Genomic DNA, 43,742 nt, shown 5'->3' with positions numbered 1-43,742 from the left:
GCTGCTCCTAGTACGAGAGGACCGGAGTGGACAGACCTCTGGTGTGCCAGTTGTTCCGCCAGGAGCATCGCTGGGTAGCCACGTCTGGCAGGGATAACCGCTGAAAGCATCTAAGCGGGAAGCTCGCCTCAAGATAAGATCCCTCACCAGGATAACTGGGTAAGACCGCAGGAAGACTACCTGCTAGATAGGCAGCAAGTGTAAGTGCAGTAATGCATTCAGCTAAGCTGTACTAATGGTCGAGGGCTTAACTTCGTGGTGCGGAGAACTCAGAACTTTTCGGAACTTGTCATTTGATTATCGCAACATATTCAGTTCAGTAAGTTAACAACTTAGTGAATAAAAGTCTCTTTGGTGATTCTAGCGACGGAGGTACACCCGGCCACATCCCGAACCCGGAAGTTAAGACCGCCAGCGCCGATGGTACTTGGGGGGTAGCCCCCTGGGAGAGTAGGTCATCGCCAAGGAGACTTTTTTCTATTTTATATAATTGACATTATCATTTATAATCGCACAGTTTATAGCTATAAGGGTGTGTGCTGGAGAGTATGCTCCCAGTATGCGTCCTTTTTTGTTGCCTGGATATAAACACCGCAAGCGTGTTTTTCCAACTCCTCAACATAAAGGAGGTGAGGAAATTTGCCGACGGTAGAACTACGTCCAAATGAATCGCAAGAACAATTGTTGCGTCGCTTCCGCAAAAAGATTGCCAAGAGTGGTGTTCTCAGCGCAGTGCGTCGCAAACGCTGGCACGTATCCAAGAGTGAATTGCGTCGCATCCAACGAAAGAAGTCAATTCGCCGTAAAAAGAGCATCTCGCGTTCAAAGCGCCAGAAATCAGCTGCGTAATCGAATGATTCGATTAATTGCATCATTTAGAATCAAAACAGGATCAGGCATTTATTTGCCTGATCCTGTTTTGATTCTTGAAGAATTGGAAATATCTTTTAGTACGAATCGAGCACTTTCATGTAGTTCGCGCGTTCAAAGGCTGCTTCATTGCCGCTCATTTCCTGGCTAAGGCTGCCTTGCATTTGTTGGATGGATTCATACTCATGATCGACAAGCCACTCTTCGAGTTTGGCAATCAACTCTTGAGCGTAGCCGGTCCCATTTTTGAGCAGCGCCGAAGCGCTCATGGCGACATTTGCGCCAGCCATCATGCTTTTTATAATATCTTCTACCGTGTGCACGCCACTCGTCAAAGCGAAGTCGAGTGCCACGCGTCCCTTCAAAATAGCAATCCAGCGTAGGGGGAGAAGCAGTTCAGCCGATGTACTGAGATGCAAATCTGGCACTACTTCCAGCGCTTCTAAATCGAAATCAGGTTGATAGAAGCGATTGAAAAGCACCAAGCCATTTGCCCCTGCATCAGCCAGTTTTTTAGCAAAGTTCGGGAGTGCTGTGATGAATGGGCTGATTTTCACGGCCAGGGGGATACGGATTGTTTTGCGAATATCTTCGACAACTTTCAGATAGGCGGCTTCAACTTCATTTCCGCTGAACGCGGGATCTGTTGGAAGGTAATAGAGGTTGAGTTCCAGAGCATCAGCCCCGGCGGCCTCAATTTTTTGCGCATATTCAATCCAGCCGCCTGTTGAAACGCCGTTGAGACTGCCAATAACCGGGATAGAAACGGCCGCTTTGAGGTTGCTGATATGTTGCACGTAGTTTTCAGGCGCCAGACTAAATTTGCCGACTTCGGGCAGGTGGGTCATAGCTTCGGCGAAGCTATGCGTGTCGCGGCTCAAAAAATGATCGAGTTCCAGACTTTCTTTGATAATTTGCTCTTCAAAAAGCGAGTAGACCACCACCGCGGAAACACCAGCTTGTTCAAGTTGTTGCACGCTTTGGACTGTTTCTGAAAGCGGCGATGCTGAAGCGACCAGGGGGTTTTTTAATGCCAGACCAAGATATTTCGTTTTTAAATCAACCATTGTTTTTTCCCTTTTCTGTGAGAAATTGATCCGGGATGGCAGTTCTGTTGCCATCCCGGAAATGATTATTTACTCGTTTGTCTCGTCATTATTGTCATAGCTCATGCTGGCCATTTGTTGGTATAGCTCCCAGCGAGCATTGACATCTGCCTGGGCGGTCTGCATAAGTTGTTCGGCGCGCCCTTCATCGCTGAGTGTCAACATGCTGTAGCGGGTTTCGGTGTATGCCGCTTCCTTGACAGGGATGGATGGGGCTTTTGAATCCAGATTGAGCGGATTTTTGGATTTTGCAATCAAATTTGGGTTGTAGCGGTAGAGCGGCCATAGACCCGATTTGACAGCCATATCTTGATGACTGAGTTGGTCGGTGAGATCATAGCCGTGGTTGATACAAGGGCTATAAGCCAGGATCAGGGAAGGGCCATCGAAGGCATCTGCTTCGCGGAATGCTCGCAACGTTTGCATATCACTGGACCCCATGGCAACTTGTGCCACATAAATATAACCATACGACATGGCGATCATCCCCAGGTCTTTGCGCGGGATGCCTTTACCGTTGGCAGCAAACTTGGCGACCGCGCCCATAGGCGTAGCTTTGGATGACTGCCCGCCAGTATTGGAGTAGACCTGTGTATCGAGTACCAATACATTGACATTGCGTCCTGAAGCCAGCACGTGATCCAGGCCGCCGTAGCCAATATCGTAGGCCCAGCCGTCGCCACCAACGATCCAAATGCTTTTTCTGACCAGCACATCAGCCAGACTGAGCAGGTCTTTGGCTTGGGGATTATCGCTGCCCGCTAATTTCTTTTTTAGTTCATCTACGCGGGTGCGCTGTGCCTGGATTCCGGTTTCATCGCTCTGATCGGCGATCAACAGTTCGTCTGCCAGATTATTCCCAATCAGGTTTGTAAGTTGATGTACCAGTTCGCGAGCATATTCATTTTGCTTATCAACTGTCAGGCGCATTCCCAGACCGAATTCTGCATTGTCTTCGAAAAGTGAATTTGACCATGCCGGACCGCGGCCATCTTTATTGACCGAATAGGGGTGTGTGGGCAAATTGCCACCGTAGATACTGGAGCAGCCAGTCGCGTTAGCGATGACCATACGGTCGCCAAAGAGTTGGCTGGCAAGTTTGATATAAGGGGTTTCTCCACACCCGGCACATGCGCCGGAGAATTCGAATAGTGGTTGCAAGAGTTGGGAATTCTTAATGTTGGTAGGGTCAAATTTGGTGCGGTCGGCTTCGGGAATGGAGAGGAAGAAATCCCAATTGATGGATTCAGACTCGCGGATGGGAGGCTGGGCAGCCATATTGAGTGCCTTGCGTTTTGGTTGGGATTTATCTTTCGCCGGACAAACCTGGACACAAAGTTGGCAGCCAGTGCAATCTTCAGGAGCGACCTGAATGGTGAAGGCCGAGCCGGGGAATTCCTTGAATTTGCCATCAATATGCTTGAATGTAGCAGGGGCATCTGCCAGGAGGGCAGGATCATATACTTTTTGGCGGATCACTGCATGGGGGCAGACAAAGACGCATTTCCCACACTGGATGCAGAGATCATCTTCCCATACAGGAATATCCAGCGAGATATTGCGTTTCTCCCATTGCGTTGTAGCTACCGGATACGTTCCGTCAATGGGCATCGCGCTGACGGGCAGTGAGTCGCCATCGCCAGCGATAATTGTTCCGACGACTTCGCGTACGAATTTGGGCGCTGCATCGGAAACCGGTTTGCGCATGGTCAGATCGCTGGTAGCTTTGGCGGGCACATCTACCTTGCGCAAGTGAGCCAGTGCCTGATCGACCGCTGCATAATTCTTCTGAACCACAGTTTCGCCGCGCTTCCCATACGTTTTCTTGATCGAAGCTTTGATGGCAGCAATGGCCTCATCCTGTGGCAGTACGCCACTGATATAGAAGAAAGCTGTTTGCATGATCGTGTTGATACGACGCCCCATGCCCGCTTTTTCGGCAACGCGGTACGCATCAAGGATATAAAACTGCAAACCTTTCTCGATAATTGCCTTTTGAACTTCTTTCGGAAGTTGGCTCCAAATCTCATCCGTATCATAAATGCTATTTAGCAGGAAAACGGCTCCCGGCTGAGCGTATTTGAGCATATCAATTTGTTCAAGAAAGTTGAACTGATGGCAGGCAACGAAGTTTGCCTGGCTGATCAAATACGAAGCCCGAATGGGTTCAGGGCCAAAGCGCAGGTGTGAAATGGTCTTGGCGCCTGATTTTTTCGAGTCGTAAACGAAATATCCCTGAGCATAGTTGTCGGTTTCTTCACCAATAATCTTGATCGAGTTTTTATTGGCACCCACGGTGCCATCTGACCCCAACCCAAAGAAGACCGCGCGGACGGTCTTTTCGCCTTCGATCGAAAATTCAGGCTCATATTTGAGGCTGGTATGGCTGACATCATCGTTAATGCCGATGGTGAAATGGTTCTTAGGCTTGGCATTTTCCATATCATCATAAATGCCCTTGACCATGGCTGGCGTAAATTCTTTGGATGAAAGGCCGTAGCGCCCGCCAACAATGCGGGGGGCATGTTCAAAGGGCGCGATGCCTTCGGCAACGGCTTCGGTGACGGCGGTAACCACATCCTGGTAGAGCGGCTCGCCTGATGCGCCCGGTTCTTTGGTGCGGTCGAGTACCGACAGTACTTTTACGCTGGCAGGTAGAGCTTCCACAAAGTGTTTTATCGAGAAGGGTCGATACAAGCGCACTCGCAGCACACCTACATTTTTGCCCATCGCGTTCAGCGCTTTTGCCGTTTCGGCAACTGTCTCGCCACCCGATCCAATAATTACAATCACATGTTCGGCATCAGGAGCGCCTTCATATTCAAAAAGTTTGTATTTACGGCCTGTGAGCGCCGCAAACTGATCCATGTATTTTTGCACAATATCCGGGCAGGCCTCGTAAAACGGATTGACCGTTTCGCGCGCCTGGAAGAAAACATCTGGGTTTTGCGCTGTGCCGCGGATTACTGGATGATCGGGTGAAAGACCGCGGGCGCGGTGCGCATGGACATAATCGTCATTGATCAGTGCTCGAATGGTTTCTTCGGGCAGCATTTCAATTTTGCTGACTTCGTGTGAAACGCGGAAACCTTCAAAGAAGTGAATAAAAGGGACACGCGTTTCCAATGTTGCCGCGTGTGCGATCAGGGCAAAATCGTGCGCTTCCTGCACCGAACCTGAACCCAACATTGCCCAACCTGTCGAACGGGCTGCCATCACATCTGAGTGATCGCCGAAAATCGAGAGCGCCTGAGCGGCAATTGAACGCGCCGAAACATGAAAAACCGCCGAGGTCAGTTCACCCGCAATTTTGTACATATTGGGGATCATTAACAACAGCCCTTGCGAGGCCGTGAAGGTTGTTGTCAGAGCGCCGGTTTGCAGCGCGCCATGCACTGCTCCCGCTGCGCCGCCTTCGGCCTGCATCTCAACCACTGCAGGCACTGTTCCCCATAAATTTTTTCTGCCCTGAGCCGACCACGCATCGGCATGTTCGCCCATATTCGAAGAGGGCGTGATGGGGTAAATGGCAATTACTTCGTTGGTTTTGTGTGCAATTGTGGCAACAGCTTCGTTGCCATCCAGCGTTTTGATAATCTTTGTCATTTAATTACTCCGTTAGGCTACATATCGACCGCTTGTTGGGGATCGACTCAATACGCGTGCTGTGGAACCGGTTTCATTCCAGTCTAAAAGTTTATATTACCGTGTGATTTGGAGCTAGTTATGTTTAGCATCAAAAACTTAGTGACCTGTCATATACCGGACAAAAGCGGTTTGGTTTGTAATAGAAGCGGATGCAGCGGACTCGCTCAGGGGTGTTTCAGTGCAAAAAAGGTTATTCTCTCTTTGTTGGCGCAACTTCCCGAAAGAGAATCCACTGCCCCTTGCGCTGATCCACGCTCTGGACGGCGCGGTCGAAATACAGTTCGAAATAACGCGCATCTTCCGTGCGCACCAGAAAATAAAATCGCCCCACGCCATACGAACCGCGCCGGATGGCTTTTTTCATGCTGCTGGGGCGCATATTATGCCCCATCGCGCCGCGCCGCTCGAAATCTTGCCACTGCTGGATGAGTTCTGCAACTTGATAGGTTTCATCCCCCCAAATGAACCTGTCCGGGCAATGGGGAGTTTTTTCCGCCGCGGGCGGACGCTCAAATTCTACCTGAATACTCTCGCTGATAAATCGCAGGGCTTTGAATTCCATCATGATTCGTTATACTGATCTGTGTCGGATGTCTGTATGCCGCGGCGGATAGCTTTCTCGCCAAAGCGTTCCTGAAGATTGCTCAACGTCTCGCGGAGTTGTAAATCCTTTTTTATATTCGGATCCCACAGACCCAATTGACGCGGCAACGCTTCGAGATTGCTCACGCCAACCCCCAAAAGGCGAATGTCTTTGCCCTGGCTCCAGGACTCATCAAAAAGTTGCTCCGCCGCCCGTTGGATATCTGCCGCGTCGCGGGTCGGTTGTGATAACGTGGTTTGGCGCGTGAGGGTGCTGAAATCCGGCCAGCGCAGTTTAATTTTTACCGTGCGGGCGGTGAGTTCCTGCTTTTTTAATGCGCGGGCAATATGCTCGGATTGTTGTTGTAAGGTTTTTCGCAGCACGCTTTCGTCGCGGGTATCTTTAGTATAGGTGGTTTCCTGGCTGATGGATTTGGCCTCATGCTCAGTAACGATTGGTCGCGTGTCGATGCCGCGAGCGCGTTTAGCGAGGTCCCAACCAATTTTACCAAAATGCTTTGCCAGTTGTTCCGCGGGGATACTCGCTAAATCGCCGATGGTTTGCACACCCAAAGGGGTTAGTTTTTGCGCAGTTTTCGGGCCTACGCCCCACAGCATCTTCACAGGCAATGATGCCAAGAATTCAGCCTCACTCCCTGCGGGGACAATTGTCAGCGCATTGGGTGGCACCCCACCCTGAGCCGCGCCCTTGCCGACATCGTTGGCAATTTTGGCGACAAGCTTGTTGGATGCGATCCCCAATGAGCAGGGCAATCCCAATTCTCTCTGAATTTTTGCCTGGAGTTCGCGCCCCAGCGTAGCGGCATCCGTGGTCAGATCGCTGACATCGAGAAAAGCTTCATCTATTGAGAGTTGTTCCACCAGTGGGGTGAGTTTGTGCAGCCGTTCCATCACCTGGTGCGAAGCTTTGCGATACTCGCTATAGTGCGGCGAAACAACTTTCAGGTGTGGGCATTGGCGCAGCGCCTGCGCCATCGGCATGGCTGAATGCACTCCAAAGGCTCGCGCCGCATACGAGCACGAAGAGACTACCCCGCGTTCATCAGGCCGCCCGCCGACGGCAAATGGCAGCCCGCGTAACTGTGGATCGAGTTGCTCTTCCACAGCGCAGAAGAAGGCATCGAGATCGAGGTGGACTATTTTGCGAGTCTTCATATTTTTTCACCACGGAGTCACGGAGAACACAGAGATGCTTCACTCTTTTTTGAGAGAACTCCGTGAACTTTGTGTCTCTGTGGTGCGCCTTTGCGCTTTTGTGTGCGATTTATAGAACCTCAATAACACCTGTTGAGCCATCCACGCGCACGCGCTGACCGGTTTGCAGGCGCGTGGTGGCCTTATGTACGCCCACCACGGCGGGGATACCGTACTCGCGCGCCACTACTGAACCATGTGTCATCATCCCGCCGACTTCCATCACCAGCCCGCCTGCGGTCAAAAAGAGCGGCGTCCAGGCCGGATCGGTGCCAGGGCAGACCAGAATTTCACCTGGCTCAAGTTGCGTGCCATGTGGATTGAGCACCACGCGCACCAGACCTTCGACCATGCCCGGTGAGACAGGGTCACCGACAATCGCATCGCTATCGCCCTCGGGGGTGGCTACCCCCTGGTAGAAGGCGGTGCCATCACTGAGTAGCACGCGCGGAATTTGCCTGCGCTGCATCTCGCGGGAGCGGACGGCGCGGCGCTGGGTAATTTTTTCCCGCAGGGATGCCCACAGATGATCTTTTGCAAATGTGCTGATTTCATCCAGCTCGTTTATAAATAAGAAGAATAGATCATCAGCGTGTTCCAACAGACCGGCGGCGGCAAAATCTTCCCCGGATTGAAGCAGCTTTGCGCGGATGATGCCCATCATGCGGATGGCAAAGAACTTGGGCGCTTCACGCATCCCGGCGGCGGCGCGGTAGCGGTGCGCGGCCCAGCGCACCAGCCGCGCTTTGAACCAGCCGCCGCGCAAGCTGCGCACCCCGATGACAAGTTTTTCGATGGCTGTCTGGGCGGCTTGTGTGCCGCGCGCAAAGACAATATCTGGTGCCAGAGCAGGGTCTTCGATTTGCAGATAACTTTTCAGGGTTTGGAATATAGGCTCCGGTTGCTCGCGCCAGCGCGGTCGGCCAATATCAATTTCACCCAAGCCGCGCATACCAAATTCGGCAAGAAACGTCCCCACAACTTGCTGTGCGACGGCGGGCAATTCAGCCGCCAGATAGCGCGTCGTTAATTCTTCGGCAGATTGATTTTCAAACGCTTTAAACGATTCTGTATCGGCGCGTACACTTTGGGCGGTATGCCACAGGGCCAAATCCATTTCGGTGGTGACGTTGTTAGGCAGGCCGCGGGCAACTTCTAAATAAAGTGTGTTGAACTGTGGGTTGCCAGTTTGTTCGGCGACGGCCAGACTGAAGCGCTGTAAGATACCAAAGAAAGGCGCCATTCCGGCCACTACCGGGGGAACTCCCTGAGGAATGACAAAATCTGAGAATAATAATTTGGCCTCGTGGAGCAGACCCATGCGCGCCGAAAATTGCTGCCAGATGTCGCCCGTCCCGGCCTCCGAATCTTGAGTTTGTTTCACCTGTTCATCGAATGCCCGGCGCACTTTTCGGGTTTGATCTTCAGGGGAAATCAAAATGCGAATCACGCGTCCAATGAAGGGCACTAGAAAACCGGCCAAATTTCTCATTGTCCGCAAACTGGGTCGCTTATGAATGGGAGCGAAACGCGGATATTTGACAAGTTCTGCGCTGATCTGGGCTACACCAGGGTCAATCGAGCGGATGGCGGTGGGGTAGGCTTTATGGCCTTGCGGCGAACGCAAAATCGGTGTGACATTGATCCACAGGCGCTCGCCCGCCGAGAAAAACGCGCTCTGGCTTTCGATGGTATGTTCCAAACCGAATAACCGCCCGCCGCCTGTCAGAACCATTTTCATCACATCCTGCCCCAGCGGCGTGAGCGGTTCCATAATACCCTGTATCGTATGGAATCCAATCATGAAGCGCAATGGTTCGGCTGTCAGGTTTTCGGGCAGCGGAAATAGCGAAGTGATCGGGCGCGATTGCAGGATGTGGAGTTCGCCCTCGCCTTGTGGGAAATGGGCAGGGGGTGAGGGTGGGAGATAGGCCCATTCAATATCTTGGGGAAATCCATAAAGGACCTGAATCCGTTGACCGAGTTTTGCCAGTTCTAGGATGATGTTATCGGGGATGGCCTGAAGCTGGTCGGCTTCGGTGGGGCGGATTTCTACGCCCCCGGCCGGATTTGCCGTAAACAGGGTGGCTTTGCTGCCCAGGGATTTATGGGTGATTTTGAAGCGGTCATTGCGAGCCGCAGGCGAAGCAATCTGTTTGTTAGGGGGAGATTGCTTTACCCCTTCGGGGTTCGCAATGATATTGACGACATAATGATCTGGATCAACGTGCCCGCTGACGAGGGCTTCACCCAGTCCCAGGGTGGCATCGATGACAGTTTCGTTGCGGCATCCGGTGAGCGGATTAGCAGTGAAGAGCACGCCTGATGCTTTGCTTTGCACCATATTTTGCACGATGACGGCCAGCGCAACGTCTTGATGGGGAATGTGGTTACGAGTACGGTACCCGATGGCGCGCGCCGTCCACAAGCTGCCCCAGCATTGGACGACGGCTGTGAGCAAGGCTTCATCGCCGATGACGTTGAGGAAGGTATCTTGCTGCCCGGCGAAAGAAAGATCGGGCAGGTCTTCGGCGGTGGCGGAGGAGCGTACGGCCACGGGATGCGCGCCAAGCCAGCGCCAGGCGATCTCCAGGGCGTAGGGAATCGCCTGGGGAACAGTCCCCAACTCGAACTGAGCCCGAATTTCCCGTGAAAGGGCTGTTAAGACTTCGGGGTTTGATAAATCTGCCTCGGCCAGTTTTTCCCGAATAAGATCACCCAAATAGTTGACTTGCACAAATTCACGATAGCAGGCCGTAGGGATGATGAATCCGCCAGGCACGGGGAAGTTAGCGCGCGCCAGTTTGACGAGATTCAGCCCTTTGCCGCCGAGGTCTTCCAGTGTAGCAGCGGACGATGTGAGGGGCACGAAAAGTTGGGGGAGAGAAGCGGGAGTGACCATAATTTAAGTATACCCCCGAAAAAGAAGAACTCCGAGGCCGCGTAGCCCTCGGAGTTCTTCACTGTTCATCAGGGAACCCAGACGGTATAGGATAGCCCGATGACCCAATTTGCAATTTCGCTGCCGCGGTTCTCGATTTTGTCAATGTGGAAGTAGCCATAGGTTCCTCCCGCCGTCAAATAGCAGTAGGTTTCTCCTGTATGGACGATGATACCGGTATTCCATGCGGGAATGGCGCGGCAGGTATCATAAGATGGCGATGATACGCTTGCCATCATGATGCCTTCGCCCTGACTTACATTTTGGCCGAGGCTGTGATCTGGATAATCGGAATTGGCTGCCATAAAGGCGAGTTCTTTTGCCCCGCTGAAATCCATATCGGCAGTTTCTTCAGTTGTGTACCAATCGCCAAATTCGGCATAATTCGAGCGGGTTTGCACGGATGGCGCGGCTGCGGGCGCTACAGGTGTGTTGGTAGGCAGCGTTTCCAGTTTGGGCGTGGGTGTTGCCGCGGGTATATTTACCTGTTCTTGTGCCTGCGCTGTTGTTACCTGATTCGCGTTTCCAAGACATTGTTCAAGCCGCAAAGTAGGGATTTGAAGCTGAATCGGGTTGAGCGGCCAGGGCTGCCCATCACCAACGGCATCACCCCAATCGCCTGTGGCAACCTGATTTCCGGCCGTATCCTCAGCGTAAAGGATGAGTTCAAGCGAATAATTATCTCGCAGAATTGAGTCGAGATCATCCGTTTGTTTATTCATGGTGAATGCATAGCGATCATTGCCAATTGGTGTCATTGCATCTGCCTGGCCGCCATTTGGCCCTTTCTGGTCACCATTGAATAGCCTCAGCACACCTGCATTTGTAATCAAGGCGCTGCTGGTCACTTTGGCAGAGATCGTCACTTCCGTTGGGCCGCAGGTATCGTTGAGATAATAAAACGTATTCACGGAAACCTGAACGTCGGAGATTGTGAGATTGCTGCCGCTATTTTGCGCTTGCAGGGTTTGTTGTACGATTTGGGACTGCGCTTCGGCTGTCTGGTTGGTGTTGATCTGCTCATCGGATGGTTGAGGGGCAGTTACTGTTGCAATGGGCAGGTTGCAGGCGGACAGGATGATTTGCAGGATTAAAATATTTACAAGTAGTACGATGGTTCTTTTCATGACGTTTTTCCTTTACTTTTCAGTGAGATAGCTATACTCAATCGTCAAGGACGGTGCGCTGCCCTGGTAAGAGATATAATCGCCCGTGCCGTTGCCATAATTGCTATTATCAAACGCTGCGAATATTTGTAACATCTTCGAATTGCGGTTAATGCTTGTTTTGACAAATGATACAACATCAATGGTTGTCGGGCAGCTTGTATGAGCGGTGGGTTGTTGGGGAGGCCCACCGTAATCGCTGACCTCCAGGATTCCGACATCAATGAAGCCTATGTACAGGTTGTCAAGAGAAAATGGGTTTCCGGTAACTGTGCAATTTCCCGGCTGAAAGACCGCTGCAAGAATGGTTGCCTGGGCCGGTAAACCAGAAATATCGAATGTCCAATACCCTTCACATCGCCACTCATCGTCAATTTCACCTACAATGGGAGGTGGCCCACCCACGATGAGATCAGGTGATCGTTTTGGGCAAAGAGACCCGCTGTTATTAGATACAAATACAGCCTTCATTTGTGCGGTAATTGTTACTGGTTCGGTAGTTGGAGCGATGACTACGGGTTCAATCGTAGGCTCAATCATAGCTTGAGTAGTGGGTGTATTGGGCGCCGCGAGTGCGGGAGGCTCAACAGGTGTTGGGACAGAAATTCCCGCGGGAGCTTGCCCTGTTAGATTGCAGGCAACCGATCCTAGAACTAAAACGAATAAAATATTGAGAAATTCTTTGTGATATTTCATTTTCATCCTCCGTGTTTTGTACTCGATACGCATTTCAAATTATGGATAAACTTCAATAGTAGTGTATGAAACGTCAATATATGTATTGGAAAGTGTGTCAAATCAAGGAACATACCATCGATGTTAATGTCCACTGTTGGGTTGTTACAATCGCCGCTACACACCCGTTGCTACGTCATGGTTTCGGCGTATATACAATCGTTAGCGTTGGCGTGTACGTGATTTGATCGGCTGTGTTGCCGGGATGAACATTGGCGGGCCTGATCATAAACTGAACACTATTGTCACCCAGTGCCTTGAACATCACACCGCTCACATTAAATTCACCGGAACAATCTTTCAACGTGCCTATCGACGTGGTTCCCAGACTGCTTGAAACAGCCGAAATGTCGAAGGGCTGGGTTAGCATCGGCAGCCCGATGGGCTTACAGGGACCGAGATTCAAGGTGGCGCTGTGCAATTCAGTGACGTTGTTTTTCAGGCTGCTGATGTCGAATTGGACGAAGCCAGTCATTTTATGGTCGTGTTCGTCATCACCAGCAATAATTGCGCCATACCAGGAATTTCCTTCATCTACATCGTACATCCCTGATTGAATGATAGGCGCAGATAAAGTGACCGATTGTATAGCCAGATTGATATAAACTGTATCTGTAGCTGTGGTAGGGTTGGCGCAATCACCGCCATGAGCCAGCAGTGAATGGGTAAGCGTCATTGGGGCGGAATTCGCGGGGACCACATAGCTAAAATTCCCATTGGGGTGTACGGAGTTGCCATCCAGATATACTCCGCACGAGGCATCGCTGACATTCCATTCCAGCTTGACGGTATCCCCTTCGTAGGCGGTGCTGGGACCGATAAATTGATTAATTTGCGGTGGGGTGAGCGGAGAGCCTACAACTGAGCAGGGGAGTACTTTGACATATTGGCGGTCCGAAACTACCCAATTGCCAGATGTGTCTTGCGCGGCCGCCCAATATTCCAATTGACCTTCTGCGCCGTCCAGGTAATCATCTGGCCGATTGGTTACAGAATCTGAATCAAATGTGAAGGTACTGGCTCCGTTATAAGTGAAATTGTGCCCATAATCCTGACCGATAACCTGTCCATTCTTGAGGTAATGAAATCTGAGTTGCGCCGTGTTTAACAAATCTGGGGAGATCAACTCGAACTGGAAGAAGGTACTAGTTGGTCCAACATCACTGCATCCGCCGTCATAGATTGTGGTTTGCGAGGCGCTGATGGATTTGATAGCGAGTCCTGGCGTCTGCGCTAGGCTTCCGATGAGTGTGTCTTGTTGCGGGGTTGCGGTTGGGTGAGGGATGCTGTTTCCGCTGGATGACTCCGAAGAATTTTGTGAAGGAACAGATGCACCTGTGGATGCGGCCACCGTCGCAGTTGTGGCTAGCGGTGGCAGGGTAACTTGTACCAGCGTTGGTTGAGTTTCTTCCTGTGCATGACCCAACTGGATGGGCTCCCCTCCGTTTGCAGCAGCCGGTGGTAATGTTGGTTGAACATTATTGGATGATAGGGAGGATGGCCCGATGGGCAGGTTGCAGGCACTAAGTACAAACATGAAAAACAACGCTATAGACCAGATGCGCGTTCCGCTTCGAAACTTATTTTTGGATGTTTCTGTTTGTGTGTGCATTTTTTTGCTCCTGCGTTCACGAATACTGTTCTTATGACAGCTCTGTAGTGAAGCTTACCCAAGTGCTCAGGGTTGGATTTCTCCAGTGCCGACTTGTTCTAGCCGATCGATGTGCATATAGCATAGTTGCCCTGATCGGTTACAAAAAACTGATGCTTATGTTCAGCATCAGTTTACAAAATACCTGTCTCAGGATTGTCTTTTTATTTTTGACCCCAAAGCGAACCTTAGGGTCAGACTATGGGGTCAAGTGCTACCCCTGGTTTCAATGTGATGACCCATTTGACGCAAGATCGCTATATCGCGTTTGATGGTGCGGTCGCTGACATTCAATATGTCGGCAAGATCGCCCACCGTAGGGGCTGCCCCCTGTACTTCGGCTTCAACCAGCAAGCGCAAAATGCGGTGCCGCCGAAGATCCGTTTTTCCTTCAATCTCGCCATCTTCTAGAGATTCTACCGTCCAGGTGACTTCCACATACTCGTCGTTTTGTAGGGGCCGCCCTGTGGGCGCGTCGATTTGAGGCAGGCTGATGCTGATTCTCTGGGGCTGTATTTTCCCCCAGGCAGTCATGATGCCGTGGTGTTCTGGTACATTCTCGAGACTGTATCTCTGCTGCTCAGAGGACAACCCTCGCAGACTTTCCATTAGTAACTGGTGCGCTTGTGTCAGCGCCTGATGTGCTTCTGGGATTCGCTGGTTCGCGATAAGACATTGATAGTGCCAGTATGGAAAGAGATAACTCTGATCCATATCTTTGCGCCAATTGGTGATGGCTCGCTCTGTGATTTGGAGCGCTTTCTCGGGCTGATTCACATGCAGATGCGCAATGCCGCGAAGAGCGCTGCAATACATCAGCATATCGTCATTGCCCAACTCATTGCAGATTTGCTCAGCCCTTTCGGCGGTTTCGATGGCAAGTTTGGGCTGATTGTTATCTATGAAAACCAGGATCAGCGGACGAAAACATTGCGCGGCAATCCATTTTTCTCCCCCCGCCAGTAATTTCTCAATACCGCTTTCCATCGGAGGAATGGCTTGATTATAGTTGCCCTCGCTGCGATACACTTCCCCCGATACTACCAGGCATTGCCCCTCGCCAACACTATCACCCATATCGCGGAAAGCAGCCAGGGCTGCATCTACTTCTCTACGAGCGCCTTTGAGATCGCCCAAAACGGTCGCTTTTAGCGATGCAAGGTTTGCTCGTGTCATGGCCTCACCGCGTCGGTTTCCTGTTAACTGGAAATTGTCAGCTGCATGAGCATATCCATCTAACGCCGCCGTAATATCCCCCTGGAGGAAATGAATATTCGCCAGGTTAAGCTGGGCGCGGCCCTCGGCGTAAAGATAGCCCAAATCTTGGCTGAGTTCTATGGAACGTTGATACAGCTTGCTGGCTGTTTCAAAATCTCCTTGTTCCATATGCGCAATGCCGGAAATGTGAACCTGATCAAGCTGGCCCATCACATTACCCTGGCGGGTGTAAATTTCCAGGGCGCGTTCGATTTCGGCCTGAGCTTTTCGATAATCTTTTATGCCCAGTAAAGCGTTCGCCAGAGCGTGGCGCGCCTGCGCCTCCATGTCGAAATCGTCATAGCTCGTAGTCAGGTTGACGGCATTTTCTAAAAGTGGGATTGCATCTTTCGGTTGCCCGCGCCAATTCCTAATCGTCCCGGCAATTATCAGCGCTTCAGTTTCTTGTAACTGATTGCCCAGATGCGCGGCAAGAGCCTGGGCTTTTTCTGTGTTTGCTTCTGCTTTGTCGTAGTCACCCGTTTGTGTTTGTAACCATGCTGTGAGTAAGAGAGTTTTTAGCGTTAAGTCAGGGGAATCCTGGCTTAATTGTTTCATGGTATCCAAATCTTTGGCTTGGTCATCGCGCCGGCCTAAAATTCGCAGCACTTCTGCGCGGGTGGTGAGCATAGCAAAATGCTCATCAGTCGTCAGTGAACTTGGTTCTATCTCTATCAACGCGATAGCTTGGTCGAAGAATTCCAACGCGCCCGTAAAAGCACTTACGGCCATGCTACTTTGACCAGCTCGGAAGTAGTAATTTGCGGCCTTATCAATATCACCTGCACTCTGATAATGCCAAGCCAGGTCTGCAAATCGTTCTGGGGATAGATTTAAAAGCGCTTGTGCGACTTGAAGATGCAGAGTTGTGCGCTGCTTATCATCGATCTCTTCGTAAACGACCAGATGGATTTTTTCGTGTGAAAAGCGATAGCCTTGCGCGGTTTCTTCTAAAAAATTATGCTGGATTAGCAGGCGGATTTTTGTCAACAAATCGTGAAGTTGCTCCCCGCTGGTTTTATGTAGTTCATCGAAGTGGAAACGTTTGCCCAGCACTGCAGCCAATTGAAGAGTCGGTTGCAAGGAATCGGGTAGTAATTTTACGCGCCGGGCGATCGTGCGTTCCACCGCCGGTGAGATGGGCAGTTCGGCATAATCTTCGGTCGTTGCATCCCAAGATGTACTCCACTTGCCGTTTTCATCCTGAGCGAGCAGTCCTTCGTCGTGCAGAGTGCGTAACGTCTCCAAAAGGAAGAGGGGGTTGCCGCCCGTTTCTTGGAATAACCGCTCCTCAAAGAGCGGTGCCGCACTGGTTAGCCCGAGGGCGCGCCGAACCAATTCGCCCGAACTGTCAGCGTTCAGGTTGTCTAGCACAATGCGCTGACGCACACCGGCTCGGTCCAGGGCATCTAGCTTCTCCCAAACGGCAGGGTTGCCGCGCGCCTCTGCGCCGCGATAGCTGCCAACCACCAGGATATATTCCCCTGTAATATGGCGCGCCTGCGCGATCAACAAATCCAGGCTATCTTCATCAGCCCAATGAATATCCTCGAGAATGAGCACCAAGGGCCTAATCTGCCCCCAGGCAGATAGTATGATAGCGAAGGCGCTCATCAGGCGTTCGTGCGACTGTTCAGGGGCCATCTCTGGCAATTTCGGTAAATTCTGCAACTTATCGGTCAAATTGGGGATGATTGTCCCCAACGCGCTGAGCCAGATTTCGTCAACTGCATACGCCAGTTGGTTTGCCCGTAAGGATGTCAACCCGCTGCTCAGCGCATTAACGATGACCTCGTAGGGGGTTGCCGTACCCGATTCACTACTATGCCCCCAAAGGACTTCCGCGCCGCGCCATTCGGCATCACGAGCAAATGCCTCTAGCAAGCGCGTTTTTCCCACGCCGGAACTGCCCTCCACGAGAACGGTGCCGCCTGTGGCGGCCATGCTGCTTTCCAGGTGTCGCAATAGATACTCACGTTCCTCATCTCTGCCAAGGATGGGGATTTGGATGCTTTGTGCATCATCTTGCTGCCACGGGGTTCCGGGTGGGGTAATCACCGGAGGTAAATAGGGGCTGCCTTTCTGTGTGGCGCGCACGGCGATTTCGCGTGCCAGGGCTTTGGTTTCTTCATCCGGTTCAACCCCTAATTCATCATCCAATATTTTGCAACAAAGGGCGTATTGGTTCAGAGCGGCATCAGTTTGGTTTAACGCATAGTGCAAACGCATTACTGCGCGGTGTGCAGATTCGCGGAAGGAATCGGCTCTGGTCAGTCTTTGGGCATAGTCTAATGCTTGAGTGTAGTGTCCCGCCGTTTTTTCGGTATCCACCAAAAAATCCAGGGATCGCAGATACAATTCGCGCAGGTGCTCGCGTTCAACCAATACCCAATCATCATAGAAACCTTCTAATAAATCCCCGCGATAAAGATCAACTGCCTGACGAAGATTTTCGGTATCGTGTTGAACTACCTTGAGATTTTTCTTTGCTAAAGATGCAAAAGTCTCAGCATCTACCCACAGCGGGGCTTCAGGAGAAATCTGGATATGATCTGCCACTGTTTCAAGCAAGCCACCTGGTAAATCTTTGCGGAGGTGCCACAGCGCCTGTGTAAGCGCACGGCGGGCCTGCCCTTCAGGGGTTTCAGGCCATAAAACCCCAATTAGCTTCAGGCGCGGCTGCGGAATTTTGCGGTTCAACAGCAAATAAACCAATAGCGCGCGCGCGGAAACAGACCTTGGCAAGTGTATTTGTTTGCCATTATGAAATAGCGATAGAGCGCCAAATAAATGTACTTGAAACTGAGTACCTAGCATATGGACTAATTATATGTAAATTATCGGACAAGGCAATAAGGAGAATGGTACTGGGATTACTCAGGTGTAGTGATTCCTGGCGAATTGTTGGTCGTCTCAAGTGTGGGGATATTCGCGCTCATATTGCAGGCCAGTACGATGAGCGCTGTGACACATAACGCTTTTCAGGAAATAGGCATGGCATGATTCTTTTCAATCCGCTACGCAAGCCTTTATGGTTTGCGTGATTTTGGCCTGCTGGATATGACTACAAGTGGCAGGATAAATGCCCCAGTGAAACTGGCGCAGATGGGGAATTTCCATACCGGACGGGATGAACTGGCTACCTCGGGGGTGGTTACTGTTTCTTGGAGGTCTGATTCTGCTTCCTGTGCGGGCGGCGTGGTTGGCGCGGCTTCGATGAGGGGCGTTGACTCTGGTAATGGAGTCTCCTCCGTTGAGGCTGTAGCTCCCTGCGTATTCGGGAATCCCCAGTCGGCCAGGCGCGTAGTGATTGTGCCGCGTCCGCCCGTCGCCGTGTAAAAATTCGTCATTGCATTGCCATCACGTTGAGCAGCATATTCGCGCGATAAATACGAATAATACGCGTACTCAGCGGGTGAGAACTCCGTATCGGTGAGTAGAATCACCGCCAGGTTAAAATCGGTTTGAGCTGCCGGGTAAGCTGGATCGCGTGGCCCGCCTGCCGCGTTCATAATATCTGTAATCGTGTAGGTATCCACACGATTTGCGGTAACGCGCTCCGTGTTTGTCAGATCAGGATCATGCAACACATGCACATCCGGAACTTCTTCGGGGGGCATCATGCCCATTAAATACAGTTCCAGAGGGGCGTATGACGCTTCGCTCCAGCCCGCTTTGAAGGTGCCATCGTTATTCGGCGAGAAAAAATATAAATTATCGGGCGTTTCGTATCCTTCGCTCATCACGCCGTTAATATCGGTGGTGCCGAGCCAATGTGAGCCATTCGAAATCCCCAGCGTTTCTCCGGCAAAAGCAGCCCAGGCATGACCGACCTCATGGTTCAGCAGTTCAAAGCCCGAATACATCATTGCCAGCAAACGCCCCTGAGAGCCATATTCTGCCGTGTAATCGGTGCGGTTCAATCCGATATTTGCTGCCGGGTTACGCAGGCCACCGGCATGAGCTTTCATCCCTAAATCGCCGCGCACAACCATAAAATTGATAAAGTCAAACTCATCCGGGTAAATTGAGTAGAATTTCTTGGCAATCGCTGGCCCGTTGTAGTCTGTGATATTTGGGAAACTACCGGTGTAGGTTTCCCCGGCAGGATCGGTGATGAAAAATGCATATTCGGTGGCAGCCAGACCCCCACTGGCTTGTTCGACAGGAAAAATAAGTTTGGGTGAGACAATTTTTAAAGCAATAAAACTAATTTCTTCGCTCTGTCCAGATGTATATGTAACCGTAGCCGTAAGCCACAACGTCGCCAAGTCAACGGTGTTTTGGTCGTTATAAGCGATAGGGAAGAGAAGATCGTCCGGATACATGGATGGGTTGATTCCCCCCAGAGAATAAACACTATCCCCAGCGGTGCGGTCGCCGTTGCTGCCATCGTCATAAAGCTGGTAGACGGGTTCATCGGCGAAATCGGGTTTAATTGTCACGCTGGTTATATTTCCACTGGTATAAATTTCAAGTGTACTTTGGTCTTGTCCATCATCATAGATAGCTGTCGGCGTAAAACGGTAGTAAATATCGGCCTGTGCCATCACCGGGCGGATTGAGATGGATGAAACTACGGCTACTGCCAAAATAAAAAAGATACTAACCAGTTTTTTTGAGTTCATGTTCATTCCTTCAGTTTAGCCCAGCCAGAATTTGCAGCAATTCCGTGTTTTCTGGAATATCTTGCATACCATGTCCGTAATGGATATAGCGCACCTGTCCGTTTTTATCAATAATGCTCTGTGCGGGCATGCGCCCTAACTTGAAGATTTTTACTTCTTGTCCGTAGCGTTTAAGTACCGTATGTTTGGGGTCGGGTAATCCCACGAAGGGGAGTTGATGTTCAGCCCAGTAGGCTTTGAAGGCTTGGGCATTTTCTGGCCCCACAGCGATAATTTCAGCATCCTGGGCCTGGAATAATTCGTAATCCTGGCGCAACTGCGCCATGTGCCGGCGGCAGAAAGGTCAGACAAAGCCGCGGTTGAATACCAGAATTACGTTTTTTTGCGCTCGAAAATCAGCGAGTTTTACAAGCTTGCCGTTGAAATCAGCGAGTTCAAACTCAGGGGCTGGGGTGTTAATTTCTATTCGACTCATTGTTCAATTAGCGCAATTCTCTGCCAAACGGGAATAAAGCCAGCGGAATCAGCTTAAAATGCTGCTTGGCAAATGGAATACCAACGATCGTAATTGCCAAAATCAGCCCGTGGACGAAGTGCGAAACCGCAATTTCCCAACCGAAGATAATTGCCCAGATGATATTGAACAGCAAACTGAGCGGGTTGTCGAATTCCTCGGCGACGACAATTTCGCGTCCGAAGGGGGTCATCGTGGCAATGCCCAGCTTGATGGCTTGTTTACCGAAGGGGATGCCGATGATCGTCAGGCAAAACAATAACCCGCCGATGATATACCCCAGTCCGGAGAGAAAACCGCCAAAAATTAACCAGACGAGATTACCTAAGAAACTCATAAAAGACTCCTTTTGAAAACTTTGTTTTTTGCTGTGCTACTGGTGTATACGAATTCTTTATAGTCCAGTTGCAAAGCAGATCGGAAATAATGGTATCATGTTTTTAATTTCCTGGTGAAAGGAGCCGCGTCGTATGAAGCGAGCCGTGAGTATCAGTTTGGGAAGTTCTGCGCGTGATAAGAAAGTCGTCGTCGAATTTAAGGGCGAGGCGATTCAGGTGGAGCGCATCGGCACCGATGGGGATGTGGAGAAAGCCAAACATCTCTACGCTGAACTCGATGGTCAGGTGGATGCCTTTGGGGTGGGTGGTGTGGATTTATATCTGCGCCTGGATGGACGCGAATACCCGCTCAGGGCGGCATTGAAACTGGTTGAGCAGGTGAAACAAACCCCGGTGGTGGATGGACGTGGTCTGAAACACACCCTTGAGCGACGGGTTTTTGAATTGGCGGCACCCGCGCTGCACAACCTGCTTAGCGGAAAACAGGGCGAAATTGACGGGCTGCTCATCGATGGCGTGCCACATTTTCGGCAGGCTTTTATCCCGGTGGCGGTGGATCGCATTGGGCTGGCGCGAGCGGTCAGCGAAGTCAGCCAGGATGTCATTTTTGGTGATCTGATGGTGGCCCTGGATATTCCCTTACCAGTTCACGGCTTGCGCAATTTCAAGCGCGTCGCTCGGTTGATGCTGCCCTTTGTCAGTCATTTCCCCATGAGTTTGCTCTTCTACGGCAGCAGCGGCACAGAGCATGAATCCAAATATCAGAAATTTTGGCTTGAATCGGATTTGTTGGCTGGGGATTTTCTCTTTATGAAAAAATACCTGCCCCAAAATTTGCATGGGAAAACCGTGATTACCAACACCACTACTCCCGAGAATGTTGATTTTTTGCGTCAACGTGGAGTGTATTTAATGATTACGACGACCCCGCGCTACGATGGACGCTCCTTTGGCACGAATATGATGGAAGCCGCCCTGACTGCCTACGCAGGCAAAGGCCGCCCGCTCAGCGATACTGAATTGAATCAACTGATCGATCATCTGGATTTGCGCCCCAGTGTGGAGTTGCTTTAATCTGAGATTTTGGTTGTGAAATATGAAAATAAGCATATAAGAGCTAAATGGGCTTCTTCGCGTCCACCGGCAGCTATTGCTCGGTCGGTTCCTGGCGATTGATGACATACGAAAAAAAGCCCTGGATTGCAACAGGGCTTTTTATTTTCAAGATGATGGGATTGTAGGGAATACCGCTTGGATCAAGACGATTTTTCCTTCTCTTTTTTAAGCTTGCGTTTATCTTTGATGCTTAACTTGGGTTTTTTCTTTTCTTCGCGTTTCCCTTTGTCTTTCTTACCTTTTTCAGACATATCTACACCTCTCTATTGGCTATATTTGCCGAACGGTCCAGGCGCAACTGTACTGCGCTATATTGATTATATACCAAAATCAACCTGCGCTTGGATCATTTCCCCCAACGCGGCTGCCAATCTGAAATCCAACTATTCGTCAGGCGTACCATTTCGCTGCCGTCCGGGCGAATGGCATAAATCTCGTTATTGCCATCGCGAAATGATGTGAACGCGATCCACTCGCCATCGGGCGACCAGCTTGGCCCCAAATTGTCGCCGCCGTGGGTCAGTTGGCGCAAATTGTTGCCGTCTAGGCCAATGATAAAAATATTGTGTTCGCCGCGTGGCCCGGCGTAAAAAGCCAGCCACTGCCCATCGGGCGAAAAACTGCTACGCCCGCCCATTTTTTCGAGAGCAGTAATCTGGCGCAGATTACTGCCATCGGCATTCATCACATAAAGCTGCCGGTCGCCAGTGGTTGAAGCTGCAAAAGCAATTAACCTGCCATCCGGCGACCAGGTGGGGTCAATTTCATCGGTAGGCGCGTCTGTCAGGGGGCGTGGGTGGCTGCCATTGCGATTCATCAGCCACAGCGATTGATTGCCACTGGCATTCGTGAACACAATCGTCTGCCTATCAGGGGAGATTTCGGGCGCATACAGGCTGCCGATCCCCTCGGTTAATTGTTCTAAACCGCTGCCATCCAATCGCATGGCGTAGATTTCAAAATTGCCCGTGCGCCGGGAAGAAAAAACAATCGTTTGCCCATCGGGGGAGAGCGAAGGATAGAAATTTGTCGCTTCAACATCCGTGAGTTGCACGCGTCCGCTGCCATCGGCGTTCATCAGGCAGATTTGGTCGAATCCGCCCACATAGCAGACGAAGACGATCTGCCCTTTCTGCTCGCCGGGGGGGATGTTCAGCGGGCCAGATACGGTGAGGGTCGGCTGAAGCATGGGAGTGGCTTCAAGCTCCAGGGATTGGACTGTCTCCCGCGGGGTTGGCGCGATCTTGGTTATCTGATCTTCGGGGGTAGGATGCGCTTCTCGTCCGATGGGCACGCGCAAAAGGAGTAGGGTTGTCACTGTTAGAAGGCACAACCCCGCCAATCCACAGCCAATCCCCCCTATTAGCCATTTATCAAATGTTCTCATATATGTTCGTGGCGCACTACCGCATCGAAGGGGCACTCGGCGATACAGTCTAAACAGCCCCAGCAGCGACTTGAGTCGATGAAGGGTGCATCTTCGCGGTCGAAACGCCGGAAAGCGCTGCCGCGGCAGGCTTCACCGGCCAAGCATTTGCGGCAGGCGTGGCACAGGTCGTCATCGACTTTGAGCATGATCGTGCGTGCGGTTCCTACGGACATGGGGGTTATTTTACCATTCCCCGATATTTTTCACGCAGCTTGTCAATTTTGTAGAATTCATCCCCTTGTTTGTAAAACCAGTGTTCCCAGCCGTTGCAGGGGGCATCCCCAGCATAGTGGCGGGCGGTTTGGTGCAGAGTGCCTTCGAAGCCGTCGGCAGCGCGCAGGCGGGCATCGGGCTTGATTGTGGCGCTGCGGGCAGAATCGGCCTGAAAATAGAGTTGCTGCCCCGGTTGGAAATAGCCGTTTTCGAGCAGTTTGGCAAAAGCTACCCGCGGTGCAATCTTCTTTTTGCTGCGCACATCGAAGGTGTGCTTATCGAAGGGTTCCGGCTCAATGGCCGCAATGCGTTGCTGCGCGATGTGAATATATTTTTCTTCGCGCTCGATGCCGATCCAATTGCGATGCAGACGTTTAGCGACCGCTCCGGTGGTGCCGCTGCCGAAGAAAGGATCGAGAACCACATCGCCGGGCTGGCTGGCGGCCAGGATCACGCGGTAGAGCAGCGCAGCGGGCTTCTGCGTGGAATGGGCTTTGTTGCCATCTTCATCCCTGAGTCGTTCCGCGCCGGTTGCCAGGGGCAGCAGCCACCAGTCGGAGCGCATTTGCTTTTCATCGTTAAGCCCCTTCATGGCCTGGTGATTGAAGGTGTAGCGTGCGCCTTGTCCTGTGCTGGCCCAGATGAGCGTTTCGTGGGCGTTGGTGAAGCGCACGCCGCGGAAGTTGGGCATCGGGTTGGTTTTAATCCAGATGACATCGTTCAGAATCCAGAAGCCCAGATTTTGCATGATCGCCCCCACGCGGAATATATTGTGATACGAACCGATGACCCAAATTGTGCCGGTTGGTTTGAGAACGCGCTTGCAAGCTGTGAGCCAGTTGTGGGTGAAATCATCATAGGCTGCAAACGAGTCGAATTGATCCCATTGATCGTTAACCGCATCGACTTTGCTCATATTGGGGCGATGCAACTCGTTTTGCAGTTGCAGGTTATAGGGTGGGTCGGCGAAGATCAGATCAACCGATTGGGCGGGTAGCGAGTTCAACACTTCAACACAGTCGCCGTGCAGGATGGTATTGATGGGAAGTGTCATCGCTTCCTTTTTAGATTCAGCGCCTCGTTCAAGTGGACGAGTATATGTCGGCTGGCGGGCATCAACAGTAGCCCGGCGATGGTGCGTTTGCGCCAATATTCGAGGATGCCTTCGGCTCCTTCTCGAATAGCGTCATCTGCCCGAATTTGCTCCAAACGTTGCAAATCTACTTTCTTGGTGAAATCTGTCGGGGTTATTGCCGTCACAATTTGGCGAGTTTGGCGTCCGACAGCAACCCGGTAGACGCGCAGGGCTGCAATATTAATTTCTTCGCTGAGTTGAACCATTTCTTCGGCGCTCATTGCGTTGCCGGTATCGACAAAGGATATTTGCATCCGCTTTTGCCAATTGCCTTGCAGAAAAATTTGCGGTTGATCGGCAATGAGCCGATTCATAGCAACATCTTCGATGCGGGCGATATGCCAAAAACACCATGCGATTGAATTTTCACTCCCTGAAGGAATGCGCCGAATGCGGGCTTCATCCATATCGTCCAAAATAGCGTCTTCAAATGACCATAAGCCAGCATCGGCCATTTTTGCCGCGTGTAGCATGGCATGGTGGTTCAGGAACGGCTCGATGGCTTGTTCCGGGCGCTCTTTGTCGGTCATTAATTCGCGCAGTTGGGTTTGGGCTTTGTTTAGGACTTTGCGTTGGGTATCAATATCGCTCATAGTTCCACACTGTTATCTGAAATCTGAACCTTGTTCCCAGACTGGATTTGCTCGATGTTGATCTGATCCACACAGGGTATTTCGGCGATGATGCAGCCCACGGCAGTGATGGTTTCACATTCAGCGTTGATGATGGCCGCCGGAGCCAGGCCGTTGTGTTTCAGCCGGTAGAGGGTATACGACCCGACGGTGGAGCCTTTGCCCGTGGGGAATACTAATACTTTCCCGGCTACGGACTGACCTTCGAGTTGGTGGCCGCGCTCGACGATGATTCCGGTATCGGGGTCTACGCCGCCGAAAAACGAAATCCCCATTGTAGTGACCAGGGCTTCTCCCTCAGCGTTGCCTTTGAAGATTGTGCGTCCGGTAAGTTTCATAATTTTTGAAATTTCTAACGCAAAGACGCAAAGAAAGGGAGACGCAAAAAATAAAAAACTTAGCGTCTCTGCAGCTTTGCGTTGAGCTTTTATCGTTGTGCTGTTAGTTCAGCCTGCCATTGCTCGAAAAAGGATTCTAAAAAATTATGTCGTTTTTCAGCCAGAGCGCGTCCGCTGTTTGTGAACATGCGCTCCTTGAGTTTGCTGAGTTTGAAAATGTGTTCGTGGTAAGGCGTATGCGGTTCGCCGGGTTCTTTTTGGCCGGTTTCCAAAAAATGCTGCGAAGGCTCGGCGTGCAGCGGTTGCTCGGCCAGTACAGCATAGCCAATGGCACGCACCGCGCCAATGGCTCCGATAGCATCGAGTTTGTCGGCATCGAAGAGTACTTGTGCTTCAATGGTTTGGGGCTGCTCACGCTCATCACGGAAACGGTGGGCGCGAATGCAGTGTTCCACAGCCTGGATGCGCGCTTCAGGCCAGCTTTCGGATTGCAAAATTTGGCGGGCAAAATTGGCTGCGGAATGTTGATGCATTTTCCGCTGGTCGCTGACCGCTGATCCTTCGTTCTCTCTCGGGACAGGCTGCTGACTGCCATCTACATCGTGCAACAGGGCTGCGGCGCGCACAATCTCAAGATCCGCGCCTTCAACTTCGGCCAATCGTTCGACCATGCGATAGACGCGCAGGATATGGTCGAAACCGTGGACGGGATCATTTTGAGGGTACCAGGAACGGGCTGTTTCGATGCTTGGCATAAGGAAATTTTAAAACGTACGCGTTAGGCGTTTGTGAGCACGTAAACGATTGCGCCAATGACAAGGATGAAGAATAAGCCGCAAGAAAAGACCTTCATCGTCAACTTAAAAATGGCTTTAATAATGCCCCAAACGATGCCGACTACGATCAAGAGCAGGAGCAATGAAAATAGATTATCCATGAATTAGTCTCCAATCGGATAGATATGACCTTTTTTGATGATAGTATGCGCCAGGTTGCTCCCAAAGCGGTAGCCCAGGTGACGGTAGTCGGGCGCATTCAAGATTAGCACATCGGCCTGTTTGCCAGGTTCCAGTGAACCGATTTTATCATCCTTGCCAATTGCCGCCGCAGCGTTGATTGTGGCTGCGGCAATTGCCTGAGCAGGCGTCAGGCGTAAGTAACGGCAGGCTAACGCGATGGCAAACTGCATACTCTCACACCAGGCTGTGCCGGGATTCATATCTGTGGCGATTGCCAAAATGCAATTCGCATCCAGAAAATCTTTGGCGGACGTATAATGCCCCTCGGCCAGTCCAAAGGGTGTGCAAGGCAGCGAGACGGCAACGGTATCACTATTGCCAAGAGAAGCCATATCCTCAAGCGATGTAACTACGAGATGGTCAGCAGAGGCCGCGCCTAACTCCGCCGCCAGCGAAGCTCCATTGAGGTTGTCGAACTCGTCGGCGTGAATCTTGAGCGGGAAGCCCAACTCGCGGGCCGTTGCCAAAATGCGGCGGGATTGCGCCAGGGTGAAGGCGCCGGTTTCGCAAAACACATCTACAAAAGGTTGAAGGTTGAGAGTTGAAGGTTGATTTTGCCACCAATCTTTAAGCGCGGGCAGCATTTCATTGCAGACGAGATCAGTGTAGCCGTCAGCGTTATCTTTGTACTCTGGGGGGATGGCGTGCGCTCCGAGGAACGTTGGCACCAATTCCAATGGACCTTCGGTATTCAATTCGAGGATGGCTTGCAGCATTTTTAGTTCGGTCTCGGTATTCAGGCCGTAGCCGCTCTTGACCTCCGCGGTGGTAGTTCCCTGTTCGAACATGCCGATCAACCGCGAGCGAGTCTGCGTCTTGAGTTCCTCCAGCGAGGCAGCCTGCGTTTGGCGTACCGTCGAGACAATTCCACCGCCCGCGTTCATAATTTCCATATAACTCTTGCCTTGGATGCGCATCTCAAACTCAGCGGAGCGGTCGCCCGCCCAAACGGCGTGCGTATGTGGATCGACCAGGCCGGGCATCACCACGCGCCCCCGGGCATTGATTTGCTCTTCATCGGCGTAAATGGCACGCATTTCTCGACTGGGGCCAACCGCAATGATGGTTTCCCCTTCGAGCAATACAGCACCATCTTCGATGATACCCAACGCGCCAAGCGCGTGACCCCGCTGGGGCGGGCCGATCAGGGTGAGTACTTGCGAAGCAGAGTGAATGAGCATAGTTTTCTCCTGTTATTTATCTTCGGCCTATTATAGGCCATTCGGGCTTCATGTTACAAATTTGTTAGCAGTACCCTCGTCCCATTTGCGATTTTTTAAGGTTATGTGTATAATCAATCTAGCCTAGGAGAAATAAAAAGCCGGGGGCTGAAAATTTTAAGGGAAAAAGTGATTCCTAATGACTGCGAAGATACTTTGTATTGAAGGTAAACATGCCGGGACGCAGCTTTTTGTTGCCCAGTTGCAAAAGAAAGGGTATTCGGTGACGAACGTATTCACCGGCAAAGCTGCGCTGGCTGTGTTAGATGGCGAGAAATTTAAAGTAGCGATTATCAACGCGCCTTCCATGCGAACGACGGGTGTGCGCATCTGCCAATCTGTGCATGAGCGCGTACCCAAAATGCCCATTATCCTGATTGCTGAAGCTGGGGCCGACAGCCATAGTGATAATCACTGCGCTAACATTATTTTGCCGTTACCTTTTACGGTGCGAAAATTGCATAATCGTGTCAAATCTCTCTCCCCAACCCAAAGCGCCAATCATTTAAAAGTCGGTCAGATTGCACTCGATTTGGAACTGCATCATGTGCGTTGCCAGGATCGCAAATCTCACCTGACACCGCGGCTGTCCGCGATTTTGGAAGTGCTTATGCGTCGAGCGGGGGAAGTCGTCAAGCGAGAAGAACTTTTTAAACAAGTCTGGGATACAAATTTCATCGACGACACCCGCACGCTGGATGTGCATATCAGTTGGCTGCGAAAAGCTATTGAGGCCGACCCCCGTAAGCCGAAATTTCTTAAAACCTTGCGCGGTGTTGGCTATCGGTTAGATGTTTGATTCTTAATCGGTACTATTTCCGATTTCCCATTAATTCTTGTAATTCGAACACTGATTTCCCCCTCGATTTTCGGCAATCTTAATTTTGTGGGGATTTTTCCTTTGCGGAAGGGGCGTACAGCTTGTGCCGCGCTGTGAAAAATATCGCCATCCCAATGGGGGTCAATTTCCCAATAATCAATATCATCGCAGATTGATTCGCTCAACGAAAAAACAGGCTGTTCGGACTCGCTCTGGAGGGACACCAGCCCTTCGAGTTTGGCTTCCCCCACAGGGATGTGCGAACGAGATTCCCGCTTGAGAGCAGTCACTGCTCCGGGGAGGGCTGTCAGCCGATTGCGGGTGGTCTGAATAGCCTGCCATTGGGCATCACTGGCAACGAAATGCCGTCCCAAACGCGCTGCTACCAGCGGTGTGGTTCCTGATCCACAGAAAAAATCTGCCACAATTTCGCCCGGGTTTGACGAGGCCAGAATTATCCGTTCTAGCAAGGCTTCGGGTTTTTGCGTCGGGTAGCCGGTGCGCTCGTTATGCAAGCGTGCCACCACGGGGAAATACCACCAATCTTCGGGCACTTTGCCGCGTTCCAGATCAGGCACTTTGCCAAAACCGGCTTTTGACGAGGATTTAAAAGTTTTGACCGTGTTGGGGTTATAGGGTTCGCGCACATCATCGGCATTGAAGATGTACTTATTGCTCTTCGTGTACGACAAGATCGTATCGTGCTTGCGATTAAACGCACTTTTGATGGGCGAGGGGCCGTGGTAGGTCCAGATAATTTCGTTAAGCAAACGCTCTGCGCCGAAAATTTCATCCAGCAGCAGGCGGGCGTAGTGATTGGCGTGCCAGTCGAGATGCAAGTAAAGTGTGCCGGTAGGGGCCAGCAGACGGTGCATCAGCGCCAGGCGCGGGTAAAGCATATCAAGATAGGTATCAATATCCGCCCAGTGATCCGTATAGCCTTCGCTAAGTTGCCATTCTTCGGGACGCCGCGAATCTTCGCCGCGGCCAACTCGTGCCGTAAAGCGCCGATTGGTAAAAAATGGCGGGTCGGCGTAGATCAAGTCAATGCGCCCCTCAAAATCTGGTAGCAGCGCTGACATCGCGGCCAGATTATCCCCAAAGATGAGTTGATTGTTGGCTGTGGCGTGCGGGTAGCCCACTCCCTGGGGATAGAGGATACTATCCGTGTGCAGGTTGGCATGGATGGGGATTGGTGGGGTTTTGCTGGGCCAGGTGAGAGAGGGCATAAGTGGTTATTACCAAAGAAAATAGGGCTATAGCGCGTTGAACGCCTACAGCCCTATTTTCTTGTACTTTGCTATTCTGAAGAAGCGCAGCGGATACCCAGGTTATAGTACCAGTAATTAGGAACAGAACGGTAGCGCACAGAGGCACGCATCCACCAGTAGCCATCATTCCACGCGCCGCTGCGCCAACTGCGCTCAATTTGAAGTATCTCTGAGTTTTCCGGGTTTTCACGGCCGTCATTGGCGTCATAGGGATATGGCTGGATGATCGAACCGTTCCACTCCCAAACGTTGCCAACCATATCCATGGCGCCATAGGGGCTGGCGCCTGCAGGATAACTGCCCACGGGAGCGGTATCAGCATAGCCGTCGTCCCAGTTGGGGTTGGCCCAGCTTTTTGGGCAGTTTACATCGCACATATTGGCATATTCGCCGCTGTAAGGGTCATCACCCCAGGGAAATTTTTGACCATCCGTGCCGCGGGCTGCTTTTTCAGCTTCAGCTTCGGTTGGCAGTCTGCGGCTAGCCCATTCGCAGTAAGTGCGCGCCATTTCCCACTTCACCCAGATAACCGGATAATCGGCGTATTCGGGGTTGCCGTAGTACTCCTGGCGGGTGAAGGATTTATTTGTAAAGGGTGGATCACAGACGCCATCTTCAACACACATGGCATATTGACTGGTTGTGACCTCATATTTATCAATCCAGAAACCATCCACATACACGGTGTGTTGAGGAATTTCGGGGTAGGCGCGCCCGTCCTCAATGGTTTGTTTGGCTTCGATATCCGTGGAACCCATAATAAAATCTCCGGAAGGTACATAAACCTGTGCCATTTGATCTGTTTCGGAGATACGGGTTGACCCGATGGTGGGGTCTTCTGGAGTAGGAGTCGCAGCTTGCATGAGGGGGTAATCAGCCGGGCTGGAGGCTTGCGCTACGGTTAAATTTAGCGAGATCAGCCCAATAAAAACGATAACAATCAGCCATGCTATGTTTTTTTTCATAGTTCTCATCCTTTTTGGGGTTGGTCAACATGATTTTGAGCGCGGTGAAAAACCGAATTTATTTGAATTTCGCTGTTAACAAATCTTCCAGCGTAGGCTGGCCGATTTCTTGCAGTTCGTAGCGTACGCGCTGGGTAGGTTTGTTAATGGTTAGCAATTTCCCCAGGTCAATGGGCGTGCCGATGATGACCAGATCAACATCAATATTGTTGATAGTTTGCTCCAGTTCTTTCATTTGAGCGTCTCCGTAGCCCATTGCGGGGAGCACATCCCCGGTAGTGGGGTATTTTTCGTAAGTGGTCTTGATCGTGCCGACTGCATAGGGGCGCGGATCCACGATTTCGGCGGCGCCAAAGCGACGGGCGGCAACCCAGCCCGCGCCATAGGCCATCTCGCCGTGGGTCAGTGTGGGGCCATCTTCAACAACCAGCACGCGCTTGCCGCGAATTGCGGCGGGATCATCCACAAACAACGGAGAAGCTGCCTCGATGATGACGGCATTGGGTTGAAGTTCCCGCAAATTTTCATGTACAGTGAGTATGGCTGCATGATCGGCGGTATCGACTTTGTTGATGATGAAGACATCTGCCGAACGGGCCGTGGTCTCACCGGGGTGATAGCTGCGCTCGTGCCCGGGCCGGTGAGGATCGGCGACGACGATGGATAAATCGGCTTTGTAGAAGGAGAGATCGTTATTGCCGCCATCCCAAAGGATAATATCGGCTTCTTTTTCAGCCTCGCGCAGAATGGCTTCGTAATCTACACCGGCATAAATGATGATCCCGCTGACGATATGGGGTTCATACTCCTCGCGTTCTTCGATGGTGCATTCGTGTTTGTCGAGATCGCTAAGCTCGGCATACCGCTGTACTTTTTGCTTTACCAGATCGCCATAGGGCATCGGGTGGCGGATAGCGGCTACTTTAAAGCCCATGTTTTGCAAAATTTGTGCAACCCGTCGCGTGGTCTGGCTTTTGCCGCTGCCTGTGCGTACAGCACATACCGAAACAACCGGTTTGGTCGATTTTACTTGCGTCCCTTCCGCGCCCATCAGGCGAAAATCGGCACCAGCCGCCAGCACTTCAGAGGCTTTGTGCATCACATAATCATGCGGCACATCGCTATAAGCGAAGACGACCTGTTCGATTTTATTTTCCCGAATGAGTGAGACCAAATCGCTTTCGGGGTAAATCGGAATTCCCTGTGGATATAAGGAACCGGCCAATTCGGTTGGATACTGGCGTCCCTCAATATTGGGAATCTGGGTGGCGGTGAAGGCAACAACTTCGTAATCGGAGTTATCCCGAAAGTATACGTTGAAGTTGTGAAAATCGCGCCCCGCGGCGCCCATGATCAGGATTTTTGTGGACATTACTGAAGCTCCTTAAACAATTCAGTAGGCCTGCGTGGTCTAATTTTTTATGGGGTCGAATTCGGACTTCCAGACCTGTTGAACAAATTCGACTGTAAAACCGCAGATGCACAGGGGTAAACGCTGAGTATTTTGTTTTATCTACGTTTACCTATTTGTACACATCTTCGGTTTTGTTACATCATTTCAGGGGCTTGAATACTTAATAAACGTAATGCGTTGGCAATAGTCTGTTTTGCCGCCGCGATCAGGCGAATGCGCGCCTGGCGTGTTGCTTGGTCGTCAGCCTTGAGAACGGGCACAACATGGTAAAAGCTGTGAAATGCCGCCGCCAGATCGTAGGCGTAGGTTGCCAACACCAGTGGTCGGTATTCCTGTGCGGCTTGCTGTACAACTTTCGGGAAGCGCGAGATGGTCTCGATGAGTTCAATTTCGTGTGCTTCCATTGGATAATCGAAACTGGCTTGTTCCGGGACTGCGCCGGCCCTGCGCAAAATACTGCTGGCGCGCACATGCGCGTTCTGGATATATGGCCCGGTATGGCCCTCGAAACTGAGCGCTTCGTCGATGTCGAAAACGATGTCTTTATTATTGTCTACCGAAAGCATGGCATAGGCCAGCGCCCCCAGGCCAATTTTCTGGGCTACTTTCTGGCGTTGTTCTTCGGGCATATCGGGGTTCTTTTTACGGCTTTCTTCCAGTACGCGGCGGGTGGCTTCATCGGCGACATCTTTAAAGAGTACCACGCGCCCGCGCCGCGCCGACATGGCGCCCTCCGGCAGGCTCACGAATCCGTAACCCAGGTGATAGCATTTTTTTGCCTGTTCGTAGCCCCACAATTCGAGAATCTTGAAAGCCTGCTGAAAGTGCAGGCTCTGGCGCACATCTACGACGTAGAGTGAGCGGTCAACGTGATATTTTTCAAATTTGTCTTTGGCCAACGCCAAATCTTTAGTTAGATATAGGCTGGTGCCATCGTTGCGTAAGATCACATTGGTGCGGTATTTTTCTTTCTTCAGACCCAGTTTTTCGTCAATCTTGACAATCACCGCTCCATCCTGGGGGCGCTCATCGTCGGCGATGCCTTTTTCGACCAATTCTTCCACGATTGCTTTGGAGGGTTCGTCTACTTCGCTTTCGTAGAACCAAACATCGATATCAATATCCATCAGGTGTAGAATGTCGCGTAATTCTTCCAGGCTCCATTCGCGCGTTTCCAGCCACAGGTTGCGGACATACTCATCGCCCGCGTCCCACCTGCGATACAGGTCTCGCCGTTCCGCTTCGTAGGCCTCGCGCCGCGCCGTCTCTTCAGGAGTCTCATCTTCTTTGGGAGTCAGCAGGTTGGTGGCTTCCACGTACAAATTTAGCAACCACTGGCCGCGCGCATGAAGATCTTGTGGCTCCTGCCCTTTGTAGAATTTATCATACGCCCATACAACGGTAATCACGCCCAGACCAATATCGCCGGGGTACGAAGCACGGATAGTATCGTATCCGGCGAATTCGACCATGCGGGCGAGGACTTCGCCTAAAACGGCGTTGCGGTAATGCCCGATGTGAAAAGAGTGATGGGTGTTGGGCTGGGCATATTCGACCATCACGCGTTCATTCTTTTTCGCCCCGCGTCCAAAATTGGCCCCCGTTTCAAGGACGCTATCGACCACACGGCGGCTGACATCCCCAGCCGAATAGTATAAATTCAGGTATCCGTTGATGGCTTCGACGCGTTCAAAACTTTGCGGTGTGCCTAATTGATTGGCTACGCTTAGGGCAATTTCCTGGGCGCGTTGTGGCACGATAATTTTTTTGCCGCTGCGTGCTTCCTGCGCCGCAGTTTGAAAGAAGGACATTGAAATGCCCCAGCCTCCGTTAAACGGGATCGGTTTCCATTGGAATTCTGGGGGGGCAGGAATGTCGTTTTCTGTGCAATATTGTTGAATCTGTGTAGCAATCGCATTTTGTTCGGTTTCAAACATTCAATCACCTGGTTATGGATTCACCACGAAGGCACAAAGACTCCAAGATTTTTTGGGAATTCGCGTTACCTGTTTGATAACTTTGTGTCTTCATGTCGCCTGTGCTCTTCAGTGTATTGTGTAAAAGATTTTATGGCAAGCCGTTTTTTTGACAACGGCAGATTATACCACCCACTTGTAACATGAACGCAAAAAGCGGGAGCTTTCAAAGCTCCCGCTAAAATGCAACTTTAGTTGACTAGCGAATGCGTTTTATTTCTCGAGCGTTGCCAGTTGCTTCATCAAGCGGCCCTTGCGGCGCGAGGCGTTATTTTGGTGAATAATGCCTTTTTGTGCAGCCTTGTCGAGGGCGCTTACGGCTTCCAGTGTGGCGGCGCGGGCGGCTTCGTAATTGCCACTTTCAATAGCGAGACGGGCATTGCGAACTTGCTTGCGCGCGCCACCGCGATAGACGCGGTTGTGAAGACGACGCTTCTCGTTTTGTTTGTTGCGCTTGATAGCAGATTTGATGTTTGCCAAGTCGAACCTCCGAAACTTTCAACGAATGTGCTATTACCAAAATAGCTACACCGATTTTTGACGAAGGCGTATTTTACATGATGCCTTCGGATTTGTCTAGCCCGGTTTTGCTTCGGTGAGCGCGCAAATGTTGTCAGAAGGATTTCCGAAAAAAGGGTATGGGGGGTGTTCCACACCCCCATACCCTTTTTTCGGACTATTTCCTGACATGTTTTGCGCGCTCACGTGTTTACGTAATCGTTTCGATGGTCACTGCGCTGACTTTATAATCCGGGATTTTTGCATAAGGATCGCGAGCGTCGAGGGTGAGTTCATTGGCCGCGGCCTCAGCAAAGTGGAAGGGGATGAAGACCGTACCCCGCGGGGAACGCTCGCTGACCAGCGCCTTAACTTCAATCTGGCCGCGGCGGGAGCGGACGCGTACCCGCGCGTGTTCCTCGACCCCGAGCCTTTGCGCATCCTCGGGGTGGATTTCAACCGTCGCTTCCGGGTAAATATGATCGAGTTGTGAGCGGCGCGTCATCGTGCCGCCATGCCAATGATAGAGTACCCGCCCCGTAGAGAGAATGAACGGATACTGGGCGTCTGGCAGTTCTTCGGATGGGCGGAATTGGATGGGGGCAAATTGACCCTTGCCGCGCGGGAAAGTATCCGCGAATAAATAGGGTGTGCCCGGATGATCGGGGCTGGGACAGGGCCAATGCACGCCGCCCTCGCGTGCTAGCCGCGTGTAGCCAATACCCTGGAAAGGCGGCGTCAGGCGCGCCATCTCATCCCAGATTTCGCTCGGATGTTCAAATGTGAACCCGGCGCTGCGTTCGCGTCCGAGCTTAGTTTCCACGCGCTGGGCAAGATCGGCAATGATCTCCCAGTCGGGGCGCGCTTCGCCGGGGATAGGTAAAGCTGTTCGGATGCGTTGCACGCGTCGGTCGCTGTTGGTAAAGGTGCCGTCTTTTTCGGCGAAGCTGGCTGCAGGCAAAATGATGTCGGCGTACTCGCCGGTTTCGTTGAGGAAAATATCTTGCACGAGTACAAAATCGAGCTGTGCTATTACGTGGCGCGCGTGGCGTAAATCGGGTTCGGACATCATTGGGTTCTCGCCCATCACGTAGTAGCCGCGAATCGCACCGCTCTCGGCGGCATCGACCATCTCCATTGTTGTCAGACCCACCTCGTGGTTGAGCGCCACGCCCCAATCTTTCTCGAACTTGGCGCGCACCTCGGGGTCATCCACAGCTTGATAGCCGGGATACACGTTGGGCAAGCCGCCTGAATCCGAACAACCTTGCACGTTATTTTGACCGCGCAGGGGGTTGAGGCCCGTTCCTGGGCGTCCAATATGCCCAGTGAGTAGCGCCAGGTTTGCCAGCGAGAGGGTATTATCGGTGCCGTGAACACTCTGCGAGATGCCCATACCCCAATAAATAGCCGCGGCTTCGGCCTCGGCATAAGTGCGGGCGGCTTGGCGGATGAGATCTGCGGGAACACCAGAGACATTTTCGGCCCATTCGGGAGTGTAATCTCTCAGCGTTTCAATGTATATCTCAAATCCCTCTGTGCGCTCCTCGATGAATAATTTTTCATACAGATTTTCTTCCACGATGACATGCGCCATGGCCTGGAAAACGGCCACATCGGTGCCCGGCTTCTGGCGCAGCCACAGATGGGCGAATTGGGTCATTTCGATGCCGCGCGGATCAATGACTATTAATTTGGCTCCGCCTTGCACCACAGCCTGACGCAAAAATGTACTGATGACCGGGTGTGTTTCGCTGGTGTTCGAGCCGGTGACAATGAAGACATCCAGGTCTTTCATTTCGGCAATCGAGTTCGACATAGCCGAAGTGCCGAGTGCAATCGAAAGTCCGGCCACCGAAGCAGCATGGCACAGGCGGGCGCAGTGATCGACGTTGTTGGTGCCCAGCACGCCGCGCACAAATTTCTGAAATAGATAATTGTCTTCGTTGGTGGCTTTAGCGGAACAGAATGTACCCACCGCGTCGTTGCCATGCGCCTGAACGATTCCGGCCAGTTTTTCGGTGGCCAGATCAAGCGCTTCATCCCAGGTGGCAGGGCGAAAACCCTCGATCCCGATCGGCTTGCGCGGCTTCTCGCCAATATTTTTACGGATGAGCGGCTGGGTAAGTCGGGAGGGGTGCGTGGTGTAATCCATGCCAAAGCGGCCTTTGGCGCACAGCCGCCCGAAGTTGGGCGCGGCCTCGAAAGGCGCTTCCACGCGAAAAATATGATCGTCCTTGATGTGTAAATCTACCTGGCAGCCAACGCCGCAATAGGGGCAGGTTGAGCGAATAATTCGGTCGGATTGGAGCATGGGGCCTCTAAGTATTGGAATTATGAGTGTAATTATCCGGATTGTATTTTAGCATAAACGTCATATTTGGGAACAAGTTCAGCTATAATGGAATTTGCAACTTAGCATTATAAATTCGCTGAACCGTTGCATCAAATAGGAGGATTGCTATGAAACCCAACCCCGTCATCGTTTTGATCGCCTTTCTCGCAGGGGTGCTCTTTGTTTCCTCGGCCTTTGCACAGAGCGAAAACCCTAATCCGCCGCCCGAACCTGTCAAACTGATTTTTATCCACCACTCGGTGGGCGAAAACTGGCTCACAGATGGATACGGCAATCTGGGGCGTACCCTGGCTGAAAACAACTATTTTGTCAGTGATACCAACTACGGTTGGGGTTCCGATTCCATCGGCGACGCCACCGATTATCACAACTGGTACGATTGGTTTCTCGGCCCGGAGAGCAGCCGTTATTTGCAGGCTGTCCATGCTGAGAGCGGTCAGAATTCTGATTATACGCGGCTTTTCGCCGATCCCGGCGGGGAGAATCAGATCATTCTCTTTAAATCGTGTTTCCCCAACTCTGATCTCAGCGGCTCGCCCAACGATACCCCCGCGGAGGGTGAGTGGTTTACCGTTGGACATGCCAAATATGTTTATATTCAACTGCTGGATTATTTCATCACCCGCCCCGATAAACTCTTCATCGCCATCACCCCGCCGCCGTTGCTCGATTCGTCCAACGCCATCAACGCCCGCGAGTTCAGCCGCTGGCTGGTTGAAGACTGGCTCAACGAATACCCCCTCAATAACGTCGCGGTGTGGGATCTACACAACACTCTCACACACCGCGATAACCATCACCGTTTTTTCAGTGGTGCGGTTGAACACGCTGTGGATTATGGCAGCGGTATTCTCTACTATGATTCGGACGGCGATGAACATCCCAATGCCAGCGGCAGTCAGAAAGCAACCGATGAATTTGTGCCCATGTTGAATATTTTCTACAACCGCTGGATCGCCAACGCCCCGACTGCGCCTGCGCCCGAACAGGAAGCTCAGACTCAGCCCGAGGCAGGGGAGGCCAACTCGGAGCAGGGCGTGCCCCTCAGCGACCCCGGCTGGGTTTTCGGCGTCGGCGCGCTGGTTGACGATTTCGAATCGGGTCCGCCGCCCGGAACCGAGGGCTGGCAGGCCTTTTGGGATGACGCCACGCCCATCACTACGTTATCTTGCGGCATAGATAGCAGTCTGGCTCAGGCTGGTTCGGCCTCGTTGCGCATTAATTTCCATATTGAACCCGATAGCTGGGGCACCTGTGCCCTGATGTATGACAGCGCCCCAGGCTTTGGCAATTCGTCTGGGATTGCCTTTGATTATCGCGCCAGCGAAGCAGCCTTGCTCTTCAACCTCGATGCTTATGGTGGAAACCCCGAAGCGCGTGCAACCTACCACTATGTGATTGAAACCGTCCCCGAAAGCGTTGATGGCTGGGTGCATGTTGAACTCACCTGGGATCAAATCGTGCGCGTCGATTGGGAGGAAAACGCTGGCCAGGCGATTAATCCAGCTGAGATCAATGGTTTTGCGATTGGCTTCAGTACCTATTCCGATGTCCCGAATTCTGGCACAGTTTGGGTAGATAATCTTGAAATCTTTGAGGCCAATCAAACTCCCGAGGAAACAGAATCCACTTCTTCGGTTGTCGAGGAAGCGGCTGCGCCTCCTGCAGAAACAGAACCACCCGCGGGCGGTGTGCGCAGCCTGTGTCCTGCCTCATCCGGGCTTGTCGGTTTGGGTTTTCTGGGAATTCTGTTTCTTAAGCGCAAAAATTGGTGCTAAGTTGCGTAACGTAGAACGCTTATCAGTGTTTTACACTGTAACTTTTCATCCGATGAAGCATCTAATCGTTTGAGAATACTTTATTCATTCGTTTATCGCATAGGAGAAATAGCATGAAATTTAATAAAAATATGGGTTCGACAGATCGTATTATCCGTGTAGTGGTGGCTTTGATTTTCGGCTATCTGTATTTTAGCGGCACCGTTGCCGGGACATTGGGCATTATCTTGTTGGTTTTGGGTGTTGTTTTCCTTCTGACCAGCTTTGTAAGCTTTTGCCCGCTCTACCTGCCCTTCAAAATAAAGACGAATAAAGGCGAGTAGTTTTTAAATGATTTTTTGATATAAAACACCCCTGCTGTGTTGGCAACAGCAGGGGTGTTTTATTGATTTTGTCGATGGAAAAACACTGCATTTTGGTTGCAGCTTATAGCAGCGGATGACGCTCCTATTGGGATGGCGCCAGATAAAAAAGCACACCCAGATAATGACAAATACTGCCGCCTAATACGAAGAGATGCCAGATCGTGTGCATATAGGGAATCTTTCGAAGGGCATAGAAAATTACACCAATCGTATAGACCACGCCCCCGATGGCGATCCAGATGATGCCGCCAAGCGGGATACTCGCGATCATTTCCTTGAAAGCTACGACACCTAACCAGCCCATCAGAACATAGGCCAGAACAGCCAGTTTTTCATAGCGGTTGACGAAGATCGCCCGGAAGCTAACCCCCAGCAAAGCCAATCCCCAAACTATCACTAATAATGTCCAACCCCAAGTGCCCCGGACGCCAACCAGCAAGAAGGGGGTGTAGGTGCCTGCGATCAACAGGAAAATCGCAGCATGGTCAATCACTTGCAGTATTTGTTTGATACGCGGGTGTTGAAAACCGTGATACAAAGTCGAAGCCAGATAGAGGATAATCAGCGTAGCGCCGTAGATACTAAAACTGACGATCTGGTAGACATCGCCATATTTTGCGGCCAACACCACCAGGATGACCAGCCCGACAATGCTCATGCCTGCGCCAATTCCGTGCGTAATGCTGTGGGCAATTTCTTCGCCAATGGTAAAGAACCGCTGCGAAGCACGTGTTTTGATATTTTCTAGTTGCGGGTGCATGTGACCCTCCCGGTGATATTGGTTGAAGTATCCGATCGTACTCGACATCAGCTACTTGGTGCAATATTTACATCGAAATCTTGCCACAAGATTTCTTCTAGCCCGGTCAATAATAGATCGGCATCCGATTTAGAGAAAGGCATCGGTGGTCTGATCTTAATTATATTATGAAAAGGCCCATCGATGCCCAGCAGCACACCCAACTGGCGCATACGATTGACAATAAAGGCAGCTTCCTGTCTGGCGGGTTCGAGACTCTCGGGATTACGAGCCAACTCCACGCCCAGGAACAGCCCGGAGCCCCGTACGTCGCCCACCAGGGGGTATTCGTTCTTAAATTGGCGCAAGCCATCCAAAAGATAATTGCCTACGTCCAGTGCATGGGCCTGTAAATTCTCATCCAGAACCACATCTAACACGGCCATACCGATGGCGCATGAAACTGTATTGCCGCCGAAAGTACTAAAAAACTCCATGCCGTTATCGAAGGCGGCGGCAATTTCGGGACGAGTAACCACTACCGCAATGGGGTGGCCGTTGCCAATCGGTTTACCGAGTACAACCATATCGGGGATGATATTATGGGCCTGAAAGGCGTAGAAATGTGTGCCCGTGCGACCAAAGCCGGTTTGCACTTCATCGGTGATACACACTCCGCCGGCCTGGCGCACGTACTCATAGGCTTGGGAGAGATACCCCGCTGGCAAAAAAATTTGACCCGCCACGCTGGGACAGGTCTCAGCGATAAAACCGGCTGGCGAGCGACCGCCTTGTGCCAAACTTTCGATGACATCCGAAACATGCTGAGCATATTTTTGTGCAGCCTGGGGGTCGTCAGCTTTGTATTCCCCGCGATAGGTATCGGGAATGGGGATCGTATGCACCCAGGGTGGCGCACCATCTCCGCCTGGGCCAGCGTGCTTGTAGGGACTGATGTCGATTAGCGAGGTGGTATGTCCGTGATAGGCGCTTTCCATGACGATCATATCGCGCTGACTGGTATATGCGCGCGCTAAACGCAAGGCCAGTTCATTGGCTTCGCTGCCCGAATTGACGAAAAAACATACGCTGAGTGCATCTGGTAAAGTGGCGGTGATGCGCTCGGCGTATTGCAGCAGATAATCGTGCAAATAGCGCGTATTGGTATTCAATATGCCCATTTGCCGCCGCCCGGCAGCCACCACGCGTGGATGACAATGCCCCACATGTGGCACATTATTATAAGCATCTACATAGCGCCGTCCAGTTTCATCGAATAAATATTGCATCCAGCCGCGTTCGATTTTGAGTGGTTCCTGATAGCCAATGCTCAGATTTTTCCCAATGATTTTGCGGCGTAGGGCCAGCGTGCTGGGTTTATCAAGCCGCTGCTCAGGGAAATTTTCCGCAGGGATGCCCAGAATCAAGTTTGGATCGGGCGAAAAAGACAACCAGATTGGGCGCTGACTGGCCTGACACACGCCTGGAAAATCGCTTCCCAGTTCGAGCAGATCGGTGATGAGCTGCAAGTGCAGGTGGGGTGTCCAGCCGCCATTGACTTCGGGTGTGCCTAGCGCACATATTTTTTGCCCCGCTTCAAAGATTTGCCCGACGCGCAACCCGTCCAACGATTCCCGACTGAGGTGCCCGTAGAGCGTAAAAAAGGGCGTGCCATCGTCGGTATGATGTTCCAGCACGATCACCGGCCCGTAATCATAGGGGGTGGCATTATCGGCAAACGCGTACAGGCTGCCCCTGAGCGGGGCGTAGACTGCCGTGCCAGCCGGGGCAAAGAGATCAAGGCCGATATGGATTGTACGGCGCTCATCAGTAATTTTTAGGCCAGTATCGAACGCTGGATGATGATGGAGCAGCCGCGCTTCGTCATATAATCCCAAACCAATCTCAGCTCCGGATTCCTTCATTTGGCCGAACAGACGGGAAGTGAGGCTGGCTTCCGCGATCGAGGTTGGGTCTGCTTCGATGAGGGGGCTGCCGATACCCAGGTCAAGCGGGGTGCATGTATTGCTGACCTTTAGATCAACATCCAAAACAGGCGCGATTTGATGCGCATTATTTTGCAACCAGGCGATTATTTTTTGGGTCTGAGGTACAGGTGTCAGACCGCAGGCGTGACGAAAAACAGCGCCAGCAAAACGGGGGTGAATCTGCGCCCATTGGGGCAGGGTGTTGCGAATTGCTTCCTGGCTGATGAGCAAATATTCGTCATCGGGGCGTTGCCTGATTTGGTAGGCGGCTATGCACACACTGGTGCACAAGCGCATACTTACCAGGCCAAACAGGGCCTCAATTTCATTTGGGTTGAGTGGGTTTTCCTGATGATAGCCCCTAACCAATAAAGCCGCCGTTTCCAGTGGATCGGGCTTGTTCAGAATGGCATAGGCAATTGCAATTGCCAGTTCGGCGACAGTATAGCTGTAGAGCATATCGCCAAAATCAATCACGCCAACCATTTGTTGGTTGAGAGAGAGAGTGTCAACGCTCACAATGACGTTATAGTCATTCGCGTCATTATGGATTACGCTCTGGCGCAACCCAGACAATAATGGGGCGGTATGCGTATTAAAATCGGCAGCCAACTTCTCGATTTGTATACGCATCTCCTCGTCGGCTATCAACGATTTGTACTGGGTCACAACCGCGGGAGCCTTCGCCAAATCCCAGTGGAAATCGCGCTGTGTCGCCGGATGCTCGAAACTTGTCAAGATTCGATCCAGGCGCCCTAGATATTCCCCCAGATGGCTAAAAAGATCAGGAGAGTGCCGTCGTATTGAACCATAGGGAGTGCCCGGCAAATAGGTCACCAGGCGCACCAAGTGGCTGACTCGCGAGGGAGTATCCACTGTAGCGATTAATGCTCCAGTTTTCGTTGTGACCACTTGCGGAGAAGCTACCCCATTTTCAGCCAGATGTTGCATAGCCTGGGCTTGCGCTTCTAAAAACGAAGCTTCTTCGCTGGCATTGGCGATTTTTAGCACGTAGTCTTTTCCCGCATTCGAGTGGACGCGAAAATTCTGATCACGCTCGCCCGCCAACGGCGTTACTGAACCGGAAACGCCAAAAATGTCTTGGGTAAATTTTGCTGCTTCAATTTCGCTAAAACAGGGAGTTTGTTCGAGGTAGGACATCATATATTAATCTCAATAAGCGTTTCAAGGAACTAAGAGAACGGTGATTTGAGCCACGGCACCATTGTTCTCCTGCATGGAAAACCTTCTCTATTGTAGCCGCTCTTTGAAAAATACCCAATACCGGCGTACAATCCTCCATATAAGATCGCCGAGTGTAATATGAAAAGCATAAAAATAATATAAATATTGCGATATGCGCTTGATTAAATTGCAAAAATATATACAATAATCGTAAAAGGGAACAGTACCCAGGGGCCATTTGATGACGGCAAAAAAACGGGGGCGCCAGGGGACATTCTCGATCTCAGGGAGTGATAGTTGATTTGGAGGCCGAGATGAAGACGAAGTGGCACAAACGTGTATGGATTCTTATCGTATTGGCATTATTGCTGGTTCCGTTGGGGGTAAGCGCAGAAGGTGAACCACCGCCTACGCCACAACCGGCAGGTCGCATCACCGCGCCGGGTATCACCGGGGTGAACCCGGAGCCGGAGCCTGAAGAAGGCGAACTGACCGAACTGGATGCACCTGGGGGTGTAGCCCCGCTGGGTTCGGAATTGCCAGTTTCATCGGATGCGCCGCGCTATGTGGAAATTACCCCACTAGCAGTTTGTCGGAGAGCAAACAAAGATAGCAAAAACGGTGATAGACTTCG

The 43,742-nt window shown here is 51.6% G+C and carries 35 protein-coding genes and 2 rRNA genes; 9 read left to right on the top strand and 28 right to left on the bottom strand.

Going from position 1 to position 43,742, the window contains the following annotated elements:
• The 3 genes from HN413_05580 to rpsU all read left to right on the top strand — a co-directional run.
• A 23S ribosomal RNA gene (locus tag HN413_05580) occupies positions 1-256 on the top strand; the annotation flags it as partial.
• A 94-nt stretch (positions 257-350) separates the two neighbouring features.
• Positions 351-467, top strand: a 5S ribosomal RNA gene (gene rrf, locus HN413_05575).
• Positions 468-639: 172 nt separating this feature from the next.
• Entirely contained in the window at positions 640-849 is a 210-nt protein-coding gene (rpsU, locus tag HN413_05570) for a 30S ribosomal protein S21 (GenBank protein MBT3389863.1), read from the top strand.
• 98 nt (positions 850-947) lie between these two features.
• On the opposite strand, the gene HN413_05565 is transcribed toward rpsU, so the two are convergent.
• The 12 genes from HN413_05565 to HN413_05510 form a co-directional block, all read right to left on the bottom strand.
• Positions 948-1,937: a dihydroorotate dehydrogenase-like protein gene (locus HN413_05565; protein MBT3389862.1), complete on the bottom strand. Its 990-nt coding sequence runs from the start codon at positions 1,935-1,937 to the stop codon at positions 948-950.
• Between the two features lie 69 nt (positions 1,938-2,006).
• Positions 2,007-5,582 (bottom strand): pyruvate:ferredoxin (flavodoxin) oxidoreductase, encoded by a 3,576-nt coding sequence (nifJ, locus tag HN413_05560; GenBank protein MBT3389861.1) that lies wholly within the window; start codon positions 5,580-5,582, stop codon positions 2,007-2,009.
• A gap of 232 nt (positions 5,583-5,814) precedes the next feature.
• On the bottom strand, positions 5,815-6,189 hold the full coding sequence (locus HN413_05555; GenBank protein ID MBT3389860.1) for a hypothetical protein: 375 nt from the start codon (positions 6,187-6,189) through the stop codon (positions 5,815-5,817).
• The gene (gene dinB / locus HN413_05550) at positions 6,186-7,382 is read right to left on the bottom strand and encodes a DNA polymerase IV (protein ID MBT3389859.1); all 1,197 of its coding nucleotides are present in this window, start codon (positions 7,380-7,382) and stop codon (positions 6,186-6,188) included. The genes HN413_05555 and dinB overlap by 4 nt, the downstream gene beginning before the upstream one ends.
• A gap of 109 nt (positions 7,383-7,491) precedes the next feature.
• A complete protein-coding gene (locus tag HN413_05545) occupies positions 7,492-10,323 on the bottom strand; it encodes a phosphoenolpyruvate synthase (GenBank protein ID MBT3389858.1) in 2,832 nt (943 codons plus the stop codon).
• A gap of 68 nt (positions 10,324-10,391) precedes the next feature.
• On the bottom strand, positions 10,392-11,489 hold the full coding sequence (locus HN413_05540) for a hypothetical protein (GenBank protein ID MBT3389857.1): 1,098 nt from the start codon (positions 11,487-11,489) through the stop codon (positions 10,392-10,394).
• Positions 11,490-11,501: 12 nt separating this feature from the next.
• Positions 11,502-12,224 carry a hypothetical protein gene (locus HN413_05535; GenBank protein MBT3389856.1) on the bottom strand — a complete coding sequence of 241 codons (723 nt, stop codon included), beginning with the start codon at positions 12,222-12,224 and terminating at the stop codon, positions 11,502-11,504.
• Positions 12,225-12,399: 175 nt separating this feature from the next.
• Positions 12,400-13,875 carry a hypothetical protein gene (locus HN413_05530; GenBank protein ID MBT3389855.1) on the bottom strand — a complete coding sequence of 492 codons (1,476 nt, stop codon included), beginning with the start codon at positions 13,873-13,875 and terminating at the stop codon, positions 12,400-12,402.
• A gap of 246 nt (positions 13,876-14,121) precedes the next feature.
• Positions 14,122-17,871, bottom strand: coding sequence for an AAA family ATPase (locus HN413_05525; GenBank protein MBT3389854.1), 3,750 nt, complete (start codon positions 17,869-17,871; stop codon positions 14,122-14,124).
• A 329-nt stretch (positions 17,872-18,200) separates the two neighbouring features.
• Positions 18,201-19,799 (bottom strand): hypothetical protein, encoded by a 1,599-nt coding sequence (locus HN413_05520; protein MBT3389853.1) that lies wholly within the window; start codon positions 19,797-19,799, stop codon positions 18,201-18,203.
• Positions 19,800-19,809: 10 nt separating this feature from the next.
• Positions 19,810-20,274 carry a redoxin domain-containing protein gene (locus HN413_05515; protein ID MBT3389852.1) on the bottom strand — a complete coding sequence of 155 codons (465 nt, stop codon included), beginning with the start codon at positions 20,272-20,274 and terminating at the stop codon, positions 19,810-19,812.
• A 7-nt stretch (positions 20,275-20,281) separates the two neighbouring features.
• Entirely contained in the window at positions 20,282-20,650 is a 369-nt protein-coding gene (locus tag HN413_05510) for a YccF domain-containing protein (GenBank protein ID MBT3389851.1), read from the bottom strand.
• A gap of 133 nt (positions 20,651-20,783) precedes the next feature.
• Between HN413_05510 and HN413_05505 the strand changes: the two genes are divergently transcribed.
• Positions 20,784-21,725 carry a quinate 5-dehydrogenase gene (locus HN413_05505; GenBank protein ID MBT3389850.1) on the top strand — a complete coding sequence of 314 codons (942 nt, stop codon included), beginning with the start codon at positions 20,784-20,786 and terminating at the stop codon, positions 21,723-21,725.
• Between the two features lie 388 nt (positions 21,726-22,113).
• Here HN413_05505 and HN413_05500 read toward each other — a convergent pair whose 3' ends face one another.
• Positions 22,114-23,085, bottom strand: a complete 972-nt coding sequence (locus HN413_05500; GenBank protein MBT3389849.1) for a DUF5050 domain-containing protein — start codon at positions 23,083-23,085, stop codon at positions 22,114-22,116.
• 65 nt (positions 23,086-23,150) lie between these two features.
• Positions 23,151-23,342 carry a 4Fe-4S binding protein gene (locus HN413_05495; GenBank protein ID MBT3389848.1) on the bottom strand — a complete coding sequence of 64 codons (192 nt, stop codon included), beginning with the start codon at positions 23,340-23,342 and terminating at the stop codon, positions 23,151-23,153.
• On the opposite strand from HN413_05495, the gene HN413_05490 reads away from it, so the two are divergent.
• Complete coding sequence (locus HN413_05490; protein ID MBT3389847.1) at positions 23,313-23,423, top strand: hypothetical protein; 111 nt, start codon at positions 23,313-23,315, stop codon at positions 23,421-23,423. The genes HN413_05495 and HN413_05490 overlap by 30 nt on opposite strands.
• On the opposite strand, the gene HN413_05485 is transcribed toward HN413_05490, so the two are convergent.
• From HN413_05485 to HN413_05460, 6 genes are all read right to left on the bottom strand, one after another.
• Positions 23,375-24,463 (bottom strand): site-specific DNA-methyltransferase, encoded by a 1,089-nt coding sequence (locus tag HN413_05485; GenBank protein ID MBT3389846.1) that lies wholly within the window; start codon positions 24,461-24,463, stop codon positions 23,375-23,377. The two genes, HN413_05490 and HN413_05485, sit on opposite strands and share 49 nt — an antisense overlap.
• Positions 24,460-25,137, bottom strand: coding sequence for a DinB family protein (locus tag HN413_05480; GenBank protein ID MBT3389845.1), 678 nt, complete (start codon positions 25,135-25,137; stop codon positions 24,460-24,462). Before HN413_05480 ends, HN413_05485 begins: the two co-directional genes overlap by 4 nt.
• The gene (locus HN413_05475) at positions 25,134-25,514 is read right to left on the bottom strand and encodes a DUF126 domain-containing protein (GenBank protein MBT3389844.1); all 381 of its coding nucleotides are present in this window, start codon (positions 25,512-25,514) and stop codon (positions 25,134-25,136) included. Before HN413_05475 ends, HN413_05480 begins: the two co-directional genes overlap by 4 nt.
• An 89-nt stretch (positions 25,515-25,603) precedes the next feature.
• On the bottom strand, positions 25,604-26,269 hold the full coding sequence (locus HN413_05470) for an HD domain-containing protein (protein MBT3389843.1): 666 nt from the start codon (positions 26,267-26,269) through the stop codon (positions 25,604-25,606).
• Between the two features lie 23 nt (positions 26,270-26,292).
• Positions 26,293-26,451 (bottom strand): hypothetical protein, encoded by a 159-nt coding sequence (locus HN413_05465; GenBank protein MBT3389842.1) that lies wholly within the window; start codon positions 26,449-26,451, stop codon positions 26,293-26,295.
• 3 nt (positions 26,452-26,454) lie between these two features.
• Positions 26,455-27,714, bottom strand: a complete 1,260-nt coding sequence (locus HN413_05460; protein ID MBT3389841.1) for an imidazolonepropionase — start codon at positions 27,712-27,714, stop codon at positions 26,455-26,457.
• A 178-nt stretch (positions 27,715-27,892) separates the two neighbouring features.
• On the opposite strand from HN413_05460, the gene HN413_05455 reads away from it, so the two are divergent.
• Positions 27,893-28,552, top strand: a complete 660-nt coding sequence (locus tag HN413_05455; protein ID MBT3389840.1) for a response regulator transcription factor — start codon at positions 27,893-27,895, stop codon at positions 28,550-28,552.
• Here HN413_05455 and HN413_05450 read toward each other — a convergent pair.
• From HN413_05450 to fdhF, 6 genes are all read right to left on the bottom strand, one after another.
• Entirely contained in the window at positions 28,534-29,802 is a 1,269-nt protein-coding gene (locus HN413_05450) for a site-specific DNA-methyltransferase (protein ID MBT3389839.1), read from the bottom strand. The genes HN413_05455 and HN413_05450 overlap by 19 nt on opposite strands.
• A 71-nt stretch (positions 29,803-29,873) precedes the next feature.
• Positions 29,874-30,809: a formylglycine-generating enzyme family protein gene (locus tag HN413_05445; protein ID MBT3389838.1), complete on the bottom strand. Its 936-nt coding sequence runs from the start codon at positions 30,807-30,809 to the stop codon at positions 29,874-29,876.
• Between the two features lie 58 nt (positions 30,810-30,867).
• Positions 30,868-32,181 (bottom strand): GTPase, encoded by a 1,314-nt coding sequence (locus HN413_05440; GenBank protein MBT3389837.1) that lies wholly within the window; start codon positions 32,179-32,181, stop codon positions 30,868-30,870.
• 176 nt (positions 32,182-32,357) lie between these two features.
• Positions 32,358-34,160, bottom strand: a complete 1,803-nt coding sequence (argS, locus tag HN413_05435; protein ID MBT3389836.1) for an arginine--tRNA ligase — start codon at positions 34,158-34,160, stop codon at positions 32,358-32,360.
• A gap of 252 nt (positions 34,161-34,412) precedes the next feature.
• On the bottom strand, positions 34,413-34,679 hold the full coding sequence (locus HN413_05430) for a 30S ribosomal protein S20 (GenBank protein MBT3389835.1): 267 nt from the start codon (positions 34,677-34,679) through the stop codon (positions 34,413-34,415).
• Positions 34,680-34,908: 229 nt separating this feature from the next.
• Entirely contained in the window at positions 34,909-37,011 is a 2,103-nt protein-coding gene (gene fdhF, locus HN413_05425; GenBank protein ID MBT3389834.1) for a formate dehydrogenase subunit alpha, read from the bottom strand.
• A 149-nt stretch (positions 37,012-37,160) separates the two neighbouring features.
• Between fdhF and HN413_05420 the strand changes: the two genes are divergently transcribed.
• Complete coding sequence (locus HN413_05420; GenBank protein MBT3389833.1) at positions 37,161-38,831, top strand: hypothetical protein; 1,671 nt, start codon at positions 37,161-37,163, stop codon at positions 38,829-38,831.
• Positions 38,832-38,962: 131 nt separating this feature from the next.
• On the top strand, positions 38,963-39,154 hold the full coding sequence (locus HN413_05415; protein MBT3389832.1) for a DUF2892 domain-containing protein: 192 nt from the start codon (positions 38,963-38,965) through the stop codon (positions 39,152-39,154).
• Positions 39,155-39,278: 124 nt separating this feature from the next.
• Here HN413_05415 and HN413_05410 read toward each other — a convergent pair whose 3' ends face one another.
• On the bottom strand, positions 39,279-39,956 hold the full coding sequence (locus HN413_05410; protein MBT3389831.1) for a hemolysin III family protein: 678 nt from the start codon (positions 39,954-39,956) through the stop codon (positions 39,279-39,281).
• 47 nt (positions 39,957-40,003) lie between these two features.
• The gene (locus HN413_05405) at positions 40,004-43,087 is read right to left on the bottom strand and encodes an aminotransferase class III-fold pyridoxal phosphate-dependent enzyme (GenBank protein ID MBT3389830.1); all 3,084 of its coding nucleotides are present in this window, start codon (positions 43,085-43,087) and stop codon (positions 40,004-40,006) included.
• Positions 43,088-43,422: 335 nt separating this feature from the next.
• Here HN413_05405 and HN413_05400 point away from each other — a divergent pair.
• A partial coding sequence (locus HN413_05400) for a hypothetical protein (GenBank protein ID MBT3389829.1) occupies positions 43,423-43,742 on the top strand: 320 nt, incomplete at its 3' end.

This window comes from Chloroflexota bacterium (assembly GCA_018648225.1).
Taxonomy (GTDB): Bacteria; Chloroflexota; Anaerolineae; order Anaerolineales; family UBA11858; genus NIOZ-UU35.
This window is presented reverse-complemented; position numbering and strand designations above follow the sequence as displayed.

Bases quoted from the DNA above. Each gene is read 5' to 3' on its own strand.
- HN413_05565 (MBT3389862.1), bottom strand. From the start codon at position 1,937: ATGGTTGATTTAAAAACGAAATATCTTGGTCTGGCATTAAAAAACCCC.
- nifJ (MBT3389861.1), bottom strand. From the start codon at position 5,582: ATGACAAAGATTATCAAAACGCTGGATGGCAACGAAGCTGTTGCCACA.
- HN413_05555 (MBT3389860.1), bottom strand. From the start codon at position 6,189: ATGATGGAATTCAAAGCCCTGCGATTTATCAGCGAGAGTATTCAGGTA.
- dinB (MBT3389859.1), bottom strand. From the start codon at position 7,382: ATGAAGACTCGCAAAATAGTCCACCTCGATCTCGATGCCTTCTTCTGC.
- HN413_05545 (MBT3389858.1), bottom strand. From the start codon at position 10,323: ATGGTCACTCCCGCTTCTCTCCCCCAACTTTTCGTGCCCCTCACATCG.
- HN413_05540 (MBT3389857.1), bottom strand. From the start codon at position 11,489: ATGAAAAGAACCATCGTACTACTTGTAAATATTTTAATCCTGCAAATC.
- HN413_05535 (MBT3389856.1), bottom strand. From the start codon at position 12,224: ATGAAATATCACAAAGAATTTCTCAATATTTTATTCGTTTTAGTTCTA.
- HN413_05530 (MBT3389855.1), bottom strand. From the start codon at position 13,875: ATGCACACACAAACAGAAACATCCAAAAATAAGTTTCGAAGCGGAACG.
- HN413_05520 (MBT3389853.1), bottom strand. From the start codon at position 19,799: ATGAACTCAAAAAAACTGGTTAGTATCTTTTTTATTTTGGCAGTAGCC.
- HN413_05510 (MBT3389851.1), bottom strand. From the start codon at position 20,650: ATGAGTTTCTTAGGTAATCTCGTCTGGTTAATTTTTGGCGGTTTTCTC.
- HN413_05505 (MBT3389850.1), top strand. From the start codon at position 20,784: ATGAAGCGAGCCGTGAGTATCAGTTTGGGAAGTTCTGCGCGTGATAAG.
- HN413_05495 (MBT3389848.1), bottom strand. From the start codon at position 23,342: ATGCTCAAAGTCGATGACGACCTGTGCCACGCCTGCCGCAAATGCTTG.
- HN413_05485 (MBT3389846.1), bottom strand. From the start codon at position 24,463: ATGACACTTCCCATCAATACCATCCTGCACGGCGACTGTGTTGAAGTG.
- HN413_05480 (MBT3389845.1), bottom strand. From the start codon at position 25,137: ATGAGCGATATTGATACCCAACGCAAAGTCCTAAACAAAGCCCAAACC.
- HN413_05475 (MBT3389844.1), bottom strand. From the start codon at position 25,514: ATGAAACTTACCGGACGCACAATCTTCAAAGGCAACGCTGAGGGAGAA.
- HN413_05470 (MBT3389843.1), bottom strand. From the start codon at position 26,269: ATGCCAAGCATCGAAACAGCCCGTTCCTGGTACCCTCAAAATGATCCC.
- HN413_05465 (MBT3389842.1), bottom strand. From the start codon at position 26,451: ATGGATAATCTATTTTCATTGCTCCTGCTCTTGATCGTAGTCGGCATC.
- HN413_05460 (MBT3389841.1), bottom strand. From the start codon at position 27,714: ATGCTCATTCACTCTGCTTCGCAAGTACTCACCCTGATCGGCCCGCCC.
- HN413_05455 (MBT3389840.1), top strand. From the start codon at position 27,893: ATGACTGCGAAGATACTTTGTATTGAAGGTAAACATGCCGGGACGCAG.
- HN413_05450 (MBT3389839.1), bottom strand. From the start codon at position 29,802: ATGCCCTCTCTCACCTGGCCCAGCAAAACCCCACCAATCCCCATCCAT.
- HN413_05445 (MBT3389838.1), bottom strand. From the start codon at position 30,809: ATGAAAAAAAACATAGCATGGCTGATTGTTATCGTTTTTATTGGGCTG.
- HN413_05440 (MBT3389837.1), bottom strand. From the start codon at position 32,181: ATGTCCACAAAAATCCTGATCATGGGCGCCGCGGGGCGCGATTTTCAC.
- argS (MBT3389836.1), bottom strand. From the start codon at position 34,160: ATGTTTGAAACCGAACAAAATGCGATTGCTACACAGATTCAACAATAT.
- fdhF (MBT3389834.1), bottom strand. From the start codon at position 37,011: ATGCTCCAATCCGACCGAATTATTCGCTCAACCTGCCCCTATTGCGGC.
- HN413_05420 (MBT3389833.1), top strand. From the start codon at position 37,161: ATGAAACCCAACCCCGTCATCGTTTTGATCGCCTTTCTCGCAGGGGTG.
- HN413_05415 (MBT3389832.1), top strand. From the start codon at position 38,963: ATGGGTTCGACAGATCGTATTATCCGTGTAGTGGTGGCTTTGATTTTC.
- HN413_05410 (MBT3389831.1), bottom strand. From the start codon at position 39,956: ATGCACCCGCAACTAGAAAATATCAAAACACGTGCTTCGCAGCGGTTC.
- HN413_05405 (MBT3389830.1), bottom strand. From the start codon at position 43,087: ATGATGTCCTACCTCGAACAAACTCCCTGTTTTAGCGAAATTGAAGCA.